The following is a 57,671-nucleotide window of genomic DNA, read 5'->3' as shown; positions in this document are numbered from 1 at the left end:
TCATTTTATACATTATGCCCCAATATCCAGCTTGAAAGGGAACCATTTTTATTGCAAGGACCGTTTCGTGCTACCACACGAGGGCCCTTTTTTGCTTTAACAATAATGGTAGCACCACCGTACAGCAGACATATAGGGATGATTAAGAAAGAGTTAATTACCAACCAAGAGGGTTAGTTTGGTCAACTTCATTTGGTGTTCCTAAGACAAGGCTTGGGAATGGGTAAACTCATGGAAAGGTTACTGTCGTAGTGCACTCAGTCGGTCCTACATAAAGCGCTTGATGGCCACTGCTAGGTCAACAAGGGCTGAAGAGTAGGGTACATTTTTCCTTTCAAATAAATTCAGAAAATTTATTAGTATTTTATGTTTTTGAAGGTATAGGAAAAGGTATAGAACAGGAGGGAGGAGGAGGAAATATGAACAAAAGAAAAACAAGTAACAGAATGCTCGCGCCTGTTCTTTCCATCATTATTGCTTTAGGTACTGGGATGGGAAATCTGCAAACAGAAGCAGCGGAGGATTTTTCTGATGTCAGCGATGATTATTGGGCTTCTGAGCACATTCAAAGACTTGCTGATCAACACATTATTAACGGTTATTCTGATGGAATATATCATCCTGGAGAAAATATCAACCGCGGCCAAACTGCAGCCCTGTTAACAGAAGTATTTGATTTAGAAACAGAGGAACATTCAGAATCATCGTTTGATGATTTAAACGAAGACAGCTATTTTACTCCGTATGCCAAGGCTGTCAGAGAGGCAGGATATATGAACGGTAGGAATAATAATACCGAATTTGCTGCGGAAATGGAGTTGACGCGTGAACAGATGGCAAGTATTCTTGTCCGAGCATTTGAGTTTGAGCGCATTGACGAAAATGAATCGATCGTAAATGATATAGAAAGTGCACATGAAAGTCATCAAAATAGTATTGAGACGTTGGCGCAAAACGGTATCACTAAAACAGAGGATGGTGCCTTTCGTCCGAAAGAAACGGTTACTCGAGCGCAGTTTGCCGTATTTTTAGAAAGAGCTATGACAATAAAGCATACGAACGAATCTGGTATTATGCATGTGACTGCCATCGATTCGAATACGGTAGATGTAAGCTTTAACCAAGAGTTGGAAGATCCAGCAATTAAGGATTTTTCCTTTGCTCCTGAACTAGAGGTGAAAGAAGCAACCTTCATCGAGCCGGAAGATTCTTTTGATCGCCATGCCGAAGCGGAAAGTGTCGTACGCCTTACTACCGGAGAACAATCCACAGGTGATGCGTATTGGTTTTATTACGAAGGGAAACGTACAGATAATATTATCGTCGGGGCAGAAGGTTAAAAGGTAATATAGTCAAAAGTCTGTGTCCTCCATCCTTGAGAGTATCCTCTTGAGGAGGGAGGATTCTTTCTTACAGTCGATCGATCTGCTTTTATTACAAAATTTGGAAATAAATTTGATACCTTCTTAATGTGGGAGATATCAATTTTTTACGGTTTGTAAAAAAGCATATAAACAAAAACTCCCATATCTAAAGTACAGTTGTGGCAGGGTACTAACTTTGCTACTCTTTTAAAGAGATTTTCTACGGAATGGGGTGTTGTTATGAAGAAACCCTACCTTCTTCTAACAATAGCAGTATTGATCATTTTTGCAGGAGGACTTTTTTTAGTGACAAGTAATCAAACGGAAAAAGATCAAACACAGCCTCAAAAACCTGAGTCAAAACCGGCTGATTCGAACGTTCTAATAGGATATGTACAGGATTTTCGAGACCCAGAATCAATCGATTATTCGAACTTATCACATACTGTTTTTTCATTTGCTCATCCAGAAAAAGACGGAAGTCTTGTGATGAATGGTGATACGGCCTTGTCAAACCTTCGCAAAACGGTTCAAAAAGCTCACCAGGAAGATACAAAGGTGGTGCTTGCCGTAGGCGGTGCGGACCACGTGAAAGGCGGGGGATCTTATGAGTATTTTAAAGCTGCCATAGCAAATTCCGATTCTCGTACAACGCTTATTGGCGAGCTCATTAAAATATCGAAGGAAGAGAATCTAGATGGGATCGATATTGATTTTGAACATCCTCGTTCAAAAGAGGACGCACAATATCTAGCTGATTTTACAAAAACACTGGGAGAAAAGCTTCATTCCATTGACAAGGAGTTATCTATAGCCGTACATTCAAAGATTAATAGTGAAACAGGAAAAGAAGTACAATCTATCGTTTATAATCCATCCATGTTTCATCACGTGGACCATGTTAATATTATGGCATATGACGGTCACTGGGGTGGGGAATATAATGCTGCCAATTTATCACCATATCCATTCACTGAGAATATCGTAAGCTATTGGTCTGATTTATTTGACAAACATGACATTTCAAAAGAAAAGTTAGTGTTAGGAGTACCTTTTTATGGACAACCAGAAAACTCATCAGATCAGCAAGTACCATATAATGCTATCATTAATCATGATCCCGCCAATGCTGAGCGAGACAGAGTGAACATGAACGGGACGATCTATCATTATAATGGAGAAAAGACCATAATCAATAAAACCAAACTTGCTCTTGAGAACGGGTTTGGTGGCATGATGCTATGGGAGCTGGGACATGACGCTGAAGGAACGCGCAGTTTAACAAGTGCTATTTTTGATGTGCAGAGAAAAGGAAGATAAATCTCCAAAAATAAAAGAATGCACGAAGGAAAGCAGATGCCGGGCCTTTCCTATAAAAAACGGGGCTCTCCCTTCCGATGTGAGGAGAGCCCCGCTTTACTAGGTTTTCAAGTGACCATAATGAATCAGCTGATAGTCATTTAGTTTGTTTTTTATATCTGCATTCATTAAAAGCGACAATTCGTCTACGCGGGGATAGCGGTAAGAAGAGTGGCTCATCAATGTTTTGTCCAAGTAAGCAGGGTGGGTCATGATTTCAATGGTTTCAGCTTGGCCAAAGTCATTCCTTAGCTCTGCTGAAGTTTTCTTTAAAATATCCACGTCATCTATAAATTGCTCGGCCGTAAGTAAATCACTAAAAAGGGAATCTTCTTTTTGAGAAAAAACACGCCTGACAGGAAGACGGTACTCTTTCGCCAAGCTCACAAACACCTCTGGCATACCGGGGTAGGAATGAATATGATGATGACTATCCAGATGGGTGGGAGTGAGGTCATGAGTGATGGCACTTTCTATTTGCGCCTTCCATTCTACGTATATTTCCTCGGCATCAATCTTATAAGAACCTTTGTAAAATGGCAGTTTACGAAACAATCCATTCTCATCCACAATGGTGTGGTGACTCGAGAGCATCGGTTTTCCAAGAGTGAGGTTCAGGTGTATGCCGACTCCCAGGCCGGGATGAGAAGCCGCTTCCTTGTATGCATGGTTCGCTCCAGGCATATTGGTCAAAACCGTAGTGGAAGTTAGAATACCTTCTTGATAAGCATCGATTATTCCATGATTTACCCCTCTGGAGAAGCCAAAATCATCACCGTTAATTATTAATTTTTTCATAAAAAGACCCCTCCCCAGTGAAGCGCTGGTTGTTATTGAAAATAATTCATTATCTTATTCTTATTAAATGGCAGGCTTTCATATGGGGTGTGTACACTAAAGGAAATGCGGTCATTGGTCAAATTAAATTGTTCGGCTTTCACTTCAATATTCTGGTTGTTGCTGATGTCGGTTACTGCCACATAAATATCCTCACGTTTCGGGTTCACTTCGATCCATTCCGGCATTTCGTAATTTTTCTTAATATACCCCAATACTTGACGGTTAGGGAGCTGAAGTTTTCCTAGACTGATGGATTCCTGCTGCAGCACTAAATCGCCGTTTTCCTGCACCACCGGTTCGAGCACAACGGTTGCAGGGATTTGCTGATTAAATGCACGCACCGACCCCTTTAAACGTACTTTACTGTCTAATTCAACCGAATAAGAAGCTCTTTCTCCTTCAGATAATTCATCAAGGTACCTGTTGATGAGCTGATTTAAGTTATCTCTGTCTGTAACAATGGAAAATTCAACATCCGTTTCCTCTACGGACTCTCTTTGAGGAAATATCGGTTCAGCAGGGGTAGAATTAAACAGTAAATATAGCCAAATAATTACTCCAATGTTAACGATGGACAATGTAATAAACAGCCATTTCCATAGATTGTATTTTTTTAATCGGTTTATCATTCCGTTTCGTCACTTTCTGTTGTGCTTATTTCTGGCTCAATATATTGAAATACACGTTCTGCTATTTGGAAGTACCCTTGTTCATTTGGATGAAAATTATCTGCAGCATAATAGCTTTCATCGGCTTCCTGAAAAAGGTCATCGATCGGGACGAATGTGGCGTTTTCATCTTCTGCGGCTGTTTCTTCTCCGATTGTGTTCCAGTCCTCTATGATTTGATTGAGTTCTGGAATATTCTCAAAATACATCTGAAATGGATTAAACAGACCAATCAAATAAATAGGAGCATCTTCATTTTTAGAACGAATCGTATCAAAAACGTTGTCAAGCCTGTTTTCATACTCATCGTTTTCTGCTGCAAAAGCTTCATAGGTCAGGTTGTTAATATTAGACCGTACAATATGCATTATGTCATTTGCGCCAATCGTAAGGAGAATAATATCGGCATCTTCAAGGGATGAAGAAAGTTCAGGCTCTTCCATCCGTTTAATAAGCTGGTCTGTTCGATTGCCTCGTTTTCCGTAATTTTCAATAGAGAAAGATGAAGCAGAGATGCTGCTGCTTCCGATCGTCTTTTCTAAAATCCCGACATATCCGCCATTTCCGGTTGAATCTCCGACACCTTGTGTCAGTGAATCTCCAAGCGCCACCATTTTAACATCAGGATTTATCACGAGAGGACGGTTTTCTTTCACCATAGCGGCTACCGCCTGCTGAATATCGTTTTCGGTTAACGATTTTTCCGGCGTGGAATCCATTTCCTTATTCTCTTCGTTTTCAGGGGGAGCCGGTTCGTTTTGTTCCTTTGCAGCTTGCTTGGTCTCTTGCTGAACCGTTCTGTTTTCCTGCGGAGGTTCAAAGGAAAAGCTGTTAATCGTCCAAGCACCGGAAACCAATATGAGAAACAAAACAATGCTATATATAAATAATTTATTTTTCTTCATTATAATCACACCCATATGATTTAAAAGAGGCTTCAGTACATTTTATGATAATGTTTATTTTAACAGAATTTAATGCTGTATTTTAAGTAAAACAGCCAATAGAAACAAAAGCCGAAATTTGGTAAAGTACTAAATGTTAAATAATGGTTTAATCAGTAGAATCGTTGATTAATTTGTATTAATAAAATAATATGAAAAATAGTTTGTTAATTAATTTAATAAATATGTAAAAAAACATATAAAGGAGCTTTTTATGAAGGCAAAGTCTGAAATAAATGTGGAGGGACTCGATTTTGGGTGGGAATTAGAAAAAGGTCAGTTCCAGTTTGAAGGCGAAGATGCGGTTCTTTTTTGGATTTCGGATGCGATGAAAACATTTTTTGACACGATTGAAGAGGTTTCAGGGAAAGATGCAGCCAATGTTGTGTTGGAAACCACCGGATACCGGCAAGGGTTAATAGTAGGAGACTATTTTGAAAATCTAAAAAACGTAAGTGTAGACGTAGCTGCTAAATTAATAACGACGACATATGCCTCAGCAGGATGGGGAAAAGCCTACATTGAAGACTTGAATTGGGAGGAAAAAACTTTCACCGTCCAGCTGAAGGACGATTGGGAGTATAAAATTAACCTTGCTCAAGAAAAGCAAATCGGAGGAAATTTTTTACCGGCTCACTACGCAGGTATTTTTACAAGGCTTTTTAAAACAAATATCTGGTATGAAGTGAAGCAGTATCAAATAGAAGGCCATGACTATACTCTTATTGATTATTTCCCTTCCGAGGTGAACGTTACACAAAATATTCATCAGTTTGCACGTACAAAAGAGATGGCTGAAATACAAAGGCTGCAAGAAAAAGTAGAAGAGAAAACAAATGAATTAAAAGAGCTTGTTAAAACCATTTCTTCTCCAATGATACCAGTGCTTGAAGAAATCGTGGTCGTTCCATTACTAGGAAAATATGATGAGGAGCGTGGAGAAGAGCTTATTGATAAAACGTTATATAATCTTCCTAAACATAAAGCAAAATACCTCATTCTAGACTTGACCGGATTAGATAAAAAAATAAATCAGCATACGATTCATTCTATCGATAAACTAGCTTCTGCAGCATCTATGATCGGCGCTAAAACGATACTCGTTGGAATATCAGTAGAATTAGGTTTGATGAGTCCGAAGCTGAATATCGATTTTTCCAAATTTGAGTGCTTTCAAACACTCGAACACGGTGTATATTATGCGTTAGCTCAAAGAGGACGTAAGATTATATAAATACTATAAGGAGTGGAAGTAGTGGTGAATTTTTCGGTATCCGCCTTGATGGAAAGCTTCGAAGAGTTATTTCCGAAAGAGACCTCTTTTGCCGTTTCTGATTCCCAGCGTTTTATTTACTATAAACCTAGTAAAAAAATAGATTTGCAAATTAAGCCTGGCGATAAAATTAAAGAAGATACGGTAACCTATAAGGCATTATCCATCCAGCAGAAGATATCAGAACACATCAACAGCAATGTCTTCGGCGTTCCATATTACGGGACCTCTGTTCCTATTTTAAACGATGGAAATCCTCAAGGATGTGTCACCGCTATATTATCCTCTGCTCAGCTGAGGTTTCTCGATGATTTTTTGACGGTGCGGATCGAAGACAGCTGGAAGCCAATCCCTCACAAAGAAATAATGTTTCTCGAAGCGCAAAACAGAAAGACATGGGTCCAGTCTGATAGAGGGATGGGGACGAATAAATTTAAGTTGAGTGAGCTGGAGTATATTCTGCCTGCTGATTTGTTTCTACGCTGTCACCGTTCCTATATTGTCAATGTCAACTATATCGTTGAAATACAGCCAGATTCGCATTCCACCTTTTTATTAGTAATGAAGGATCAAACCAAGGTACCGGTCAGTCAAACTTATGCGAAACACTTTCGTAAACTCCTCGCTTTTTAATCTGCTGTTTTATGTTTCTTACATGCTGGCTCATGTCATTTTTAAGCCTTTTCATTCAAAAAGGCATGAGAAGTACGGTAAGCGCTGATAGAATAATTAGAAAATTAGAAGTGAGGGGATTGCTATGGATAACAACATCCAAAACCTTTTACGTGATCAGCGCTTACAAGACCGTGTTGTTACAGACGAAACAGCTGCCTCCTGGATAAAAGATGGGATGACTCTCGGCTTAAGCGGTTTTACCAGGGCTGGTGATGCGAAAGCTGTTCCATCAGCTCTTGTAGAAAAAGCTAAAAAGGAACAATTGAAAGTAAATGTGTATACTGGCGCCTCGCTTGGCTCGGATATTGATAGAATGATGGCTGAAGCTGGTATCATTCACAAACGCCTTCCTTTTCAGGCAGATGGAACGATGCGGAAAAAGATTAATGAGGGAGATATGTATTTTATCGATCAGCATTTATCCCATACGGCTGAAATGCTGCGAAATGACGTATTGAACCCAATTGATTTCGCAATAGTGGAAGCGGTTTCGATAACAGAGGATGGATTGATTATTCCTTCTACTTCTGTAGGGAATTCTTCGGTTTTTGTAGAAAAAGCGGAGTCTGTTATTGTGGAGCTGAATTTGGGACAGCCCCAAACATTAGAAGGTTTACACGATATTTATGAGGTAAACAAACAGGGAGATCGAAAGCCGATCCCGTTGACCAGTGTGGATGATCGATTAGGCTCTATCGGTATACCTGTTGATAGTGAAAAAATCAAAGGAATTGTCGTGACCAATCAACCCGATTCTCCATCTCCTATTACGCCGCCTGATGAAGAAACAGCAGTAATGGCAAATCATTTAATTGATTTTTTGAAAAAAGAGAACCAGCTTGGACGTTTGCCAGATAACCTGGCTCCTTTACAATCAGGGATTGGCACTGTAGCAAATGCGGTGTTTCACGGTTTGTTAGATTCTGATTTCACGGACCTGGAAGTATATTCAGAAGTACTGCAGGATGCTGTATTTGATTTGCTTGACGCTGGAAAAGTTCGGTTTGCATCAGGCTGTTCGATCACATTATCACAGTCTAAATTGGATGAGGTGTTTTCCAATCTGGAACGCTATCGAGACCAGCTTGTACTGCGTCCGCAGGAAATATCCAACCATCCGGAGGTTATCCGCCGATTAGGCTTGATTTCAATAAATACAGCACTTGAGGTTGATATCTACGGTAATGTCAATTCTACCCATGTGCAAGGAACAAAGATGATGAACGGGATTGGAGGATCAGGTGACTTTGCTAGGAACGCCAGGTTAGCTATCTTTGTGACCAAATCAATAGCTAAAAATGGCGACATCTCCAGTGTCGTGCCATTTGTTTCCCACGTAGATCACACGGAACATGATGTGGACGTGCTTGTCACCGAACAGGGATACGCCGATTTACGTGGACTGGCTCCGAAAGAGCGGGTATTGCTTATTATTGAAAACTGCGCCCATCCCATGTATCGCGACCAGCTTTACAGCTATTTTAAAGAAGCTTGTGAAAAAGGAGGCCAGACCCCGCACATCTTGGAAAAAGCGTTGTCCTGGCACACCAGCTTTTCTGAAAACGGAACCATGCGTGAACCTGTGCTGCAGCGTTCATAGAGTTATACCAACCCTCGGAGCCAGTGAGCTGCGGGGGTTTTTAAACTAATCAATCGTTTGATTAATTTTTTTTCGTTAACAGTTTTTTGAAATAAAAAGGAAAAACGTTTTATTTTTGGGGAAACTGGTTATATCAAGTATAGGAAGATTAATTAGTTGGAGTTCGCCCCGAGGAGGAAAGAAAAGATATGCCATGGACTATGAATGATTATCCGTCCTCTCTAAAGAATCTTGATAAACCGGTTCGAAAAAAAGCAATTGATATTGCAAACGCAATGGTCGATGAAGGCTATGATGAAGGACGGGCGATTCCGATTGCCATCGAACAGGCGAAAGAATGGCACGATAACGCCTCCAAAAAAGAAGTGGATGAATTTATGGAAGAAGCAGATCCAACCGAACGCTCGGAAGAAGGAAAAAGGTATGACAACCGACCGGAGCTTTTGGATAGAGCCGAAATGGTTGTTTCTCATGAAGACGGCTGGGCTGTGCAGGCCAAAGGTGCCAAAAAACCAGACAAAGTATATGATAAAAAATCAGATGCGGTAGAGCGTGCTAAAGAGGTAGCAGAGAATAAAGGGACCGAAGCCGTCATTTATAAAGAAGACGGTACCATTGATAAGCGTTATTCGTACTCGGATGAAGGATAACCAGAAATTTGGTTGTCCTTTTTTGATGGGAAAGTTGGAACGGACATAGGTTCCGTTACTTCCATGAATTTTTGCTTTTAGAGGAGCGTGCGGACCCAGGATCCCTTATTTGCTTTAAATGAGTCAATTTTCGCTGTTTTAGTGTGCAATAGCGGAACTAGAGTCCGCCGCTCTCTTTAAAACCCGCTTAATTTTAGAAATAGCTGAATGAGAGTCCGCAGCCCCCCCCCCCCCGCCCTGGCCTCCAAAAAAAGAAAGCCCTGTCATTTCTGAAAACTCGTGTATAATAGGATTCGAGACATCAAGGGAAAGGGGTATTATATACATAATGAGCACCAAACACAAAATAGCGGTCATCCCAGGCGATGGGATTGGGCCGGAAGTGGTAGAACAAGGGATTAGCGTATTAAACAAAGCAGCAGAGCTAGACGGAAACATTCAATTTGAATTTACTTCCTTTCCATGGGGCTGCGAATATTATGCAAAGCATGGGAAAATGATGGATGACGACGGCATTGATCAGCTGAAGGAATTTGATGCGATTTACTTGGGAGCTGTCGGCTATCCTGGTGTGCCGGATCATATCTCTCTTTGGGAGCTGCTTTTAAAAATTCGCAAGAGCTTTGATCAGTACGTTAATTTACGACCAATCACTCTTTTAAAAGGAGCACCGACTCTTCTGAAAGAAGACAAACAGGATATTGATATGCTGGTCATAAGAGAAAACAGTGAAGGCGAATATGCTGGAGCAGGGGATTGGCTCTTTAAAGACAAGCCCGAAGAAGTCGTCTTGCAGACTGGAGTTTTTTCCAGAAAAGGAACGGAGCGAATTATCCGCCATGCTTATGAAGAAGCATGGCGTTCAGGGCGGACATTGACAAGTATTAGTAAAGGCAATGCGCTAAATTATTCGATGGTCTTTTGGGACCAGGTATTTGAAGAAGTCGGCAAAGAATATCCAGATGTGAAAACGTATTCCTACTTAGTAGACGCAGCAAGTATGTTTTTTGTCCAGGATCCGGGCCGGTTTGAAGTAGTCGTCACTTCTAATTTATTCGGTGATATTATTACTGATTTAGGTGCAGGTCTTGCTGGCGGACTCGGTTTGGCAGCCGGAGCAAATATTAATCCGACAAAAGAATATCCCTCTATGTTTGAACCTATCCACGGTTCGGCGCCGGATATTTCCGGAAAACAAATTGCAAATCCTCTCGCAGCGATTTGGTCAGCCAGTCAAATGATGGATTTCTTTGGCCATGAAGATTGGGGAAGACGAATACTGCAGGCAATGGAACAGGTTATGACAGAGAAAGAAACACTCACACCAGATATGGGAGGCAGCAGTTCAACCGCTGATGTCGGGGAGGCTGTAAGCCAGGCAGTGGAGCATATATTAAAAGAAGTTTAGCTTAAGAGCTGCTGGTACGTTGCCGGCAGCTTTATTTGGTTAATAAAGGATAAAAGTCTTATTTTTTGCCAAATTTTTCTCATATTTTATTGCATTGGTTCCTTTTTTCCTCCTACCATAAAATTAATAAGGAGGGAGAGAGATGGACCTTATTACCTTTGCTGCTTTATTTATAGTAGCCGTTGTGTTTCTGAATTATTATTTTAGAAAAAAAGAATCAATCTCCATTTCGCTAATAGATTATAAGATTAATGATAACGCTTCCGTGTCTGGAGAAAAGAAAGCCGATTCTTCTCCTTTTCCTCAATTAACGTTGAAAGCTGTTTTTCGCAATAACCAAACAACAACTTTTTCCATTCAGTCCATCACCTTAAAAAATAGAAAATGTGATCGTTCTTTCTTTTTATCTGAAACTAGGATAGAACTGCGAGACGGGGATAGTAAAATGAAGGGTTTGTTCGTCGATATCAATGAAACAGAAGGAAATATTCTTGCTTCTACAAACTCTAAACTAATAGTGGTTGATAGGGAAGGCAGAAAGATAATAAAAAAAATAAAAAAAGCATCGCTTTAAAAAGAATCAAATAAAAACGCGGTTTTGTTGTGTGTAAAAAGATAAAAATCCCATTGAAGGGTAAAGTGATTTTAAAGAAGTCATAACAACTTTTTCGCTAAATGATGTGGAACCTTTTAAAGAAAGGTCTGGGGATGATTATTATCAATTCTATATAGACGGAGGTAAGGTTCTTTACAAAAGGGACGAGGTACTTTATACCATGAACCTTGATGGAACCAATAAGAAGCCTTTCTATTACGGTCTTTCCAGAGATATTTATTTTGAGAACGACCGAATTATAGTAGAAACGAGAAATGAAGGCACGCTTTCTTTTGACCGATTTGGAAAAGACAAACAGACCCATGGAAGAGTAAAATATATTATTAAATTTTATGTAAGCTGTCTCAATTACTGAGACAGTTTTTTATTACGATTAGTTTACGAAAGTATTAATAATTGGTAACATTAAAGAAGGGATATTTTGATTTTTTTTGTTACAAATGAACAATTCCGTGAAGTTATTGTTGAGATAAATCAAGAATTAGGTGATGTAGACTTACGACATTAATTTTTTAATGGAGAAAACATTGATTGTGGTCAATCAAAAAACAAGAGACTGTTACGGCATTGACTGATTCTTAGGGGGAATCATGAATGAAGAAACATTTAATGACAACGGCTTTGATTTCAACGTTGGTTCTGTCTGCTTGTAGCAAAGGTGGCGAACAAGAAGAATTGTCAAGCGAAAACGATGTTCAAGCAGCTGAATCCGAAAAAACGAAAGCTGAAGATATGAGTAAAGAAAAATCAATTGAATTATTGGAAGAAAAGGAACAAGCAGCAATTGATAAATTAGAAGACGAAGAAGTCGTTGCAGCACTTGACAAACTGCCTGAAGATATTCAAGCGTATATTTCAGACAACTATCACCCAAGGAAGCGTTTTGTTAATAACGATTTGTATCGTGAAGCAGTTGTTGCAGCATATGAACAGTACGAAGAATTAAATCCAAACGACGTTGACTTTCTTTGGAAAGTTACAAAAGAGGAATACGGAAAAGATGAAGTGATTCAACGTTTAATTGATTCTAGAAACGGTGAAACGGAAAAAGAATTAGATACTGTGAATGGCTTACACCCAACGATTAATGACGTAATTGCGTTGGGGCGTGAAAAGACGATTGAATTTCATGAACAAGGTTGGAAACGTGCTGATTTTAACATTGAAAATGCGAATGAAACACTTAAAAATCTTATTCCTAAAACGGAAAAAGCAATTGAATACGCAAAAGACCCAAATTTTAAAAACGATCTAGAAAATTCTCTTTATCGTTTGTCTACTTTATCCAAAAAATTAGAAGAAAATAAAATAGACGGAATGGAAAGAGGTTTTCACTTTATACGACTGTATAACATATATAGTGACTTTGACTATTATATCAGAGGAAATGAAGACCATACGCCTGCTAACGTTACGGAATACGCACACGAAGAATTGAAAAAAGAAATGAACGAAGGGAAAGTGAAAGAAGAATTTGAGAATCTTCCTGATGAAGCGCAAGAATTTATTCAAGAAAGCGTAAATAGAAGCAGTGATTTCGTGTTTAATGACGACTTTCGTGAAACTTTAGTCGACGGAAACGAACAGAAAGGAACGTTGGATGAACAAGACATTGACCGTGTGATTCATCAGCTATACATGGAAGACAATTCAAAAGAAGAAGCGATTGAATATCTTCTTGAATACGATAAATGATTTCGGCGGCAACCTTTCGGGGTTGTCGTTGAAGGGAGATTTCCTTGAAATTTATTAGAATGTTTAAGCCGATAAAACCGTTGACCGACCTATTCAATTTCAGAATGTTAGTATTGAAGACACTTGCATTTGTGGTGCATTATGGGTATTCTTTATTTTTCAGGTTCGTTTTTCAGGGATTCAAGACCTTCAAATACTTCTTACTGGATTTGTACTCTTCTTTATCTATGTCATTCTCGTTTTCCTTCCGTCAAGGTATATTTTCCTAACCCAAATGCCTTTAATACACAATTATAATTGCTTTCCCTGTGTTCCATTGGATAGACGAAGAAGATGCCGAACTTAAATAAAGGGTTCGGTTTTTTCTTTGTTTCTTTTCGGGTAAACTTCAGAAAGAAACGTTTATATATCATAAGAAAGGAAGTGATGGAGTGGCGAACCGTTTGCAATATGAAAAATCGCCTTATCTGCTTCAACACAAAGATAACCCTGTTGATTGGTATCCATGGAGTGAAGAGGCATTTGAAAAAGCGAAACGAGAAAATAAACCAGTTATGGTGAGCATAGGGTATAGTACTTGTCATTGGTGTCATGTCATGGAAAGAGAAAGCTTTGAAGATGAAGAAGTGGCAAATTTAATGAATGACCGGTTTGTGGCGATCAAAGTCGATCGGGAAGAACGGCCGGATATCGATTCGATTTATATGCTCGCCTGCCAGGCAATGACAGGGCATGGCGGCTGGCCGTTAAACGTGTTTGTCACTCCTGACCAAAAGCCTTTTTATGCGGGAACGTATTTTCCAAAGCACAGCATGCGCGGAATGCCCGGAATGATGGATGTGATTACTCAGCTCTATGATAAATACCAGGAAGATCCGGAAAAAATTAAAGAAGTCAGTGATCAAATGGCCGATGTGCTGCAGCCGCGTACAGCGGAAGGACAAACCGATTTAAACGAAGAAGTGTTAAAAAAAGGAATGGAGCAGCTTCGCCAAAGTTTTGATATTAACTACGGTGGTTTTGGCGGTGCACCTAAGTTTCCGGCTCCTCACATTTTGATGTATCTTTTCCGATATTACCGTTATTCAAAAGATGAGACGGCCTTGAAGATGGCACTAAAAACGTTAGAAGGCATGGCGGCCGGCGGAATGTATGATCACATCGGATTTGGTTTTTCCAGATATTCCGTTGATGATAAATGGCTTGTCCCTCATTTTGAAAAAATGCTTTATGACAACGCCCTTTTAGCTATTGCCTATACAGAAGCTTATCAATTGACCGGGGAGGACCGGTTTCAAGCCACAGCTGAAGAAATTTTCACTTATATTCTTCGTGATATGCAGGATGAAAAAGGCGGCTTTTATTCCGGAGAAGATGCCGATTCGGAGGGAGAAGAAGGCAAGTTCTATGTCTGGACAAAAGAAGAAATTAAAGAAGTTCTCGGAGACGAAGACGGTGAGCTATTTTGTCAGGTCTATGACATAACGGAGGATGGAAATTTTGAAGGCAAAAGTATTCCTAACCTTATCCGCCAGTCACCGGAAGCCTTTTCCGCAAACCATAACCTGGACCCAGAGAAAGTAAATCAAAAACTTGAACAGTCACGTGAAAAATTATTTGAATACAGAGAAAAGCGGGTGCATCCTCATAAAGATGATAAAATTTTAACCTCCTGGAACGCGTTGATGATTTCCGCTTTAGCCAAAGCTTCCCGTGTCTTTGATGAACCTCGTTATTTGGAAGAAGCGAAAAAGGCGTTCTCCTTTATAGAAACAGAACTTACGGTAGAGAACAGGCTGATGGTTCGCTACCGGGATGGCGAAGTGAAGCATAAAGGCTTTGTTGAAGACTACGCCAACGTGCTCTGGGCAGCGCTTGAGCTGTATGAAAGCTCCCTTGATCTTTCTTATCTGGAGAAAGCAAGACATTACGGTGATCAGCTGATCGATCTGTTTTGGGATCAAGAAAATGGCGGCTTTTTCTTTTATGGCAAAGACGGAGAAGAATTATTAGTACGGCTGAAAGAAACGTATGATGGAGCAATGCCTTCGGGTAACAGTGTTGCTGCTGTGCAGCTATTGCGGCTCGCCCGTTTTACCGGCGAAATATCGTATGAAGAGAAAACAAGACAATCGATCGACGCGTTTGCTAAGGAGCTCAAGCAGTATCCAAGCGGTCACATGTATTTTCTCCAAAGTTATTTACTGCTTCACAGTGATATGAAAGAAGTAGTGGTGCTGACCAATGAAACGGAGGAGGATGCTGAGCTGGTAACCAAGCAGCTGCAGCAGGAATTTTATCCAGAGGTCACGTATCTTATTAGTGAGAATGCAGAAAGGTTCGGAGAAGTGGCCCCGTTTGCAGCAGGTTATGAAAAAGTCGAAGACAAAACGACTGTTTATGTATGCGAAAACTTTGCCTGCCATAAGCCAGTAACAGGAGCCGAGGAAGCGTTGAAGATGCTGGATTAGAGAGTGTGCCAGGGGGAGTGCTGAAAGTTTGGGGTGAAGAGCTGAATCCAAGCGAGGATGAGCTGAAAACACTGTCTAAGTGCTGAATCTTACCGCTGAACAGCTGAATGATTTTCATCCTAAAAAATGAAGGGGGAGCAGTGCCATGAAACCAAGAATAGTAGCGTATGGCCGGGTTCGAGAAAAGGCCAGAAACAAGCTAAGTGAAAAATATGAAGTAAGTCATTTTAATGATGGAGAAGATCTCTCTAATGAAGCATTTAAAAAGGCAATTAATGAAGCGTCTGCCTTCATTGTTGGAGAATTGGAGGTAGGGCAAGAACTTCTTGACCATGCTCCGCTTTTAAAGGTGGTCAGCAATGTCTCTGTTGGTTATGATAATCTTGACATTGATGAGTTAACCAAGCGTGGCATTGCAGCAACTAACACGCCGGGGGTGCTGAACGAAACAACGGCTGATGCAGTTTTTGGGCTGCTTCTTGCAGCTGCCCGTCGCATTCCTGAATTAGATCAGTACGTGAAGCGAGGGGAGTGGAAAGGTCTGCTGCCGGAAGAGAAATTTGGAATAGATGTGCATCATAAAACCTTAGGAATTATTGGAATGGGAAGAATCGGTGAAGCAATCGCAAAGCGGGCTCACTTTGGTTTTGACATGAATATTCTTTATCATAACCGCTCTAGAAAACCAGGACTTGAGAACAAATTCAACGCAGAATACTGCAGCCTTGATAAGCTGCTCGAAGAATCGGACCACGTTTGCTTAATGACCCCCTTAACTCCTGAAACCCATCATTTGATGGGGGCAGAGCAATTTAAACGGATGAAAAAAAGCGCTGTTTTCGTAAATGGTTCACGCGGGCTTACGGTGGACGAAGGGGCTCTGGTAGATGCACTGCAAAAAGGAGAAATCCGTGCAGCAGCACTTGATGTGTTTCAAGAAGAGCCGGTGTCTCCGGATCATCCGCTTTTACACATGGGGCATGTAATTACCACGCCGCACCTTGGCTCTGCGACAGCAGAAACGGAAGACCGCATGTCCATGCTGGCGGCTGAGAACGCAGACGCTGTTTTAGAAGGAATGCGCCCGCCTAATCTTATCAATAAAAATGTTTTTTCACACTAAAAAGAACGGCTCTTCGCTTTTATAGCAGAGGAGCCGTTCGTGCCGTTAATGGGCATTTCTTCGATTGTATTTCTCTGCTTGTTTGTAAGCATCTACCATGCCGTAAATCCACACAATCGGATACGTAATAAAACCAATTAAAACAAAAAACAATAAAGAATTAATAAATTGAATGATCATTAAAATAATACCTTTAGCAATTTGTCCGTTATAAATCTGCCCGAGTCCGGACCACACGGCACTCAGTACAGCAGCTAATCCAGCATTTTTTTGCGGATGCATATCCAGGACCTCCTTATTTGTTCATTTTATCACTTAAGAAATGTTAAACGAAAACAGAACAGCTGAGATTCAGGATATGCACTGAACCTCTAGCTGTCCTGTATGTTTAACCAGTAGAAGAAGGATTTAAACTTCGGCCGATAAAGTTGGGGGAAATTGGAGTTTTTCCAAGTTCCCGTGTCCATACTGAAAGCTGCCCGATATGATGAATTTCATGAGCAATCACGTGGCGCAGCACTTCGCCGTAATTGAAGCTTTCATTTTTCAGCCAGGGAGCTTTCGCCGTTTTTGTTTCCATTTCGTCCTTCCAATGGAGTAGAAATGATTCTAACTCCAGCCGGTAGGAGTCTGAAAGGTGCTTCATTTTTTCAAGAGTGTTATAGTCTGAAAAAGACGGGTCAAACTCTTTTCCTTCTAACGCGTGAATCCAGGAAATTTCTACGTCAACGATATGAAACAGCGTACGGTGAAAGCTGCCAACCCCTCCAATTCGCTCGCGTTTCAACTCTTCTTCCGGTACAGCTTTGCACCACTCAAACCATTCGTCACGTACTTGCCAGTTATACTGAAATAATAAATGCACCTCTTCAGCTCCTCATTGTTAGGCTTGTTTTACTTCTAACGGAACGGTCCAGCCGAGCTTATCTTCTTCGTTTCCGGTTTGAATTCCCGCAATGGTCTGATAAAGGTTAAGGGAAAGTTCACCTGTTTCATTGTTATTGACAACCAGTTCTTCGTTTTTCCAATTTAGAGTGCCGACCGGAGAGATAACGGCAGCGGTTCCGGTTCCGAACACTTCTTCAAGTATTCCGTTCTGGTGGGCTTCATACACTTCATCAATAGAAATGCGGCGCTCATTCACGGTGTAGCCCCAATAGCGGAGAAGCTCAATCACCGAGTCGCGGGTAATTCCGTCTAGAATGCTGCCATTTAAAGCAGGTGTAATAATCTCACCGTTTATTTTGAAAAAGATATTCATGCTGCCGACTTCTTCTACATATTTCTTTTCAAGAGCATCAAGCCAGAGCACTTGATCGTAACCAAGCTCGGTCGCTTTTGTTTGAGCTTTTAAGCTGGCTGCATAGTTGCCGGATGTTTTTGTAAAACCGACCCCGCCTTTGACCGAGCGCACAAATTCATCCTCCACATAAATTTTAACCGGACTCATTTGGTCAGAGTTAGAATAATACGCTCCCACCGGAGACAGAATGATCATCAGCTTATATTGAGCGGATGGTTTTACACTTAAAGCTGGTTCGTTTGCAATTATAAATGGCCTTACATAAAGGGACTGTCCTTCCTGCGTTGGAATCCAGTCGCGGTCCATATGTATTAACTGTTTTAACGAATCAACCATAAATTTCACATCAATCTGTGGAATGTTCATCCTCTCGTTTGATTTATTCAAGCGGTGAAAATTTTTCTCCGGACGGAAAAGAAGCACTTCATCGCCGGCATTGTAGGCTTTCAAACCTTCAAATACAGACTGGCCGTAGTGAAATACTAAGGAAGACGGATCCATTAAAAGCGGTTCATAAGGAGTGATGCGCGGATCATACCAGCCTTTTTCCGTGCTGTAATCCATAACAAACATATGGTCTGTAAAATGTTTGCCAAAGCTTAAGTTATCATAATCGGGCTTTTCTTTTTTCGTTGGAGTCTGGTGAATCGCTAGTTCTAATGACATCGTTTATCCCTCTTTCTTACTGAAAGGTTTATTCTACCTATTAGTTTACTTGAAATACGTTCATTTTTCAGTAATGGAGTTTTGGAAATCGAAGAAAATCACCGAGGGAAGATGAGGTTTGGGCCAGACCTCAGACACTACTTCGTTCATAAACATCGAAAAGCTGGTGATATATGTCCAAAATCAGTACATAATTCAGCCTATCCTATTCATAAATCCCAAAAATCGAGCAGAAACCAAACAAATGAATCAATCAAACGTTTGATTATCATTCTCTTTCTATGAAAAACGGTCGACTGTGGTACACTAATTGTGGTGATGGATATGGAAAAACTTTACGAAAAAATAACAGATCATATATTACAGAAAGTAAAAAGCGGGGAATTAAAAGCAGAAGAAAAAGTACCTTCTGAAAATGAACTAGCTGCAGCGTTTGGCGTAAGCCGGATGACGGCAAGAAAAGCCGTCGATAACCTTGTCTCCCGCGGCTACTTGTATAAAGTGCATGGCAAAGGAACCTACGTCAGTAATCAAAAAGAGAAAATAAAAATATATTTTGATGAAATGACAGGGTTTCACGAACGGGCTGTTTCTTATAACAAAACCGCTTATACCGTTGTCATTCGTTTTGAAAAAAAGGATCCATCGGAGTGGGTCCGGCAAAAATTGAATCTTTCAGAGGGAGAAGTGTATTACATTGAGCGCCTTCGTTTTATTGATGGAAGGCCGGTGGTTTTTGAAATTTCCTATATGCCAGTCCACATTTTTCCTGAATTAACACAGGAAAAAGTGGAAGTATCCAAATATGACTATTTAAAAGAACTCGGCCATGAAATTTTATGGAGCGAAAAAGAATTTTTTGCGGTGATGCCGGATGCCTCTATTCAGCAGCAGCTTCATATTAATGACCGCACCCCCGTTTTTAAAGTTGAATTGACAGGGGCTTTGGAAACCAATGAGCTCTTTGAGTATACGAAGATTTTTTATAACCAGACAGAATTCAGGTTTTTGGAGAGGGTAGGAAAAGATTAACATTGACAGGGGGAAAGTCCTGCATTACATTATTGGTAGGGCTTTCATAAAGTCTTTTTTTATTTTATCTTATATGTTGGTTATACAAGTATAAACAAGTAAAAAGTGAGGTGGGAGATATGAAGCTTAGCAACATAACGAATGAAAATCTTATTTTAATTAATGAAAGCTTTCAAACGAAACAGGAAGCCTTAGAAAAAATGACTTCGCTGCTTAAGCGTGAAGGCAAAATTGAATCCGAAGACGTATTTTTGAAAGCGCTGATAGATAGAGAAGCTCAAAGTGCAACTGGGTTTGAAAATGGGCTCGCGATCCCGCACGGAAAATCAGACACGGTAAAAGAAGCAGCTTTTGTGGCTGCCACATTAGAAAAACCGATCGAGGATTGGGAAAGTATTGATCCTGAAAATAAAGTAGATCTTATTTTTCTTCTAGCTATCCCTAGCGCGGAAAGTGATTCTACTCATCTGGAAGTGCTGGCTGCATTAAGTACACGGCTTACACATGACGCGTACCGCCAAAATCTTTTAGCTGCTAAAACACCAACAGTGTTTATGGAACGATTAGATAAAGAGAAAGAGGAAGAAGCGCCTGTTCCAATCAGTAAGGATGCTCCGCTGATCGTTGGGATAACAGCGTGTCCGGCGGGTATTGCTCACACGTATATGTCAGCCGAAGCTCTAGAAAATGCCGGGAAAGAATTAGGTTACCGGGTAAGGGTGGAAAAGCAAGGCGCAAATGGTGTAGAAGATCCGCTTACACCGGCAGAAATTCAGGAAGCGGAAGCCGTTATTGTAGCGAAAGACGTACAGGTAAAACGTACAGATCGCTTGAAAGGGAAAAGAGTAGTAGAAACAAGTGTGGCGGCTCCCCTCAAACAGGCGAAAGGACTTATTCAACGCGCTCTTGAAGCTCCAGCTTACAAGGGAGATTCTTCTTCAAACGAAGACGAACAGGAGCCAGAAAATCAATCCACCTGGGAAGAAGTAAAACAAGCCGTATTAACTGGTATTTCATACATTGTACCGGTCATTATTGCGGGCGGGATGCTGCTTGCCTTTGCGCTGTTTATTGCCCAGACGTTTGACATGCAAGAGCTCTATGATACCGAAGGAACCTTCCTTAATTTGATGAGAGAACTCGGCGGCGGCATGCTTGGAACATTGATGGTGCCGATCCTTGGTGCTTATATTGCTTATTCGATTGCAGACAAGCCCGGTTTAACACCCGGTTTTGCTGCAGGACTTGCTTCCACACTGATTGATACCGGATTTGTCGGCGGTCTGGTCGGCGGTTTAATGGCCGGTTATTTAATGAAATGGATGAAAGCCAATATTCGCACGTCTGGTGTGTTTTCAGGGTTTGTATCGTTTTGGGTATATCCTGTTGTAAGTACGATTATTATTGGTGTACTGATGTTTTTGGTCATCGGCAAACCTTTAATCTGGTTTAATGATAGTCTCGTTGGCGGATTGGAAAGCTTGTCCGGAGCCAACCTGCTGCTGCTTGGAGCAGTTATTGGCATGATGGTTTCCTTTGATCTTGGCGGACCAGTCAATAAAGCAGCTTACGCCTTTTGTATAGGCTTAATGGCTGAGGGGAATTTTCTTCCATACGCAGCATTTGCTTCAGTCAAGATGGTCTCCGCCTTTACCGTTACAGCTGCAACTGTTCTTTTTAAAAAATATTTTGATGAATATGAACAAGAAGTTGGAAAATCAACCTGGATTTTAGGGCTCGCAGGAATTACAGAAGGAGCGATTCCTTTAATGCTGAAAGATCCGATTCGAGTCATTGGTTCCTTCTTAATCGGTTCAGCGGTTACGGGTGCGATTGTAATGAGTTATCAAATCGGTCTTCCTGTACCGGGAGCAGGCATTTTCTCACTGTTCTTCCTTGAAGGAGCAGGTTTTTTCGAAGGAGCATTAATCTGGCTCGGTGCCCCAATCCTTGGAACGATTATATCTACCGCTTTACTCATCGCTCTTAAAATACAACGCTACAAAAAATTACAGCAGTCGTAGGAGGAATTTGACATGACACAACAGCAGGTTCACATCGTCCCTCATATGCACTGGGACCGTGAATGGTATTTTTCGACCGAAGAATCCCGTATTCTTCTTATGAACAACATGGAAGAAATTTTAACACGGCTTGAAGAAGATGCAGAATATCCGTATTATGTGCTCGATGGACAGACCGTAGTGCTAGAGGATTATCTAACCATTAAACCAGAAGCGAAAGAAAGAGTAAAAGCGTTGGTTAGAGCCGGAAAGCTTATTATCGGTCCGTGGTATACCCAGACCGATGAAATGGTCGTCTCCGGCGAATCAATTGTCCGCAACCTCCTTTATGGACACAAGGATGCAAAGGAGTTTGGGGAACCAATGAAGATTGGTTATCTTCCCGATTCTTTCGGGCAGTCCGAGCAAATGCCTCACATGTTAAACGGATTTAATATTGAACGGGCAATGTTCTGGCGCGGCATGACCGAGCATAACGGTTCTTGGGAGTCTGAATTTGAATGGAAAAGTCCCGATGGAAGCCGTACCAAAACAGTTCTGCTACCGGATGGATATGCGATTGGAAAATACCTGCCGGCTGATGAAGAAGCCCTGAAGGAAAAAATGGATAAAAATTTTAAACTATTAAATGAACGGGCTACTACGGACCATGTGCTTATTCCAAACGGCCACGATCAAATGCCGATTCAACAGAACATTCATGAGATTATTGCTTCATTGGAAAAAATATACCCTGACAAAGACTTCTTCTTAAGCCGATTTGAAGACCTATTTGAAAAAATAGAAGAAGAAAAGACATCTTTTAAAGAAGTACAAGGTGAATTCTTGCAGGGGAAATATATGCGGGTGCACAAAAGTATTTATTCCACCCGGATGGATATAAAAACGTTGAACACCCAGCTTGAATACAAAATCGTTAATGAATTGGAACCGTTAATGGCTCTTGCTTACCGGCTGGGCTTTGATTATCACGGCGGCCTTTTAGAAAAAATATGGAAGGAAATGATGAAAAATCATGCCCACGACAGCATCGGCTGCTGCTGTTCCGATAAGGTCCACCGTGAAATTAAGGAACGCTTTTTGATGACAGAAGAGCGGGTAAACCGGCTGATCGAATTCTATATGAGAAAAATCGTAGATTCAATGCTAAATGAGCCGCATCAGGACAAGCTAACAGCGTTTAATCTATTTCCGCAGGAGCGGAAAACGGCTTTTGAAACGAAGGTTATTACGAAAGAAAAGCAATTTCGTTTGGTGGATGAAAACGGCGAAGAGCCGGTGTTCCGGGTACGGGACGCAAAAGAAAAAGATCCCGGCCTAATCGACCGGCAGATCGTCCATTACGGAGATTACGATCCATTTATCGAATATACAATTGTAGTCGAAGATGTCCTCCCAGCTATGGGTTATAAAACGTATTTGGTGAAAAAAGCAGAAGGGACCTCTGAAGTGGCTGCGCCACAAGAGGTAGATGCTCTTGAGAATGATTTTTATAAAGTCGTGTGCAGAAAAAACGGTACTCTCGATGTGTATGACAAAGAGCTTGACCAGTGGTTTGAAAGGGTCCTGACTGTAGAAAATGGCGGCGATGATGGAGATGAATATGACTACTCTCCACCGCGTGAAGATTGGGTTTTAACAAACGAATTGGTTGAAGCTTCAGTGTCGGTGACAGAAGAAAAAGCGGAGATATCTTATTCGTTGGATATTCCGTCTGATTTGGATGCGCGGGAACGCAGAGAAAAAGACAGTAGCATAGATATTCACTGGAGGATTAGCCTTCCCCGCTATGAAAAAAGAATCGATGTAGAGGGAGAGGTCCGAAATACGAGTGAAGATCACCGCTTACGCGTATTGATTCCAGCAGGGTTTTCAAATGCAGTATCCATTGCTGATCAGCCTTTCGGAACCATTGAGCGTCCGACAAATGATCCGGTCAAAGAAGTATGGGAAGAAGAACAATGGTCGGAACGCCCGGATGAAATCAATCCGATGCTTAGCTTTGTCAGCCTGGCTGAAGAAAAGCGGGGGTTGTCGGTGCTAACAAACAGCACACGGGAGTATGAAATTGTCGGAGAAGACCGGGATACGATTGCTTTAACTCTGCTCCGTTCCGTTGGTATTCTTGGGAAAGCAGATCTAGTCCGCCGTCCGGGAAGGCCATCTGGCATCGCACTTCCAACACCCGACTCACAAATGAAAGGTACCTGGGAATTTGCATTTGCGGTAACGTCTCATAGCGGCCATCCCGTTGAGGAACACATTCCTCGGAAAGCCAAAAAATATCTAACCCCGATTTTGACATATAACAAAATCGAACATGACGCAATGAAGCTGAACCCATCGAATGTGAAAACGCCGTATCATTATTCTTTTTTCAAGCAAGAAGATGAGGACACGGTTTTATCCACTGTAAAAAAAGAAGAAGAGGGCGATGGCATCATCATCCGCAGCTTCAACCCTTCATGGAATCATCAGGCGATCAGCCGTTTTTCAAGCGGCGATTGGGACAGCTTTCACGAAACGAACCTTGATGAACGAAAAAGTGCGAAATGGCAAAGAAAAAACGTTTTAGAAGCGGAGGTACAGCCATGCAGCACCCAGAGCTGGTGTGTAAAACCTTCGAAGCGGTAAGAAAAAGACTGTTTCCGGTATGAAGCCGGAGCAGTCTTTTTTACACTGATTGGAACGTATAAAATTTAGCATGGATGAAGCAGCGACGAAGTTAAAATTTTGAGGAAATCAGTATAAGTGCAACGAGGCAATCACCTGCACCTAAAGGCTTGGCGCTAGCCAAATTTTCTTTATAGCCAGCAGTTCTCGTTCATAATAAGAAGAATTGCGTGCATAAAAGCAGAAAAGTTGGTCAAATCGTAGGGTGGATCGTGCATATTTATAAAAAAGCAGTCGGTATCGTCTGGAAAACGGTCACCCACCCAGAGAAGAGAAGTGTATACTGAGGCAGAAACAAAAGCATTGACTAGTGTTAGTCATTAGTGTATATATCAAAACAAGCTGTTCAAATCCTGCAGCCATTCGTTCATATCTTGTCCGGGCTCCTTCATAAATTGCATTAAGCAGTGCACATCCACACAAAAGAAGACTGTTTCGACCTTACATCCAAACAGTCTTTTTGTTGCCGACCAGCTGATTTAACACTTCTGCTGTTACTGAGAGGTCTTCCATCGTTGTATTTACCCCAAAACTGATGCGGAACAAGCCATGGGCTTCTTCTGCGCTGTGTCCCATGGCGAGAAGGCTTTTCGACGGAGCGGATGATGAGGTTTTACAGGCGCTTCCGGAAGAAAGGGCGATGCCTTTTCGGTTGCACTCCAGCATGATCCATTGTCCTTCCCATCCTTGTGTCCGCAGTGCTACATGGTGAGGAAGGCGTTTATCTTTATCCCCGAACAAAGAGAAGGCTTCCTCGTTCAGCTGCTCTAAAAACCAGTGCTGCAGCCCGCGCCAGGAAGTGGTTATTTGTTCTCTTTTTTTATACAATTCCAGTGCTGCTGTTGTAAAAGCGGCTATTCCTGGAACATCCACGGTTCCTGGTTTGAAACCTTGTTGGTGGACAACACCGGGATAGATGCTTTTCCATACTGCCGACGGATCAATATAACAGGCACCTGTATTTTTGGGACCATACACTTTATGGGCAGAGGTGGACAGAGCACTGATCCGGTATTTTTTCACATCGATAGGAATTTTTGTGAAGGTCTGTACGGCATCGCAATGAAACACAGCCCCCCGATCCTGCAGCATCTTCCCGATTTGTTCGATTGGCTGAATGACTCCGGTTTCACTGCTGGCGTGGCAAATCGAGACGAGAATAGTATCTTCCCGTACTAACGATTGAAGGGAAGCCAGCGACACCTGGCCGTTTGGCTTTACGTCTGTTTCCTCGACTTCAAACCCTTCGCTTTTCAACCTTTCTAAAGCCTGATAAACCGAAGGATGCTCGAGAGGAGAGGTGATAATATGTTTGCCGCGTGCCATATTTCCATAAGCCAGGCTTAAGAGAGCGGTAATGTTGCTGTCGGATCCTCCGTTTGTAAAGTAAAGTCCGGATGCGTCCCCATTAATAACGCCGGCAATTTCATATTTGCAGTGCTCAAGCAATTGGGCTGCAGCATCTCCTCCATCATGTAAACTTTGCTCATTTCCATAAAACGACTGAGACGTTTGTAGGTACGTCTCGAGAGCATTCTCACTCATCGGTGTTGTTGCACAGTGATCTAAATAAATCATCAATTAGCAAGGCTCCTCGTTCAATATTTCACATTCACATCAGTTTTTTCAAAAAGAATGGTTGCTACTAGTTTAAATTTATGTAAATATATGTGTCAAGACATATGTAAACCCAAAGGAGTAAATCATGAAACAGAAAATATTCACCACAGATATTCTTATCGTCGGAAGCGGAATCGCCGGATTGCTGGCAGCAATTGAGTTATCAAAAGAAAAAGAAGTCATGCTGGTTACGAAAGGTGCGCTTGGAACAGGAAATTCTAACCGTGCCCAGGGCGGAATAGCCGCAGCTCTTGGAAATAAAGACAGTCTCGCTTTACATGCACTGGACACGCTGGCAGCAGGACACGGCTATAACAATACAAATACAGTAAAAAATGTGATCAATCAATCTCCTAGGATAATGGAGGCCCTTTTTTCAAGCGGTGTTCTTTTTGATGTAGATGAGCAGGGGAAGTATCACCTGACAAAAGAAGGAGCCCACAGCTGCCGCCGTATTTTTCATGCAGGGGGAGATGCGACAGGCTATCACATTATGAAACAACTAAAATATCAAGTAAAAGAAAACGTGCAGGTGCTCGAGCATTTTATGGTATATGACCTGCTAATGGAGGAAGAAGAGTGTGCGGGCATTAGAGGAAAGGATGCAGACGGAAGGTGCTGCACTATTCTTTCATCTGCTGTGGTGCTTGCGGCCGGAGGATGCGGCCAGCTGTATTCGATCACTTCCAACGCAGAAGAATCCACAGGCGATGGCTTAGCAATGGCGTACCGCGCAGGTGCAAGGCTCGTTGATATGGAATTTATGCAATTTCATCCGACGATGCTTTATGCAGATGGAAAAGGAGCCGGTCTGCTTTCAGAAGCGATTAGAGGAGAAGGCGGGATTCTTGTGGATGAGCAGCTTCAGCCGATTATGGAAGGAAAACATGAGCTGAAAGATTTAGCGCCTCGATCGGTTGTAGCTAAAACGGTGTATGAAACGTGGAAATCAGGTCGTGACGTATTTCTTTCTATCAAACATATTCCTGATTTCACTCGAAAGTTCCCATCGATTGCGGCTCAGCTTCACGCACATCATATTGACATTGAAAAGGGGCTGCTGCCTGTGAGGCCGGGTGCTCATTTTATGATGGGCGGCATTGAAGCAAACGAATACGGCCAAACCGATACAAAAGGCTTGTTTGCGATTGGCGAAACAGCATGCACCGGCATGCATGGCGCCAATAGGCTTGCCAGCAATTCACTGCTCGAAGGAGCAGCTTCGGCGCTTCTTCTTACCGAGCGCCTTCTTACCCAGCCCATGAAAGCAAGAAGACGAAGGACAATGTGGCCAGTATCTTCTTTTGCCGAAGATATTCCCTCTCTTTCAGAGCTTCAAGAACGAATGGATGCTTGGGCTGGCATTGTAAAAGAGGAGAATCGTTTGCTGCGGATGAAAGAATGGCTGAGCAGTTATATTGCTTTTATATTCAGCCCGGCTTCTACGGAGTTAAGCAAACAGCAGCTCACTATAAAAAATCTGCTTGCAGCTGCCTGGATGGTTACAAATGCAGCCCTGGTAAGAACAGAATCACGGGGGGCTCATCTTCGGACCGATTATCAGGAGGAAAAACCAGAATGGTCAGGATTTTCTATTTATTGGGAAGAAAGAGATCATGATCCCGTTGTAAAAAAGAACAAGGAGAGGGAAGCTTCGCATGAATATATTACACCTTAAAAAGAAACTGCATGAATTCCTGTTAGAAGATATAGGTACAGAAGATATCACAACAAACGCTGTTTTTTCTTCTGATGACAATACAAGAGGACAGATTATTGCGAAAGGGGAAGGATATTTTTCAGGGGGAATGGTGTTAAAGGAAGGGCTGGCTCAGCTTGACCAAAACATAGAGGTGACGATTTACAAAGAAGAGGGAGAAAGCATGGCTCACGGTGATGTAGTCGCAAGTATTCAAGGGCCTACTAGAATGGTCTTAAGCGGCGAAAGAGTGCTTTTGAACCTGCTGCAGCGTATGAGCGGCATTACGTCAATGACAAAACGTGCCGTGACGATTTTAAATGACGCTTCTATCGGCATCTGTGATACGAGAAAAACGATGCCCGGTCTGCGTATGTTCGATAAATATGCTGTTCGCTGCGGCGGCGGAGTGAATCATCGATTTGGCCTTTATGATGCGGTCATGATTAAGGATAACCATATTGCTGCAGCAGGAAGTATGACGAAGGCAGTGGAAAAAGTAAAACGCTATGCGGGGCATATGGTCAAAATAGAGGTGGAAACAACTAATGTCGAGGAAGTCAAAGATGCTGTCAGCGCCGGCGCAGATGTTATTATGTTTGATAATTGCGCTCCGGAGCAGATCAAAGAATACACATCGCTCATACCTTCTGCGATTCAAAAAGAGGCTTCCGGCGGTATTATCCTTGATAATTTAGCAGATTACAGAAACTGCGGGGTGGATTATATTTCGCTTGGCTGTCTTACTCATTCGGTGACAGCTAGTGACCTCAGTTTTCTGATAAAATAATTTTTTCTGAAAGGATGTGGGATGATGAAGGTGCTGGAGAGTTTTCAGGCGCATACGCTGCCGGAACATATTCGGTTGTTGAGTGAGAAGCAGATGGATGAGCGGGTGCGTGAGATAAAAGGGGAGCTTGGTTCGCGTTTGTTTATGCCGGGTCATTATTATCAGAAGGATGAAGTGATTCAGTTTGCGGATGATACTGGGGATTCGCTGCAGCTTGCGAAAACGGCAGCGGCGAATAAAGAGGCGGAATATATTGTTTTCTGCGGCGTTCATTTTATGGCGGAAACGGCCGATATTTTGTCGGAAGAGCATCAGACGGTGCTGCTGCCTGATTTAAGAGCAGGCTGTTCGATGGCGGATATGGCAGATTTAAAACAAGTGGAGACTGCCTGGGAGGTTCTGCAGAAAAAGCTTGGGGATACGATGATTCCGCTTACTTATGTGAACAGCACAGCAGCTATTAAAGCGTTTTGCGGTGAGCATGAAGGAGCGACGTTAACATCGTCGAATGCAAGAGATATGCTGACATGGGCATTTGCTCAAAAAGAGAGGATTTTGTTTTTGCCGGATCAGCATCTTGGCCGCAATACCGCTTATGAGATAGGTGTGCCGTTAGAGGAGATGGCGGTGTGGGACCCTGTTAATAATGAGCTGGAGTATGAGGGAGACCTGGAGAATGTACGAATGATTCTCTGGAAAGGCCATTGTTCGGTTCATGAAAAGTTTACGATGGCAAATGTGGATCATGTACGGCAAGAGCATCCGGATGTAAATATTATTGTTCATCCGGAGTGTACGTTTGATGTGGTGCAGGCAGCGGATACGGCTGGTTCTACTAACAAGATCATCCATACGATTCAAAATGCGCCGAGCGGAACCACGTGGGCCGTTGGGACAGAAATGAACCTTGTGAATCGTCTGGCCAACGAAGAAACTGATAAAACTGTATTTTCTTTAAATCCTAATATGTGTCCTTGTCTTACGATGAATAGGATTGACCTGCCTCATCTGCTATGGTCGCTAGAGAGTATTGTGGATGGAAGTCCTCATCACGTGATTAAAGTAGAAGAAGAAACAAAGCGTCAGGCCTATACGGCGCTTGATAGAATGCTTAAGAGATAGAACAGGCCAGCCGGTTCAGAATCCACTGTCCGGCTGGTTGTTCTTTTTATTCAAATCGGCTGCGTTCGGATTGTTTGACGCGGATCGCACCGAAGCTGAATCCGTTGACGTCAGCTAGTTTTCCGCGCCATAAATTACCGGCAAAAGCCTTTTCCCCGCGTTCTTCTAGTATTTTTGCGTCACGAAGATGGATGTAACCGCTTTCATATTCATCTTGATCTGTATGTTTTTGGAACTTATCTGCTGTTTTTTCAAAAAAAGTGGTCATTTTTTCTTTTAAATCGCTATGGTTTGTTTTCAGATAGCGTTGGATTTCGTCTAAATAAGTGACATTGCCTATTAAGGTTCCTGTAATCGTCGTACCGCTTACATTCAGCGTGACATCCATTTCAGCACCGTTATCAGCAAGGCGCACGAGATAGCGTAATAAGTGGTCACTGCGCTTTTCTTCATACATATCTTCTGTCATGGTTATTCATCCTTTCTCTTTGGACATATTTTCTATTCTTTACCCTTTTTACTTGAAATATTAATCATCTTGTTACTGTTCCTGTTCATTCAAATATACGCTTGAATATAATATAATAAACATACTAAATCTAGAAACAGAGGAGGAAAAGGATGGCTGAGTCAAAACAAACAGCACCAGATGTGTGTGAAGTAACATGTGTCGACCGGGAAAAAGTCGATCGGATACGAGAGTCGGTAAATGACCGTGACACGGAACAAATGGCAAATATGTTTAAAGGGCTGGCTGATAAAAACAGAATGAAAATTGTCCAGGCCCTGGCGATGGAAGGAGAGCTTTGTGTGTGTGATGCTGCTAATATTTTAGAAGCCTCTATTGCTTCGACCTCACATCACTTAAGGTATCTTCGCAAGCTGGGCCTCGCTAAATACCGAAAAGAAGGGAAGCTCGTATATTATTCTCTCGATGACAGCCATATTCAGAAAATCACAGAGCTTGCTGCTGTTCATCAGCAAGAAATTATCGAAAGAAAAAACTGACTCCAATTCCATTATGGAAGGCAGTATTTTTAAATCATGATAAAAGAGACGTTGACTGCTTTTTAAATAGCTATGGGCTAGGACTAAGTTTTTTAAGAGATTCTATCGGAAAGTTTGTATTGTAATGAACCAGCGGACAATCTTCACATTTGTCTTTTATACCTGTACAAGAAGCCGTACACTGGAGTGTTCCTTCAGAAATTTGAATAGAGATTTCATAATTGACGTGCCTTTGGACATGCGTACAATAGGATGATTTTCGAGTGAGAATATAATTCATAGGAAACCCCCTTTACAGACTGACGTTTTTTGCAACATGCCATAGTATATAATTATATACCACTATCCAAAGTCATATAAACCATAAAATTGAAATCTGTTTGTAAAAATAATTGATTATAAATACCTATTTCGGTTTGATGTGTTAATAGGTATTTATTAACTTTGTGAGTTCTTGAGGATTTACAAAAGAAAGCGGTAGAACGGTGGAGAAATTACTCAGCTGGTGTTTAGCGTTTTTTTATTCCTCCATAAATGTTTTAAATGTAGCAAGAACAGGTATAGAGAGACAGCCGGATGAACCTTTTGTAGCGCGAAAGACATCATGAAGGTTTTATTTGCAAGCCAGGGGGAAAACACAGATGGGCGGAAATGCGTTAAGAGCTGGATCGATATTATATGTATGTCTGCTGTGGCTTGCAGGCTGTAACTCTTAAGCAGCTCCCGCCATGATAAAAAATCTGGAAGATGAAACATCGCTGCTTCTTTTTTCTGATGAAGATAACATGTATCAAGAAAAACCCTATTACCAGGCGCTATTAAATAAATACGATCATTGCAGAAGCGATGATCTCAACGTCAAAATCATTTCTTCAAAAGAAAAAGATGTAGTCGAATACTTGGATGTTAAAATTTTTAACAAGGAGAAAACGAGCAAGGGTATATAAAGGGGAAGCCAGCTCATCATCGATTAAAACGTTTTTAGAAAAGCATATCGAATGTGAGAATGGAAAGGAGTTTGATGATCAATGAAAACAGAACAGAACGGATTGGAAAAGTACATGATTATTGCTGTAGATCAGGACGGTAATGAAGTAGGGCTGGAATCGTACGTGAAAAACCCAGAGAAGCCGGTGGTTATGTTTGAATCAAAAGAACAGGCGAGAGCCTTCTATGACGTGGTAAAGATAGACCTTTCCCCATGCTCTGTAAAAATGTTAACTGTTAAAGAAGCGCAATAATATTAATATATTATCCCTGCAGCTTGCTTGATAATTATGGCAAGCTGCTTTTAATGGTTTCAGAAATAGAATATATTAAAATAATTGGAACTTTACCCTTTTTTATGGGAAAAGTTCGGGGGAAATGGTTACAAACGAATAGAGGAAGATAAGTATCATTATTTAAATCATCTAGAAACGGCATATTAATTAGAGGATATTGGATTTTTTATAGATTACACAACATGGCTTGGAAGTATACTTAATAGCAGAAATGTAGTTATCGACAATTATGAAAGGCTTCTAAACGCTGTTCCTGAAAAAGCGGAGCCAAAGGAAGATCTGAGTATCTTGTCTGCCTCGAAAAAGCATATATAAACTCTAAAGAATAGCAAATAGATTGGACCTCTTCTTAGCTGGTAATGATAAAGATGCTTTAGGCTAATAGCATCATTAAAAAGAAAAAGATGACCGTCTTTCTTTATATGAAGATTTCATTGCTCCTGCTATGTATCATATAGGAAAACTATGGGAATTAAATAAAATATCAGTGGCGGATGAACATTTAGCTACAGCTTTACATGATTTTGAGTGGAAGATAGATTGGCAAAGCAAGACTCTGCGGGTAAAGGAAAAACCATGCTGATAGGTGTGGAGAAGAAGAACAACTGAAAATGGCAGCTTCTGTGTTTAAAGCTTTTGCCGAAACGGACTGCAGGCCGATCATATTAATTGGCGGTCGGATGGCAAGTCACTATGATTTTTCTTTAGAAGCATCTAGCCAAGTCATCGTCATACGAAACCTGAGGGATTTACATTACTGGCTTGAGAATAGTTATAAAAGGAGAAAGAGACATCAATGTAACAAGTTAACGGAACGCTACCGGTCCCTATTTTTAAAATAGATAAAAATCTATATATTTTTAGAGTATTCTTCAGAGGTGGCAAAAACATTTGGTGAGCCGTTTTCCTTGTTGGAAATCATAGAGGAACAAAGCCGTGCCAAGGTCGAACAGATGATACACCCGGATGTAGAGGAGACTTCGCTTGAAATAAATATCGTAACAAAAACCGGGGATGTCCTTTTAGCAGATCTTTACGCAGGCTGGAACAGCGAGCTGCACGGTGAAGTCCTTGTCATCAAAAAAGACCAGGCTATTATGACAGTAACTAGTCGTTTAAACTCGCTGCGAACAAGGCTTCAGGAAACCAACATGGAATTCTTTAAAGAAAAAGAAAGAGTAGAAGAGGTGTTGGCAGAAAACAACCGATTGTCTGCCCCTTTTATTGAAATGACAGAAGAAGTGGCGCTGGTTCCTTTATTCGGAGATATCGATGAAAACAAGATGACGGTCATGAAAGACCATATTTTAAAAAGTGCTCATTTGGATGAAATGTATATTATATTAATAGATTTCACAGCAATGGGACACATCGATCGAAAAGGACTAACTGGCTTTAAAAATTTGTTCAAATCCCTTCAATACATGGGCAAAGAAGTAGTTGTTACCGGTATTCATCCAAAACAGGCACAGCGCCTTCATGCTTTAGACATTCAGGTAGAAATAAAATTCATTCAATCCCTGCAGGCAGCAGTAAAAAAATTCGTATAAAGGAAGAGGGTGCGCCGTAAACGGAACGCTCTCTTTTTTAATGATTTAAGTCTCTGTCGTGGGAAGTGCTTTGAATGTTTTATTTGCTCCAGCCGTGTGGGGATTTAATTTAATGGAAGTTTTTGATGTTTCAAAAGGAAGACCACGGAGCTCACATGGAGATGATGCAGCATATGGATCATGAAGATATGATGCATCAAATGGATGAACAAACAATAGAAGATCATTTGGATGATGAAGACTGAAATGAACACATGAATAATGGGTAAAATAATAAAGAAGCAAGAGGGTGTACCTTCCGTTACGCTGGGCAAGGCGGACCCTGGTTCCGTTATTAGCTGCTAAATCAACGAAAATACTAGGATTTTAGATAAATAACGGAACCTAGGTCCGCGAAAACACCAAAAAGATGGATTTTTTAAGAAATAAAGGAACCAGTGTCCGTTGCTGGAGTGCTACTGGAGCTGTATATGCATAAGGAAGAAAAAGTGGTGCATATCCTGTAAAAAGTTTATCATAAATCATAAAAATAGGTGTATATAAAATTTTACGTACCGATAAATGGTTAAAAACACACCAAACCAAAACACCACAAAATGTCATTTCCCGTATATCCTTTTTTCCGAATGGAAATAATGAAGCCGGTGCTGTTTAACAAAACAGAAAACTTCACCGCCCGGGAGGATGACGAACATATGGCAGAGACAGAAGTAGAATATAAAAAGCAGAAAAGTGTGCTTTGGGACTGGCTGACCACAGTCGACCATAAAAAAATTGCAATATTATACTTAATTGCGGGGACCTTTTTTTTCATAAAAGCTGGTTTTATGGCCTTTTTAATGAGGGTCCAGCTGATATATCCAGAAAATACGCTTTTGACTGGTCAAACTTATAATGAACTTCTTACGATGCACGGAACGGTCATGCTGTTTCTAGCGGTTACTCCATTGTTGTTTGCGTTTATGAACTTTGTCGTCCCCCTTCAAATTGGTGCGAGGGATGTAGCTTTTCCATTTGTAAATGCTCTCGCGTTTTGGATATTCTTTTTTGGTGGTTTGCTCTTAAGTGTCAGCTGGTTTTTCGGAAGCGGTCCGGATGCAGGATGGTTTGCTTACACGCCGTTATCAACGAGGGAATATGGCAATTTAGGAATGGATTTTTATGCGCTCGGCTTACAGGTGAGTGGGATTGGGACCCTTATTTCGGCTATAAATTTCATTGTTACCATCGTTAATATGCGGGCGCCGGGAATGACAATGATGCGCTTGCCGCTTTTTTGCTGGACGACGTTAGTTGTCTCTATGCTGATCGTGTTTGCTTTTACTCCCCTTGCTGCAGGGTTAGCAATGCTTATGCTTGACCGCCTTTTCGGAGGGCAGTTTTTCCAAGTCGAGGAGGGTGGCAGTGTTGTCCTTTGGCAGCATATATTTTGGATTTTTGGCCATCCTGAGGTGTATATACTCGTACTTCCAGCATTTGGTATTCTTTCAGAAGTGATCCCTGCTTTTTCCAGGAAGCGTTTATTCGGTTATACGGCAATGGTGTTTGCTACGTTGTTAATTGGATTTCTCAGATTTATGGTATGGGCTCACCATATGTTCACAGTTGGTCTCGGGCCTATCACCAACTCGGTTTTCGCGATCGCTTCTTTTGCCATTGCCGTACCGACCGGTGTAAAAGTATTTAACTGGTTGTTTACGATGTGGGGCGGCAAAATTACGTTCAATACAGCGATGCTGTGTGCATCTTCCTTTGTCCCAACGTTTGTACTAGGCGGGGTCACCGGAGTAATGGTTGCCATGGCTCCTGTAGACCATCTTTATCATGATACGTATTTTGTTGTTGCTCACTTTCATTACATTTTTATTGGCGGTATCATTCTTGGTATATTTGCTGGGTTGTTTTATTGGTATCCATTAATGTTTGGTCATAAATTGAATGAAACATTGGGGAAGCTCATGTTCTGGCTCATGTACGTTGGTTTTCATATGACGTTCTTTGTTCAGCATATTCTTGGTTTAATCGGAATGCCGCGCCGTTATTTTACGTACAGAGCAGGTGAAGGGTTTGACACCTATAATTTTATTTCTACCATGGGTACCTTCTTAATGACAGCAGCTATACTGGTGCTTGTGATAAACGTTATTTATTCAGCATTTAAAGGAGAACGAGTAGAGGTGGGAGATCCATGGGATGCGCGCACACTAGAGTGGTCTATTCCTTCTCCGGTTCCAGAATACAACTTTGCCCAGGTGCCTCAAGTACGTTCCATTGACCCCTGGTTTTATGAAAAAGTTCACGGGGAAGGCTACATGAAACCAGCTGAACCAGTGGTAGATATCCATATGCCAAACCCTTCTATTTTGCCATTTCTCATAGCATTTGGGTTGTTTTGGTGGGGATTTGGGATGATTTTGCTGAATTTTGATTCCCCGATTATTCCTCCATTCGTTGTTATTGGAGCAGGCGTGCTGCTTACATTTGGATCGATGATAGCCCGGTCGATTATAGAGGACCATGGCTGGCATATTTCTAAAGATAAAGTCAAAGAAATTGAAAAAAATAGTCGGTCGCTATAAGGGCCGGCTTTTTTGTCTAAAAAATAAAAGAGAGGGAAATAGAAATAACCACAGGAGGTGGAGAAAATGGGAGAGCAAAAATGGATTGCCCGGCAAACATGGAGTGATTTATTGTTTGTACATTGGCCGGTCCCATTGCACCAATTACGAATGCATGTTCCGGCTGCATTTGAAATAGAGACATTTGACGGACAGGCTTGGCTCAGTGTCGTTCCTTTTTATGGAACTAACTTTCACCTGCGAGGAACAACGGCACCACTGCCATTCACCAATTTTGCTGAACTAAATGTTAGAACCTATGTGACATATAAAGGTGAACCGGGCGTATATTTTTTAAGCTTGGATGCAAACCATTCTTTAGTAGTAGGGGTGGCGCGATTTATGCTGTCGCTGCCCTACAGGCGTGCACACATGACTAAATCATCGAGTGGAGACTGGATTCACTTTTTGAGCCGCCGAAGCAGCAAAGGATTTCAGCCATGTTCTTTTTTTGCTCGCTACCGGCCTCAAGGTTCACCGTTTCAAGCGTCTTCTGATGATTTAGCTCATTGGCTCACCGAACGTTATTGTCTTTGGACGACTAGAGGAATCAAGGTGTACAAAGGACCTATTTCCCATGACCCATGGCAGCTTCGCCGTGCTGAAGCAGAAATTGAAATGCATGGTCTTGTCCATGATATGCACTGGCGGGATACGGGAACAGAGCCAATTTTTCACTATTGCCCTTTCAAAGAAGTTCATTATTTTCCATTTGTAAAACAATAAGGAAAAAGATCTATTTTACAAAAAAAGTTAAAAATGAGAGGAATGTCGTTTATCAATAAAGAAGGAAAGAGGGGAGATTATGGGGGGAAGGTGAGAAAATGAAAGAAAAATACCCGGTAATGGATGGAGCAGAGCCTTTCTACTTTGAAGGTGATAAAACAGGAGTGTTAGTTATTCATGGTTTTACTGGAACGACGCAAAGCATGCGCCCTCTGGGAGAAAGTTTTCACCAGGCTGGATTTACGGTATTTGGTCCGCGCCTGAAAGGCCATGGCACCCATTATGAGGATATGGAACGCTCCACCTATAAAGAATGGTGTGAAACGGTAGAAGAAGGCTATCGTTTTCTAAAGGAAACTTGTGATGATATTTATATAGCAGGGCTGTCGATGGGAGGAACGCTGACCTTACATCTAGCAGAACAGTATCCGAATACAAAAGGGATCATTTTGATTAACGCTGCCATTGAAATTCCTGAGATGAGTCCGGAAAAGGTTCCTGAGACTAGATATTTAGATGCGATTGGCTCTGACATTAAAAAAGAAGGAGTCAAAGAGCTCACCTACGAAAAAACACCGGTGAAATCTCTCGGGGATATTCAGCAATTAATGAAAGAAGTTCGAGGGAAATTATCAAAGATTCAGGTCCCTGCAAGGATTTTCGTTTCTGATGTAGATCATGTAGTGCCTCCTGAAAACAGTAAATTGATTTATGATAACCTTTCATCGGAGGACAAACGGCTGATTCTGATGGAGGAAAGTTACCATGTAGCAACGTTAGATAATGATAAAGAAAAAATAGCTCTGGAAAGTATAGCGTTTATTAATGGACTCACTTCTGCGAGGGTTTAACAAAAGCAGGCAGGCCGGAGAAACATTTTTCTCGCGAGCCTGACCTGTATTTTTTATTGTTTAGGAAATTATGTTTTTACAAGTTGTGGATAACTATCTTCATATTGTTTGATCCGCGTCTAGCTTCAGCGCCCAGCCTCTCGGGGTTTAATAACCTCCAGTCATGAAAGGCAAAGATCGCCTTTCATGACTGAAGAACATTTACCTGTCGAGGCTGATCAGGGCGCTTGCGCTTTTGTTCATCCTTCTTTTTCTGATCTCCAATGTTCTCCTGGATATTCCCTTTTACTTTGTCAACTTTTCCTTCTCTTTGAAGCTTAGGATCGTCTGCTGCGTTGCCTAATTGATCTTTTGTTTCCCCTTTAGCGCGGTTTACAGCTCCTTTTACTTTATCGCTCCATCCTTCGTTCGCTTCCATCTAAGATCACCTCTTCTTTAGGATTTATACATTCATTCCCGTTGTGTACGCACTCAAACAAGTGATTGAAGTTTTTTCGTTAGCAGGAAAAAGGAGAGTTTAAGGCGAAATGAAAGGTGAAACTAACATATAGAACGTTTCTGTCATATAATTTTTAATTTTTTTGCTGATAACAAAGGAGGCTTTACATCATGCCAATGATATTGTCTTACGTTGAACCACCGGAGGATGTTTTGGCTTTAATGGAAGAACATTGTGACGTGAAAATAGCCAGGCCTAGAAAACAAAAAGAATTGTTTTATGAATACTTACAGGAAGCAGACGGCTTATACGGAGCGGGTCTGAAAGTGGATGATCACCTACTTGATCATGCTCCGAACTTAAAAGTAGTCAGTAATGTCTCGGTTGGATATGACAACCTGGATATGAAAGCTATTACACGTAGAGGAGTAACTGCAACTCATACTCCTGATGTTCTTATTCAAACTATGGCGGACACGATGATTGGACTTATGATTGCAACTTGCCGGCGCATGCCGGAATTAGATAAGCTGGTGAAGGAAGGAAACTGGAAAAAACCATTAAACTCTGATTATTTTGGAACCAATGTGCATCACAAAAAGCTTGGCATCATTGGGATGGGCCGAATTGGCCAAGAAGTCGCCCGCCGTGCGGCATTGGGTTTTCATATGGATGTTATGTATCATAATCGAAGCAAAAAACCCGAAGCAGAACAAGAGACGGGTGCCATTTACGCCGAGCTTGATGAACTGCTGGAGGTATCAGATATTGTTATGCTTCTTACACCGTTAACGGATGAAACCCGTGGAATGATCGGTGCTGAAGAATTTAAAAAAATGAAACATGATGCGGTTTTCTTAAACGGAGGCCGCGGCCCGGTCGTGGTGGAAGAAGATTTAATACGCGCACTGCAAGAAGGGTGGATAAACGCAGCAGGCCTTGATGTGTTTGAAAAAGAACCGGTAGACTCTGACAATCCGCTTCTTCAAATGGACCAAGTTGTAACGCTCCCACATCTTGGCACAGCAACCCATGAAACAAGACATGCGATGTACGTAGATGCAGCGAAGCAGTGTGTTGACGGGGTACTGGGGAAAACACCGAAGCATGTTATTTCTGTGTAAAAGGAGAGAAAGAACAAGCAGAACTCGTGCTCGATGCAAAAGCCAGCTTAGGAGAAGGACCCAGCTGGGATGAAGAAAATAGGGGTTCTGTACCGGGGCGATATTTTAGGAAAAAAATAAACCGGTATGAGCCGAACACAGCTATTAATCAAACGTTTGATTTAGATTACAACAAAAGTGGACGGAGTAAGTATATATATCCAACGGTTTAGCATGGAGCCTTAACAGAAAAACGATGTACTATATCGGTACCGTAACAAAAAAAGTCAATGCCTTTGATTATGATCTCGACAGCGGAGATATCTCTAGAACTATTATTACTTTTTTTGAAGATAAAGGCAGTCCGGATGGAATGAAATTGATACAGAGGGTAAGCCGTGGATTGCGCATTTCAGAGGCTGGAAAGTGAGCAGGTGGAACCCCGAGACAGGAAAACGTTTGGAGGAAAGTGGAAGTACCGGCTTCTCAAGTAAACTCGTGCGTGTTTGGAGGAGAGAAATTAGACACTTTTTATATCACCATGCCGGTATACTTCTTAGCTGCAAGCTTTTTGTGAGGAACCCCTACAGATAATTGGGTGAAGCTGTAAAAAACACTGGAAAAGCTCATCAAGTTTATGCTTGATGAGTTTTTTTATTTTATTGTAAAACTAAAGTTTAGAAAAAAGAATAACTAGCCAAATGCCCTCATTTGACGGTCAGCATAGCGTTTAGCTGCCTGGCAGCATTCTATCGTATCATCAAAATGTTTTTGCAGCTCTAATCTTTTTCTATCAAAAAGCTGCACCCACATTTTACGTTCGAACGTATTGTAGTCATGCCATGTCCGCTTAGGTTTTAAAAAAAGCAAGAGACTCTTCCACATATTTCTCCCCTCCATTTTAATGTAACCTCTTAAATATACACAAAATTCAGTTATTATTAATATTTACTATAAATTAATATGTTAAACGTTAATTTAATATTCCTCGTTTATCATAATGTAACACAATTGTAATATTTTTAAAATATAAAAAACTGTTAGAGGGTGAACTAAATTAAAAATGAGGGGATATGTTGTTTATTCCGGTGGTAGCTTAAATGAATCAGATGCAGGAACTGGTGAATAACTTTTGGAGGAGACAGAGGGAGAGGAGTGGGCCTGGCCCTTTGTTTGGATTTGGATAGATTTTGGAAAGTATCGGCTTGAGTTGGTTAGTATTATCGCACAATCGGCAAGTAAATCGCCCCATTCGGATAGTATTTGTTAACTAATGGATCCTCGAACAAGAAAAACGCCGGCAAGCACGAACACAAACAACGCTGCAAAACAGGCGTCTCTTCGATTCCAGGTAATTTGCCGGTAAAACTGCCGATCTCTGCTTCCGTCAAATCCTTTAGACTCCATGGCAATTGCTGTTCTTTCTGCTTTTCGGATGGTACTCGCCATAAGCGGGATAAAATAACGTTTGAAATTTCCCCACTTGCGCTCTTCTCCCAATCCTCTTATTTTATGAGCCGTCCGAATCTGCTGCAATTCCTGCTGAAATGCAGGCAGAAAACGGTAAGCTGCCATCATTCCATAGCCAAAGCGGGGTGGCAGCTTGCATTGCTGTATTAAACTGAGAATAAATTAGTTGGTTCGGTCGTTAAAACAAATAACAGGGACCAGGAGGCAAACACAAGCGTGCGCATTCCAAGCGAAACACCGGTAAGCACATTTTCCAAAGCCACTGGCATGCTTCCGATGGAAAACAGAATGGTCTCGCCGCGTTCCTCCGGGAAAACGACTTGGATCCAAACAAAGCTGAAAGCAAATAACATAAATGGCAGAAGCAAAAGTAGTAAAAACCGAAGCGAAATGCCGCCGAGCCCAATAATCATAGCAGTGGTAATACCAAAAAGAAGCAGCGGTGTCCATGGATCAAACACAGGAATCATAAATGCAATGATGACTAATACACTTGCTAGTTTCAAAGCCGAATTCACATTCTGCAAAAAACGGTCTTGTTTTTGATAAGCTTCTAACATGTGATCTTCTCCTTTTCAAAGGCAGGAAGCCACTTCGAAAGTTTTCTTGTTATTGGTTGCTTGATAGAGGCTCTTTCGAGAAGCTCTTTTTCTTCAAAAAAACCAGAAACTGCACCTTCGTATTTTTACACTGCCCCCATCCAATAATAAGAGAGCGTAGTGATAGACAAGTTCCATATCGTGGGTAATCATTAAAATAGTTTTTCCATTTTGATGAAGCTTTTGAAGTAATTCAATAAGCGCTTTCGTATTTGCTTCATCCTGACCAAATGTCGGTTCATCTAAAATGAGAATTTCCTGTTCGCTCGTAAGCATGGTTGCTACGGACAATCTGCGTTTTTGCCCCTGGCTTAAAGAGATCGGATTTTCATTTCGTTTGGACGTGAGATAAAACATCTCCAGCAGCTCTTCCACTTTTGCTTTGATCACTTGCGCATCCGTTCCGCTGATTTTCAATCCGTATGAAAGCTCGTCTTCTACGGTATCGCATATAAATTGATGCTCTGGGTTTAGAAAAACGTAGCTCGTTTTCTGATATGCTGCTCGCTTCCCGACCACGATGCTTTAGAATTCCGTCAGTGGGAGAGTGAATACCTGAAATCATTTTTGCCAGCGTGCTTTTCCCAGCTCTCCATTAGAGCCCACTAAAGCTGCAAATTCTCCTGGGTAGAAAGAAAAGTTTACGTGAGATAGTGCTTCGTTGCCACGGTAAGTAAACGAAAGATTTTCAGCCTCAATAAATGGGGAAGAGGACCGGTCTTTCTCTGTTTCCGCCGGAGCTTTGGTCTGTTTTTCTAATCTTTTGTCCACGCATTCTTTTTCCCATTCGTTTAACGTTAGAGGCAGCTGATCCCAGACATTTTTACCCTGATGCTCGAGCTGTAAAGCTGTTTTACAACGTCCGGAATCCAAATGCCTTCATTTTCAAGTTGAGAGGTGTACGTTTTAAAAACTTCACGCGGAGAACCGTCTGCAATGACTCCGCCTTCTCGACAATCGCAATGACACGGTCAATGACGGATAAAAGATGATCTAATTTGTGTTCGATAAAAAGCAGTGTTTTATTTTTTCGAGAAGCAATGTTGGTCCATAATTGAAGGACGTCTTCCGTGCTTTTTGGATCAAGGTTGGCGTTTGGTTCATCGAGTATGATCGTTTCGGCGTCCATGGCTAGAAGACAAGCAATGGCTGCTTTTGTTTCAGGCCGCCGGAAAGGGTGTTTAAAGGGGAGTGGCGCAGGCTGGTCAAGCCGGTCAGTTCCAAGCTTTCCTGCAATCTTTTTCCATTTCTGCTTTAGACAGCTCTAGGTTCTTTAACCCAAAAATAATTTCATCCTCAACGGTCAGCATACAAAACTGCGTTTCCGGGTCTTGAAATAAAATGCCCAGCCATTCAACGAGCCGAACGTTCATCTTATCGATAGGACAAGGTCGTCGAAGATTCACTGGATGTCCTATTAGGCACCTCCATAGAGGTCATTCGCTCTCTCCAACGCCAAGTGAAAGAAATCGATAAAACCATTAAACGGATCATGGACTCACCCAAACGGTGGAATCCATTCCCGGTATCGGTCCGGTCTTCGCTGCCGGTATCATTGCCGAGATCGGTCAAATTGAACGATTTGACGATGAAACGAAAGTGGCGAAATACGCTGGCCTCTATTGGCGGACCCATCAATCCGGCCGGTTTACGGCAGAGGATACTTCTCTGACGCGTCAAGGTAACCAGTACTTACGGTATTACTTAGTTGAAGCCGCCGACTCTGTACGTAGGAAAGTACCGGAATACCAGGCATATTACGTGAAAAAATTCGGAGAAGTACCAAAACATCAACACAAACGAGCTCTCGTTCTAACTGCAAGAAAACTAGTGCGTCTGGTGGATGCGCTACTACGCAATCACCAACTATTTTTGCTAGAGAGGGGCGTGAATATATGACGTGAAGCCGTCATAGCATAACCTCTCGCACCATCCAGTAATTACCAATTTAATACTGGTCTAGTTTCTTGCGCTCTTTTTTCGCAAAAATGATCTTTGACATCTTCATTTTCTTATTAATTTTTTATTGACATATCACCGCAGGTCTTATAATTGAACAAGGAAGCCGAACCTCCGGGGCTGGAAGAGAACGGTTTTGATTTTGGGGGGCCGCCGCGTTCTTATTTTCCAAACAAAAAACCGCCCTGGAAATGGAGCGGTTCTGTCATGAAAATATAGAAGTATAAAAGGATATATTACCTGTTATGCAAAACGAGCAAGCCGTCTCCACTTCCCTCCGCTGGTATAGGTTCTAAGGGACCAAGGAATATTTCCTTATCTCAGCTTATAAAAGCGCCCCTAGTGGACTTCCTATGTAATTGTAAGTAACTGCATCATCTATTTTAAATATTGTCAAAATATTTCAGCATGTTATTGAAGTTAGGTTGATGATCAGTTTTGTGCTGCCCGTGCTTTCAAATAATCCATAAGTTCTTGCTGATCCTGCCAAAAAAACATTGCATCCTCCACATATATATAGGCTTCTTCTTGGCTTCCGGGAGAATAAAATTCAATCGGTGCCATGAAAAGTTCCTGTGGAATATTATTGTCGTTCAAAATAAAATCAATGACATGTGGATTTTCTTTTTCAGCTTTTTTCAGTTTTGTCTCTAATTTTTCTGATAAACCATTGTACAAGTATTCGAGGAGAGCCTGGTGAAACAGCCAAAAGGTAGTTTCCTCTGGGTACTTGTCTATTAATGCATCTGCTTTCCCATATTCACTGTGCATAATATACAGAGAGAGAAGTTGATAACGTATAGCTTGGTTGTCTATCGGGTTAAGCTCGAGCATTTCTTCGTAAAGTTCTTCCGCTTGCTTAGAATCATACACTTCCAGAAGAGAAGCATACTGCTGCAAAGCCCTCATAAACGGGCGTGTTTCCAGAATACTCCAGAAATGTCCTTTCTCTTCTTCGAAAACCTCTTTTCCAAGAGAAGAGCGGCCAGCTTCCACTGCTTTTCTGGACCACTCCAGTGCTTCTTCCTCAGATTCTGTGAGAGCAGCCAGCTGTCTGTAGATATCGGGTTGATTTTCATCCAGCTTGAGTGCCTTTTGAATCAAACGGTTTTTTTCCGAAAGGTCAGGGGCAAGCATGGCGTCATATAACATCAGCTGCACTCTATCGCCCTCAGGCCAATGATCGGTCCTGGCTTTTTCTGGATCAAACTCTTGTTGAAACGCCTGGATTTCCTCTGCGGAAGAAAGTCCAAGCCTTTGCATTTCTTTATGCAAGATGAACAAATGGCGTTCCATCACTAATCTGCTTTCCTCAGGGTGAGGGTCAGGCGGCCCCAATACATCTGTGCGAATTTCGTACTCCATTAGAGCGTTATCGAAATCCTGTACACGTTTGGAAATAGTATTAGGAGAAACGCCGTATTTTTTACCAAGTGCTTTTTGGGTAGCACCGGAAATAGACAATACATCATTACTGATAAAATACTCGAGAGTGGCCGCATATGCTGCAGGTTTTTTAATGATTGGGACAGCAACGTTACAATAAGATTTCCAGATTTTTTCTGCTTCTTCTATACCTCCCGCCTCTTGAAGCTCTTGACTGGCATGCTTGGTAAAGACAGTCATCACTTGATTTTCTTCTGGGGTTAAATCCGCATCAACATTGAATTCTTCAGTCTTCGCTTCGTCAACCCGGAATAAAGAAAAATATTTTTCCATGAATGCAAAGAACGGATCTTCAAATGAAACTGATTTTGCTAAGTTGATTAAGCCTTCTAAAGATTTTTGAACCCCGTCAAAAGCTTCTGAATTCACATTTTCACCGTAGGGCGAAATAAAATAGGGCATTCCAAACATAAACCAGAGGTGCTGAACAGGAACGAGGCTGAGAAAACAAATTCCCCGCGGGCCGTTCGCGAAGTCCGGAGGAGTCTCCACATGTAGTTTTTCTCCGCTCATCATATCTTTCACCAGTAATTCTTTTTCGCCCCATTCCTCAATCAAATACAAAGAAAAAAGGGATGTTTCCTGCCAGGCTTCCAACAAACGGCGCTGTTTTACTTTCCAAAAAGGCAGGGAGATGATCTCGTCTATCAATCCGTTTTCCTCTTGGTTTCTTTTGTCAAAAACCCAATGGGCGGCTGCCATTATGGAGAGGGTTCGGTAATCGTCGCTTGAAAGGGAGTTTGAAGCTTTATCTCCTGCTATTAAGGCTAAATAATCTCTCAGCTCCATAAAGTAATGATCCGTAACATACTCAAACATTTGCAGTTGAACAACTAAAATTTCTTCTTTCGTATAAGTGAGCGTTGTCACTTTATCAGCGCAGCATTTTTTGTACTTTTTTCCGCTTCCGCATGGACACAGTTCGTTTCGGCCTGTACTCATCAGTCCACCGCCAATCCTTGTTTTAGAACTAGCTTAACATATAATGAAAGAGTTTCTAAGCGCCGGCGGATGGGTTATCGCAGCATTTTTAAAAAAGGAACACTCGTTTTCCTGCTTCCTCCAATTAAAAAAGCCCTGCGCTATATCACAGCCTTTCTCTTTCAGCCATTTTAATTGTGCTTCTGTTTCTACTCCTTCTCCGATCACTTGTATGCTAGATCATGGGTAAGAGAGATAGTTGCTTTTGTAATAGAAGCTTTTGGACAGTCTACCGGTAAATCTCTAATAAACGAACGATCTATTTTCAAAATACAGTGGGATTTCACCGATATAATTCATAGAAGAGTAACCGGTCCCAAAGTCATCGAGAGATATCTGGATACCTTGCTGCTTCCATCTATTTAAAATTGGAAGGATTTCTTCCATATTTTCGCTGGCTGTTGTTTCGGTTAGTTCGATTGTAATCAAAGAAGAATCAATCCCATATCGTATGTACGACAAAATCTGTATAATTAAGCGATGTTTTAAGCAAAACCCCCCCTTTATCATTTAATATGATAAAAGGGGGGAGGAGGGCTCTAAACGATCTTTTGTTTCATTCTGCTGTACATTTTTGTCTGCGAAAAGATAGTAAACACAAATGCTATCGTTAATAGAATGCTGATAGGGGAGTTCACAAACCCTATTAAAAATTCAGATGGCCCTTGAGAAGCCATATAAGCCCGCCGGAATGATGTGTCAATCAGCGGCCCTAAAATGAGCCCTAAGACAAGAGGGGCGACTGAAAAGTTATGAACTTTCATAAAGAAACCAACAATACCAAATCCAAGCATCCAGTATACATCCGTCATGTTGTTGTTTAAGGCATATGCCCCAATAACGGTAATAACAGCGATAATCGGCAGCAGGATTTGTTTTGGAATCGTAACAACTCGAATAAAAATACCTACAACCAGTAAACCAAAAATAAGTAAAAAGATATTAGCCAGGACAGAGGAGCCGACCATGACCCAAAACAAGTCCCCGCTTTGTTCCATCAGCATCGGGCCAGGCTGAAGTCCGTGAATAAACAAGGCCCCAATGAAAATAGCCGTTACCGCATCCCCGGGAATTCCGAGCGTCAGCAAAGGAATAAGAGCACCGCCAATCGCAGAGTTGTTACCGGCTTCCGGTGCAATGACCCCTTCATATGCCCCTTTTCCAAAGGGCCGGCTTGGCTTCTTGGTCGTTCGTTTAGCGTGATCATAAGAAAGAAGGGCGGCGATCTCTCCGCCTGCACCAGGAAGGGCACCAATTAACACACCCATAATAGACACGCGTAAGGAGAGCGGCAAAAATCGAAACAGAACACGAAGCGGGGGAAACACCATTTTCTTTAAGGTTACCGTTTGCCCTTTTTCGTTTAATGTTTTCAGCTGGTATAAAATTTCTGACATACCAAACAGCCCTAAAATAGCTGTTACAAAATTAATACCGTTCATAAGCTGAAGCGAACCAAAGGTGAATCGGCTGCCGCCTCCGATTGAATCCATACCGACCAGGCCTAAAATGATGCCGGCTCCTGCGGCAAAGACCCCTTTGGCCATCGAACCTTGACTTAGACTTCCTATCAATAAAAGGCCGAGCATTGCAAGCAAAAAGTAATCCCTCTGACCGAATTGGATGGCAATCGTAGATACAAGGGGAGCAGCAGTTGCTAATACAGCAACGCCAACCATCCCGCCAACAAAAGAGAAAATCGTTGTCAACGTTAAAGCCATCCGCGCTTCTCCCTGCTGAGAGAGAGGAAAGCCGTCAAAGGAGGTAGCTACCGAAGATGGTGAGCCTGGCATATTCACTAGAATGGCAGCTCTCGAACCGCCGAACACACCGCCGTAATAGATTCCAAGCATTAGTGCGAGTGCTGGAAGCATATCCCAAGAATAAGTAAGCGAGAGCAGGAGGGCAACGGCCATCGTAACCGAAAGCCCCGGAATCGCTCCCACAAAAATACCAGCCAGTGTGCCGGCAGCTACTAAAATCAGAAGTTCTATATTTATAAATGGTGTCATAAATTGTTGTAGAATGTCCATGATGCATTCTCCTTATGGAAACACAATATTGAATAATTCTGAGAATAAAAAATAAATAACCACGACGGTTCCTAAAGAGATGGTGATATTAAGAAGCCAGGATACACCTTTAAGAAAAAACATACTTGCTGCTAAAAATAGAAAAGCAGCAGGAAAAAAGGAAATGATCGGAAGTATAAGGACAAAGGCAATAACCAAACAGAAATAGAGTAGGATTAATTTATAATCTTGCTTAGTGAAAGTGTCAGCTTCAGAAGTTTTGTTTATTGAATCGTCTTTTTTAAAGTTTTCTTCTTCCTCCATATGGGCAGAAGAGGCACGCTGGCGGCCGTCTTTAAAAATCGTGATGATTCCGGCAGCCAGCATGATGAGAGCAATAAGAGCTGGTAAAAAGCTCCCGCTTGCCGGATCAGTAATCGATTGGTTTTCCATCATAAAAGCTTGGCTTAATACTAGAAGACTTACGATAACCATCATAATGCCAGGGAGCGATGATTTGAATGAATACATGGTTGTTCCTCTCCTTGTTTTAGTCCTCGTCTACTCTAGGAATGTCAAATTCTTCTGGAGATCTTTCAGCAGCTCCAGCATCATACAGCATCCAAGCGGAAGTAGAGCGGTTTTTATCCACATACTCTTTGGCTTCTTCTCCATTTATGTTAAGCGGAACGACACCGAGATCTTCTAAAGTTTGTTGAAATTCCTCATCTTCCTGAGCCGTTTCAAAAGCATCAGTTAATTTTTGCACAATACTTTCCGGTGTATCTTTATGAACAAATACCCCCTGGAAAGGTCCCCACGGGAAATACTTTTCAAATTCAGGGTAAGAATCCGTGATTGGCGGAACATCTTCTGCTGTTTCTATTGCTTCATCGTTAATGACGGACAGCATACGAAAATCTCCTGAATCTACATACTCCTGAGCGGCTGAAACGGAAAGAACGGTAGCATCTACTTCTTTACCTAGTAAAGCAGTAGCCAGTGGTCCGTCTCCATCATAAGGAACATAATTAAATTCGGTATCTAATTCGGCTTGCAGCATCGCACCAGCTACATGAGGAAGACTTCCTTCACCGGAGTATCCCATATTTAGTTCGCCGGGGTTTTCTTTTGCAAAATCAACAACATCTTCAATGGTTTCAAATTCGGAGTCCTTGTGTACAACAAGGCCTCCGAAATTTTGTCCGAAAATACTTATCGGTGTAAAGTCGTTCATATAATCTCTATCAGAGATGTCTAGCACTTGATATAAATTGGGGTTTTCAGCTCCGAACAACAGATTGTATCCATCAGCGGGCTGGTCGTAGACGTATTGAGTTGCAATAGCGCCCGAGGCCCCTTCTTTGTTCTGCATAACCAGGGACCCATCTAGTTCCTTTTCTACAAGAGGGGCCAGCGTTCTCGATATATTATCTGTGGCACCGCCTTCTCCCCAAATAATAATGCCGTTAATATCTTTTTCAGGGTAAGAAGAGGCTTCTTCTCCAGAAGTACTGCTTGAATTACCACAAGCTGCGAGGAAGATAGGAAGCAGTACGGCAAAATACGTTATAATATTTCTACACTTTTTTCTCATGTTATGGTGTCTCCCATTTATTCCTCGTCTACTCTTGGAATATCAAACTCTTCCGGAGAAGTTTCTGTGGCCCCTGCATCGTAAAGCATCCATGTAGAAGTCGATTGGTTTTGCTCCAGATATTCGACTGCTTCTTCTCCATTTATATTTAATGGATTCACACCAAGGTTTTCCAAAGTTTCTTGAAATTCTTCGTCTTCTTGTGCAGCTTCAAAAGATTCTGTCAGCTTGTCCATAATTTCGTTAGGAGTGTCTTTATGTGCGAATACTCCCTGGAATGGTCCCCAAGGTAAATATTTTTCAAATTCCGGATATTCCTCTGTAATAGCTGGTGCATCTGGAGCTGAATCTAAAGGCTCGTCATTGATTACCGCGAGCATTTTAAAGTCACCGGATTCTACATACTCTTGCGCTGCTGATACAGCCAGAACTGTTGCATCAATTTCATTTCCTAATAAAGCCGTAGCCAGCGGGCCATCTCCATCATAAGGAACTTGGTTAAACTCTGTGCCTAATTCAGCCTGAAGCATAGCACTTGCTACATGGGGAAGACCGCCTTCACCAGAGGTTCCCATCGTAATATCTCCTGGGTTTTCTTTGGAGTGATCAATTAAATCTTCTAAACTATCAAACTCGGAATCTTCTCTTACTACAATACCTGCATAGCTTTGACCGATAATAGTAACCGGCTTAAAGTCTGTTAAATAATCTCTTTCAGAAATGCCAAGTACTTGATAAAGGTTAGGGTTTTCAGCACCAAACAGCAGGGTGTAGCCGTCTGCAGGCTGGTCATATACATATTGGGCCCCAGTAGCGCCGGATGCACCTTCACGGTTTTCCATGACGAGGGTACCTCCGAGTTCTTCTTCAGCAAGCGGGGCTAGCGTGCGTGAAATGTTATCTGTAGCTCCGCCTTCTCCCCATTGAATAACACCCTTAATGTCTCTTTCTGGATAATCAGCTGCTTCTTCACCAGAAGCTCCTGAACTATCATCTCCTCCTCCGCATGCTCCAAGCAAGATCATTGGTGTTAAAAAAAGTGCAGCACCGAAACGTTTTACATTTTTTATCATTACAGATCCTCCTTATAATGTATAATTTAATATTGTTGAGATTTTGAACTAAAGTATAACAAACAAAAACATATTCCTCCTTTCTTTGACAAAATCCTTCAAAAATGAACAAAAAAATTAATTTTGGAGTGTACACTAGCACCAAATTTATTAGTTAAGAAACATTGAATTAGTGAAAACGGTTACAAATACTGGTATAAGATACCTGGTAAAATTCCGTAAGGTGGAACTTCGTATTGTCATATGGAACTTTTGGTTACAAGCATTGTATCAGACAAACATAATAATGTCACTATTAAAATCAAAAAAATTAATAAATTCCAAAAAATTCGAGGTGAGGCTATTCCAAAAGGGATCAAGGGGTGGTGCGCCATGCATGCGCAGACATGAATACTGCAAAAAAGATATTCAATGCGCGAAATCTATTACCATTACTGAACAGAAAACAACTAACAATAGTTCTTCTATATACCTGTTTATCCATTTTATTGCTACCCTTGTTTTGTTTCTCTCATTTAATAAGAGAGTTACTCGGATTCTTCGAGAGAATCAAGAATATTATCTAATACTGCTCCGCCATAAGCTTCCCTATAGTTTTCATATACATGCTGAGCTTTTTCCCGCGGCTTATCCTGTTCCTCTTCGGACAGATCCGTTACTGTTACACCTTTGTCTTCCAAATATTTAAAGCTGTCTTCACTTTCCTTGCGATTTCGTTCTCTTTAACCATCTCTAACCTCATCGGCTGCAGTTTTGATAAGGTTCTTTTCCTCCTCATTCAATGAATCCCAAAAAGGTTACTTAACATAAAAGGACTGGCATTATAAATGATATATTTCTGTACTTCATTAAAGGTACTGTTCACTACATTTCCTACCGGGTTTTCTTGCCCATTCACTGTGCCTAATGCAACACACAGCTCCCCATAACGAATCGGAATGGAGATTGCACCTAACTTTTCCCATAAATTCATATGAAGGGTATTTTCTAATGTTTGAATGTCTAATCCCTGTATATCTTCCACGGTTTGTATTTCTTGTTTTTACTCAGCTAACGGTAGACGTTTTCCCCATAATTAAGGCCAATGGTTTCTAATCTCAGTTCTTTTGCTCTTTTTTCGGATAACTTATCATTTCCGGCGACTGCAGAAAGGGTTACTACCGGCAGTGTTTTTGCATTACTTGCAAATTTATAGCCATGGTTCATTCCTAATACGGCTACTTTCATTTCTTTTACCTCATTTTAAAAGTAATGTAAATCTTTAAATGTTGAAAACGGATACATTAAAAGATATAATTGTACCACCTGATGGAAATTAGTATTGTTCAACGGAACTTAAAATTGCAAATAGTCTATCAGACAACAAAACGGATGTCATCCATCAATACAAAAATCATCATTTAGTCATTCAGAAATGGAGTGATGTTTTCACCAAAATGGAATATGACATTTTTAAATTTCAAAAAATACTTGAAGTTATAACCGAAGCATTTTAGAATGAATTCAAAGTTCCATTTAACGAAAATAAGTTCCATCAGATAAAAAAGGAGGGGTAATGTTGGAAAAAAGCGAGTCTCCAAAAGGAATACGTACGCTGCAAAGAGCAATCGATATATTAAATTGCTTTCATGCTGATGAGCCCGAACTAACGCTCACGGAGATAGCAAACAAAATAGAGCTGGCAAAGTCTACGACAACAAGATTATTAGCCACACTGGAGCTTAATCATTTCGTTGAAAAAGACCCAGTAACCTCGAAATACCGGCTCGGACGGAAGCTTTACTTTATTGGCCACGTAGCAGGACAGTCGATTGAACTTCGGTCGGTAGCCGAAGCCACGATGAAACGGCTTAGAAACCAAACAAAGGAAACGGTAAACCTCTATGTTTTAGATGGAGCACACAGAACGTGCATTCAGCAATATGAAAGCACTCAATCCGTCAAACATATGGTCAGCATCGGCCAGAAGCTGCCTTTAACTATAGGAGCCGGCGGTAAAGTGCTGCTTGCTCATCAGTCAAAAGAATTTATAGAACAAGTAATGGAAGAACAGCCTGTAAAGAAGAACAAAACAGATTTAAAAGAAGAACTTAACATAATTACGGAAGATAAATATGCCATTAGTGTAGATGAAAGAGAAGCAGGATCATCTGCTGCATCTTCTCCCATCTATGATATTAACGGCAAGGTCGTAGCAGCATTATCTGTTTCTGGACCATCAAGCCGCTTTAAACCGCAGGAACTGCCTGAATTAAAGACAAGTCTGGTAGCAGCGGCTATGGAAATTTCCAATTACTTAGGATATCCATTCAATAAGGCGGCTGAACATTAAGGAGGTACAGTATGTCTGGCAGAAGTGCACTTGAATCTTATAAGCAGGGAGAAGGCTGGTGGAGCACGGAAATTAGCCAAATTAAAAAGAACGAAGTAAACATCCGAGGATATAAAATGGAAGATTTGATTGGGAATCTTTCTTACGGCCAAATGCTTTATCTACTATTATGCGGCAACATTCTCAATAAGAAAAAGTCTAAGTTATTTGAAAGCGTTTTAGTTGCAGGGGCTGATCACGGTCCTCGTGCTCCTTCAATCGCAGCGGGGCGAATGGCCGCTACATGCGGCATTTCTTTTAACTCCGCTGTGGCAACAGGAATCAACTTGTTAGGGGACTCTCACGGAGGAGCTACAGAAAAAGGCATGAAGCTTCTATATGACACCTGGAAAGAAGCTCAGGAAACTGGCAGGGATCTTCATCAAGTCATAGACAGAAAACTTGATGAGATGCTTGAAAAAAAGGAAAAGCTTCCAGGGATTGGCCACCAGCTGCATGATGATGACCCCCGTGTACATCGTTTATATGACTTAGCCCAGCCGTTAGTAGATGAAAAAGAGATTTCTGGCATTTATCTGGACATAGCCGAACAATACCGCAGTCAGCTCGCGGAGAAAAAGAACCGTCAAATCACCATGAATATTGACGGAGTGGCAGCTGCGATCCAATGTGAACTGGGACTTCCAGCTGAAGCAGCAAAAGGTATCTTTGCTCTATCACGCGGTATGGGGATTGCAGCTCATGCCTTTGAAGAAATACAGACCGGAGTACTAGTAAAAGGTCCTTGTCCAAATGATGAAGAGCTAGTGAAATATACAGGTGTTGAAGATCGAAAGCTTCCTGGAGGTGAAGAAGTACGATGAGCAAAAAGCAAGCAAAACTATTCGTAAATGGAGAATGGCTGGCAGGAGACAGAGACACGATTCCGGTGGAAAATCCATATACAGGGGAAATCATTGGAGAACAAGTGACTGCTTCTCCGGATGATGTAGAGAAAGCGCTGCAAAGTGCAGAAGCAGCCAAACACGAAACAGCGGATCTGCCAGCACACAAGCGGGCAGCTATCTTGAAGAAAGCCGCTTCTTTATTAGAAGAGAGAAAAGAAGAGTTTGCTAGTCTTTTATCTACTGAACTAGGAAAAACCTTAAAAAATACAAGAGATGAAGTATCAAGATCTCTTGAAACATTAGAACAATCAGCCGAAGAAGCAAAACGGCTAACGGGCGAGACTATTCCTGGGAACGCGTCAACGAGAGGAGAACAGGCTACGGCCATGACTTTCCGTGTTCCTGCAGGCGTCATCGCTGCCATTACACCTTTTAACGCACCGTTAAATTTAATGGTCCATAAAATAGGCCCGGCATTTGCAGGAGGTAACACAGTTATTTTAAAACCTGCTCCCCAAACGCCTCTAATTGCCATTGCGTTTGTAGAATTGCTACTTGAAGCTGGATATCCAAGCAAAGCGATTCAGGTTGTATACGGAGGAGTAGAAGTAGGACAACAAATCGTAGAAGACAGCCGTACCAATGTAATCTCCTTTACTGGAGGCCTTAAAGGTGGAAAAGATATTTCTTACCGGGCGGGGATGAAAAAAGTTCTGCTCGAACTTGGGGGCAATGCTGGAACGATTGTTCATGAAGATGCTGATATTGAGCGTGCCAGTACGCTTTGTGCCAAAACGGGCTTCAGCAATTCCGGACAAAGCTGTATTTCTGTCCAAAGAATCTATGTTCATACCTCGGTGCTGTATCGTTTTCGTGAAGCACTGACAGTGAAAGTAAGCTCCTTGAAAACAGGAGATCCGCTTGATCCCGAAACAGACGTTGGTACGCTTGTGAATGAATCGGCTGCTCAAAGAGTCAAAAGCTGGATTAATGAAGCAAAAGAGCAGGGAGCCGAGATTTTGACAGGAGGTACGATTAACAGAGCTGCCTTAGAACCAACCGTGATATTCAATCCAAAAAAACAGGCAAAAGTTGTTTGTGAAGAAGTGTTTGGACCGGTAGTTAGTATTATTCCGTTTGAAAACATTGACGAGGCTCTAGAAGAGGTAAACGATTCAGATACGGGGCTGCAAGCAGGTATTTTTTCCAACAGTCTCGATGTTGTTAAAAAAGCAGCCAAAGTTCTAGATGTTGGGGGAGTGGTTGTAAACGGCACTTCTAATTTCAGGCTTGACCATTGGCCATATGGCGGCGTAAAAAATAGCGGAATTGGAAGGGAAGGGCCGAGATTCGCCGTAGAAGAAATGACAGAAATGAAAATGATTGTTCATCTAGATAGCTAAAGAGGAGGGATAGCATGGGTTCAAAAGAAGTAAAAGTACGAAATACAACCTTAGCAGGTGGAAAGCCTACTGTGTGCTCAGCATTAGTTGGAAAAAACGAAGCCGAATTGTTAGAACAAGCAGAGACGGTCGTTACAAAGCAGCCGGATGTAGTGGAATGGCGCGTGGATTTTTTTGAGAAAATTAATGATTTTGATGCAGTTGTGAATACAGCTTCTAGCTTGCGCAGTAAGCTTGGAGACCTTCCGCTGATTTTTACAATTCGTTCTATCAAAGAAGGCGGTCAAGAGATCCCTCTTGATGAAAGGGCAAAAGTAGAGCTATTGAAAAAGGTGTGCGAAACGAAAAGTGCAGACCTTATTGATTACGAAGTAGAAAATGAAAAAGAAGCTATTAAGGACATTCAGCAAGCTGCACAGCACCATGACGTAAAGCTTATCCTTTCTTTCCATGACTTTAACGAAACACCATCAGAGAAAGAAATGCTGAACAAGCTGGAAAAAGCCTCGTCTTATAAAGCAGATATTGGAAAGCTTGCGGTGATGCCTAATAATATGTCGAATGTATTGTCCGTGCTTCAAATAACAGAGAACGCGCATAATGATCTTGATATTCCTGTAATTACCATGTCTATGGGAGCAGATGGAGCCCTAACCCGTTTAGTAGCATGGAAGTTCGGCTCAGCTCTTACTTTTGCAGTCGGCAGCAAAAGTTCCGCACCAGGCCAGATCCCAATAGAAGTCGTAAAACAGCTGGAGGGATATTTGAGTGATGACAGCTAGCCAGTCTTTAGTTATAACCGGCCCGTACACATTTAATAGGGAATCAGTTGCTATCAAGCCGAAGGTAGCAAAAGGGCATGCCAGAGTAATAACAGAGTACGGCGGAATATGCGGAAGTGATTTGAGTGTGTATAAAGGGAAGCTGGCGCATGCCAATTACCCTATTGTAATGGGGCACGAATTATACGGCACGGTAGTGGAAGCAGATGATAAGGGAGTTTTCACCCAGGGCCAAAAGGTAGTGGTACAGCCCAACCTTTCATGCGGTGAATGCGATTTATGCAAAAAAGGCAAAAGAAATATCTGCCGTAACAAACAAACGTTAGGGGTAACAAAAAATGGCGGATTTACTGGCTTTATTGATGTTCCTGTCACCAATCTTCTGCCCATTCCACAAGAGATGGACGGCAAACTAGCTGTACTAATTGAACCGCTTGCGGTTATCGTTCATGCCTTCCGAAACGTAACGATTGAGGAGGGAGATACCGTCGCTGTGCTGGGGTGCGGCACAGAAGGAATGCTTTCTGCCATATTAGCAAATCTATTAGGGGCAGATGTTATTGCCATAGATATTAATCAAGAAAAATTAAAACTAATGGATGTGCATGAAGATATCGAAGCCGGTCTTCCAGGGATTTTAGGAGAAGAATATGATCACGTGGTGGAAGCAGCAGGAGTTCCCCAAACCATTGCACAATCGTTTGACGTAGTGAAGCCAGGAGGGAATATACTCGCAATTGGGATTACCGGTGAGCCGGTAAGTATTGATGCCAACAAAATGGTGCGCAGTGATGTTTCGGTGTTTGGTTCGATCATCTATGACTTCCCAAAAGATTTTGAACGCGCACTTGAATTTCTTAAAAATTATCCAAAACAATTTTCTCACGTGGTTTCCAAAGTTTATCCATTTGCTGATTATGAAAAAGCATTTGAGACGGCGCTTTCCGGAAAAGCGGGGAAAGTATTAATCGATTTTAAGACCTGCGGTGATATGTCAATAAAAGATTAATGAGAAATGAAGATGTCAAAGGTCATTTTTGCGAAAAAAGAGCGCAAGAAACTAGACCAGTAATAAATTGGTAATGAGAGGTTATGCTATGACGGCTTCACGTCATATATTCACGCCCCTCTCTAGCGAAAATAGTTGGTGATTGCGTAGTAGCGCATCCACCAGACGCACTAGTTTTCTTACAGTTAGAACGAGAGCTCGTTTGTGTTGATGTTTTGGTACTTCTCCGAATTTTTTCACGTAATATGCCTGGTATTCCGGTACTTTCCTATGTACAGAGTTGGCGGCTTCAACTAAGTAATACCGTAAGTACTGGTTACCTTCTGCTAAAGACGCACACGTCGACGCACAGGACGTGCTAATGTCGCCAATGCCACAGGACGTGGCGTTTTTGGCGACGAAAGTGCAACGCAGAAGTCACCACATCCTGTTGAAGTAAGAGCGCCTTTAGTGACTGGAGAACATTTACCTGTCGAGGCTGACCAGGGCGCTTGCGCTTTTGTTCGTCATCGTTTTGATGAGATGATAACGGGATCTGGTCAGCTGCTGAAGAGTGACATACTGACTTTCTTTGACGATCGACATGGTATTGCGGCCGAAACGCATATAATCGGCTATCACAAACGCATCAATCTCATCTGTCTTATTCATATACTGTAGCTTTTCTTACCCATATGATCCTAAGATCATTATTTAGAAATATCTTGAGACGTCCAAGAAAAACCTTTGTTAAAAGGGCTATTTTCTAATAGATTGTTGTTTTTCTACATGGAAAAACACTGTTTGTTAACAGTTGAAATACACGTAGACTCCCTCCGGAAAGGTTGATATACCAGTGGTTAAAAGGTAATAAAGTTTCTTTAAAAAATTTTTTGTTATCAAAGACCACCAAATCCTTCCGTTGAATGCAGGAAGTGGTAATGAGGGT

At 41.6% G+C, this 57,671-nt stretch carries 54 protein-coding genes and 6 pseudogenes; 33 read left to right on the top strand and 27 right to left on the bottom strand.

Annotated features, from left to right (window positions below; genetic code table 11):
- Window positions 1-419: 419 nt before the first annotated feature.
- Together ACE1TI_RS05195 and ACE1TI_RS05190 are read left to right on the top strand one after the other, a co-directional pair.
- Window positions 420-1,340, top strand: a complete 921-nt coding sequence (locus tag ACE1TI_RS05195) for an S-layer homology domain-containing protein (protein WP_375006520.1) — start codon at window positions 420-422, stop codon at window positions 1,338-1,340.
- Window positions 1,341-1,670: 330 nt separating this feature from the next.
- Window positions 1,671-2,684, top strand: coding sequence for a glycosyl hydrolase family 18 protein (locus ACE1TI_RS05190; RefSeq protein WP_375006519.1), 1,014 nt, complete (start codon window positions 1,671-1,673; stop codon window positions 2,682-2,684).
- A gap of 99 nt (window positions 2,685-2,783) precedes the next feature.
- Here the strand turns inward: ACE1TI_RS05190 and chbG are convergent, their stop codons facing one another.
- The 3 genes from chbG to ACE1TI_RS05175 are packed head-to-tail and all read right to left on the bottom strand — an operon-like array spanning window position 2,784 to window position 5,136.
- The gene (gene chbG, locus ACE1TI_RS05185) at window positions 2,784-3,521 is read right to left on the bottom strand and encodes a chitin disaccharide deacetylase (protein ID WP_375006518.1); all 738 of its coding nucleotides are present in this window, start codon (window positions 3,519-3,521) and stop codon (window positions 2,784-2,786) included.
- 32 nt (window positions 3,522-3,553) lie between these two features.
- Entirely contained in the window at window positions 3,554-4,192 is a 639-nt protein-coding gene (locus tag ACE1TI_RS05180; RefSeq protein ID WP_375006517.1) for a YpmS family protein, read from the bottom strand.
- Window positions 4,189-5,136: an SGNH/GDSL hydrolase family protein gene (locus ACE1TI_RS05175; RefSeq protein WP_375006515.1), complete on the bottom strand. Its 948-nt coding sequence runs from the start codon at window positions 5,134-5,136 to the stop codon at window positions 4,189-4,191. The genes ACE1TI_RS05180 and ACE1TI_RS05175 overlap by 4 nt, the downstream gene beginning before the upstream one ends.
- A gap of 253 nt (window positions 5,137-5,389) precedes the next feature.
- Here ACE1TI_RS05175 and ACE1TI_RS05170 point away from each other — a divergent pair, with 253 nt between their 5' ends.
- From ACE1TI_RS05170 to ACE1TI_RS05130, 9 genes are all read left to right on the top strand, one after another.
- Window positions 5,390-6,409 (top strand): STAS domain-containing protein, encoded by a 1,020-nt coding sequence (locus ACE1TI_RS05170; protein WP_375006514.1) that lies wholly within the window; start codon window positions 5,390-5,392, stop codon window positions 6,407-6,409.
- Between the two features lie 21 nt (window positions 6,410-6,430).
- Complete coding sequence (locus ACE1TI_RS05165; protein WP_375006513.1) at window positions 6,431-7,081, top strand: LytTR family DNA-binding domain-containing protein; 651 nt, start codon at window positions 6,431-6,433, stop codon at window positions 7,079-7,081.
- Between the two features lie 124 nt (window positions 7,082-7,205).
- Window positions 7,206-8,723 (top strand): succinyl-CoA:acetate CoA-transferase ScpC, encoded by a 1,518-nt coding sequence (gene scpC, locus ACE1TI_RS05160; protein ID WP_375006512.1) that lies wholly within the window; start codon window positions 7,206-7,208, stop codon window positions 8,721-8,723.
- A gap of 188 nt (window positions 8,724-8,911) precedes the next feature.
- On the top strand, window positions 8,912-9,373 hold the full coding sequence (locus ACE1TI_RS05155; RefSeq protein WP_375006511.1) for a DUF2188 domain-containing protein: 462 nt from the start codon (window positions 8,912-8,914) through the stop codon (window positions 9,371-9,373).
- Between the two features lie 328 nt (window positions 9,374-9,701).
- On the top strand, window positions 9,702-10,781 hold the full coding sequence (locus tag ACE1TI_RS05150) for a tartrate dehydrogenase (RefSeq protein ID WP_375006510.1): 1,080 nt from the start codon (window positions 9,702-9,704) through the stop codon (window positions 10,779-10,781).
- 142 nt (window positions 10,782-10,923) lie between these two features.
- On the top strand, window positions 10,924-11,355 hold the full coding sequence (locus ACE1TI_RS05145) for a hypothetical protein (protein ID WP_375006509.1): 432 nt from the start codon (window positions 10,924-10,926) through the stop codon (window positions 11,353-11,355).
- A 636-nt stretch (window positions 11,356-11,991) separates the two neighbouring features.
- Entirely contained in the window at window positions 11,992-13,092 is a 1,101-nt protein-coding gene (locus ACE1TI_RS05140; protein ID WP_375006508.1) for a hypothetical protein, read from the top strand.
- 431 nt (window positions 13,093-13,523) lie between these two features.
- On the top strand, window positions 13,524-15,563 hold the full coding sequence (locus tag ACE1TI_RS05135) for a thioredoxin domain-containing protein (protein WP_375006507.1): 2,040 nt from the start codon (window positions 13,524-13,526) through the stop codon (window positions 15,561-15,563).
- Between the two features lie 145 nt (window positions 15,564-15,708).
- Window positions 15,709-16,686, top strand: a complete 978-nt coding sequence (locus ACE1TI_RS05130; RefSeq protein WP_375006506.1) for a 2-hydroxyacid dehydrogenase — start codon at window positions 15,709-15,711, stop codon at window positions 16,684-16,686.
- Between the two features lie 45 nt (window positions 16,687-16,731).
- On the opposite strand, the gene ACE1TI_RS05125 is transcribed toward ACE1TI_RS05130, so the two are convergent.
- From ACE1TI_RS05125 to ACE1TI_RS05115, 3 genes are all read right to left on the bottom strand, one after another.
- Window positions 16,732-16,968, bottom strand: a complete 237-nt coding sequence (locus ACE1TI_RS05125) for a hypothetical protein (RefSeq protein WP_375006505.1) — start codon at window positions 16,966-16,968, stop codon at window positions 16,732-16,734.
- A 106-nt stretch (window positions 16,969-17,074) separates the two neighbouring features.
- On the bottom strand, window positions 17,075-17,551 hold the full coding sequence (locus ACE1TI_RS05120; RefSeq protein ID WP_375006504.1) for a DinB family protein: 477 nt from the start codon (window positions 17,549-17,551) through the stop codon (window positions 17,075-17,077).
- A gap of 18 nt (window positions 17,552-17,569) precedes the next feature.
- Entirely contained in the window at window positions 17,570-18,655 is a 1,086-nt protein-coding gene (locus ACE1TI_RS05115; protein ID WP_375006503.1) for a branched-chain amino acid aminotransferase, read from the bottom strand.
- A gap of 324 nt (window positions 18,656-18,979) precedes the next feature.
- On the opposite strand from ACE1TI_RS05115, the gene ACE1TI_RS05110 reads away from it, so the two are divergent.
- The 3 genes from ACE1TI_RS05110 (at window position 18,980) to mngB (ending at window position 24,345) form a co-directional block, all read left to right on the top strand.
- Window positions 18,980-19,687, top strand: a complete 708-nt coding sequence (locus ACE1TI_RS05110; RefSeq protein ID WP_375006502.1) for a GntR family transcriptional regulator — start codon at window positions 18,980-18,982, stop codon at window positions 19,685-19,687.
- Window positions 19,688-19,806: 119 nt separating this feature from the next.
- A complete protein-coding gene (mngA, locus tag ACE1TI_RS05105; RefSeq protein WP_375006501.1) occupies window positions 19,807-21,711 on the top strand; it encodes a PTS 2-O-a-mannosyl-D-glycerate transporter subunit IIABC in 1,905 nt (634 codons plus the stop codon).
- A gap of 12 nt (window positions 21,712-21,723) precedes the next feature.
- On the top strand, window positions 21,724-24,345 hold the full coding sequence (gene mngB / locus ACE1TI_RS05100; protein WP_375006500.1) for a mannosylglycerate hydrolase: 2,622 nt from the start codon (window positions 21,724-21,726) through the stop codon (window positions 24,343-24,345).
- Between the two features lie 480 nt (window positions 24,346-24,825).
- Here the strand turns inward: mngB and ACE1TI_RS05095 are convergent, their stop codons facing one another.
- Window positions 24,826-25,962 (bottom strand): IscS subfamily cysteine desulfurase, encoded by a 1,137-nt coding sequence (locus ACE1TI_RS05095; RefSeq protein WP_375006635.1) that lies wholly within the window; start codon window positions 25,960-25,962, stop codon window positions 24,826-24,828.
- Between the two features lie 127 nt (window positions 25,963-26,089).
- On the opposite strand from ACE1TI_RS05095, the gene nadB reads away from it, so the two are divergent.
- Genes nadB through nadA form a run of 3 tightly spaced genes read left to right on the top strand, consistent with a single transcriptional unit; the run spans window position 26,090 to window position 29,615 of the window.
- Window positions 26,090-27,682 carry an L-aspartate oxidase gene (nadB, locus tag ACE1TI_RS05090; RefSeq protein ID WP_375006499.1) on the top strand — a complete coding sequence of 531 codons (1,593 nt, stop codon included), beginning with the start codon at window positions 26,090-26,092 and terminating at the stop codon, window positions 27,680-27,682.
- Complete coding sequence (gene nadC, locus ACE1TI_RS05085) at window positions 27,663-28,493, top strand: carboxylating nicotinate-nucleotide diphosphorylase (protein ID WP_375006498.1); 831 nt, start codon at window positions 27,663-27,665, stop codon at window positions 28,491-28,493. Before nadB ends, nadC begins: the two co-directional genes overlap by 20 nt.
- 24 nt (window positions 28,494-28,517) lie before the next feature.
- Entirely contained in the window at window positions 28,518-29,615 is a 1,098-nt protein-coding gene (gene nadA / locus ACE1TI_RS05080; RefSeq protein ID WP_375006496.1) for a quinolinate synthase NadA, read from the top strand.
- 46 nt (window positions 29,616-29,661) lie between these two features.
- On the opposite strand, the gene gvpU is transcribed toward nadA, so the two are convergent.
- A complete protein-coding gene (gvpU, locus tag ACE1TI_RS05075; protein ID WP_375006495.1) occupies window positions 29,662-30,084 on the bottom strand; it encodes a gas vesicle accessory protein GvpU in 423 nt (140 codons plus the stop codon).
- Window positions 30,085-30,236: 152 nt separating this feature from the next.
- Between gvpU and ACE1TI_RS05070 the strand changes: the two genes are divergently transcribed.
- The 8 genes and pseudogenes from ACE1TI_RS05070 (at window position 30,237) to ACE1TI_RS05035 (ending at window position 37,651) form a co-directional block, all read left to right on the top strand.
- A complete protein-coding gene (locus tag ACE1TI_RS05070; protein WP_375006493.1) occupies window positions 30,237-30,623 on the top strand; it encodes an ArsR/SmtB family transcription factor in 387 nt (128 codons plus the stop codon).
- 728 nt (window positions 30,624-31,351) lie between these two features.
- Window positions 31,352-31,570 carry a hypothetical protein gene (locus ACE1TI_RS05065; RefSeq protein WP_375006492.1) on the top strand — a complete coding sequence of 73 codons (219 nt, stop codon included), beginning with the start codon at window positions 31,352-31,354 and terminating at the stop codon, window positions 31,568-31,570.
- An 81-nt stretch (window positions 31,571-31,651) separates the two neighbouring features.
- Complete coding sequence (locus ACE1TI_RS05060) at window positions 31,652-31,864, top strand: hypothetical protein (protein WP_375006491.1); 213 nt, start codon at window positions 31,652-31,654, stop codon at window positions 31,862-31,864.
- Window positions 31,865-32,330: 466 nt separating this feature from the next.
- Window positions 32,331-32,489, top strand: a pseudogene (locus tag ACE1TI_RS05055) (B12-binding domain-containing protein); the annotation flags it as partial.
- A 295-nt stretch (window positions 32,490-32,784) separates the two neighbouring features.
- Window positions 32,785-33,456, top strand: coding sequence for an STAS domain-containing protein (locus tag ACE1TI_RS05050; RefSeq protein ID WP_375006490.1), 672 nt, complete (start codon window positions 32,785-32,787; stop codon window positions 33,454-33,456).
- A gap of 695 nt (window positions 33,457-34,151) precedes the next feature.
- Window positions 34,152-36,035 carry a cytochrome c oxidase subunit I gene (gene ctaD / locus ACE1TI_RS05045; RefSeq protein ID WP_375006489.1) on the top strand — a complete coding sequence of 628 codons (1,884 nt, stop codon included), beginning with the start codon at window positions 34,152-34,154 and terminating at the stop codon, window positions 36,033-36,035.
- Between the two features lie 66 nt (window positions 36,036-36,101).
- Window positions 36,102-36,800, top strand: a complete 699-nt coding sequence (locus tag ACE1TI_RS05040; RefSeq protein WP_375006488.1) for a YqjF family protein — start codon at window positions 36,102-36,104, stop codon at window positions 36,798-36,800.
- 98 nt (window positions 36,801-36,898) lie between these two features.
- Window positions 36,899-37,651 carry an alpha/beta hydrolase gene (locus tag ACE1TI_RS05035; RefSeq protein ID WP_375006487.1) on the top strand — a complete coding sequence of 251 codons (753 nt, stop codon included), beginning with the start codon at window positions 36,899-36,901 and terminating at the stop codon, window positions 37,649-37,651.
- 184 nt (window positions 37,652-37,835) lie between these two features.
- Here the strand turns inward: ACE1TI_RS05035 and ACE1TI_RS05030 are convergent, their stop codons facing one another.
- Window positions 37,836-38,069 (bottom strand): CsbD family protein, encoded by a 234-nt coding sequence (locus ACE1TI_RS05030; RefSeq protein ID WP_375006486.1) that lies wholly within the window; start codon window positions 38,067-38,069, stop codon window positions 37,836-37,838.
- 188 nt (window positions 38,070-38,257) lie between these two features.
- On the opposite strand from ACE1TI_RS05030, the gene ACE1TI_RS05025 reads away from it, so the two are divergent.
- On the top strand, window positions 38,258-39,214 hold the full coding sequence (locus ACE1TI_RS05025) for a 2-hydroxyacid dehydrogenase (RefSeq protein ID WP_375006634.1): 957 nt from the start codon (window positions 38,258-38,260) through the stop codon (window positions 39,212-39,214).
- A 196-nt stretch (window positions 39,215-39,410) separates the two neighbouring features.
- Window positions 39,411-39,770: pseudogene (locus ACE1TI_RS05020) on the top strand (SMP-30/gluconolactonase/LRE family protein).
- Between the two features lie 116 nt (window positions 39,771-39,886).
- Here the strand turns inward: ACE1TI_RS05020 and ACE1TI_RS05015 are convergent.
- From ACE1TI_RS05015 to ACE1TI_RS04985, 7 genes and pseudogenes are all read right to left on the bottom strand, one after another.
- The gene (locus tag ACE1TI_RS05015; RefSeq protein ID WP_375006485.1) at window positions 39,887-40,078 is read right to left on the bottom strand and encodes a hypothetical protein; all 192 of its coding nucleotides are present in this window, start codon (window positions 40,076-40,078) and stop codon (window positions 39,887-39,889) included.
- 381 nt (window positions 40,079-40,459) lie between these two features.
- Window positions 40,460-40,768 carry an energy-coupling factor transporter transmembrane component T family protein gene (locus tag ACE1TI_RS05010; RefSeq protein ID WP_375006484.1) on the bottom strand — a complete coding sequence of 103 codons (309 nt, stop codon included), beginning with the start codon at window positions 40,766-40,768 and terminating at the stop codon, window positions 40,460-40,462.
- Window positions 40,769-40,809: 41 nt separating this feature from the next.
- The gene (locus ACE1TI_RS05005) at window positions 40,810-41,223 is read right to left on the bottom strand and encodes a CbiQ family ECF transporter T component (protein ID WP_375006483.1); all 414 of its coding nucleotides are present in this window, start codon (window positions 41,221-41,223) and stop codon (window positions 40,810-40,812) included.
- Window positions 41,224-41,316: 93 nt separating this feature from the next.
- Window positions 41,317-41,827: pseudogene (locus ACE1TI_RS05000) on the bottom strand (ABC transporter ATP-binding protein).
- Window positions 41,824-42,033 (bottom strand): hypothetical protein, encoded by a 210-nt coding sequence (locus tag ACE1TI_RS04995; RefSeq protein ID WP_375006482.1) that lies wholly within the window; start codon window positions 42,031-42,033, stop codon window positions 41,824-41,826. The pseudogene ACE1TI_RS05000 and the gene ACE1TI_RS04995 overlap by 4 nt, the downstream one beginning before the upstream one ends.
- Window positions 42,034-42,115: 82 nt before the next feature.
- The gene (locus ACE1TI_RS04990) at window positions 42,116-42,391 is read right to left on the bottom strand and encodes a P-loop NTPase family protein (RefSeq protein ID WP_375006481.1); all 276 of its coding nucleotides are present in this window, start codon (window positions 42,389-42,391) and stop codon (window positions 42,116-42,118) included.
- 85 nt (window positions 42,392-42,476) lie between these two features.
- Window positions 42,477-42,668 carry a hypothetical protein gene (locus ACE1TI_RS04985; RefSeq protein WP_375006641.1) on the bottom strand — a complete coding sequence of 64 codons (192 nt, stop codon included), beginning with the start codon at window positions 42,666-42,668 and terminating at the stop codon, window positions 42,477-42,479.
- On the opposite strand from ACE1TI_RS04985, the pseudogene ACE1TI_RS04980 reads away from it, so the two are divergent.
- Window positions 42,602-43,161 (top strand): annotated as a pseudogene (locus ACE1TI_RS04980) (IS110 family RNA-guided transposase); the annotation flags it as partial. The gene ACE1TI_RS04985 and the pseudogene ACE1TI_RS04980 sit on opposite strands and share 67 nt — an antisense overlap.
- Before the next feature lie 492 nt (window positions 43,162-43,653).
- On the opposite strand, the gene ACE1TI_RS04975 reads toward ACE1TI_RS04980, so the two are convergent.
- The 9 genes and pseudogenes from ACE1TI_RS04975 to ACE1TI_RS04935 form a co-directional block, all read right to left on the bottom strand.
- Window positions 43,654-45,609, bottom strand: a complete 1,956-nt coding sequence (locus ACE1TI_RS04975; protein WP_375006480.1) for an SEC-C domain-containing protein — start codon at window positions 45,607-45,609, stop codon at window positions 43,654-43,656.
- A 33-nt stretch (window positions 45,610-45,642) separates the two neighbouring features.
- Window positions 45,643-46,158 (bottom strand): annotated as a pseudogene (locus ACE1TI_RS04970) (EAL domain-containing protein).
- A 29-nt stretch (window positions 46,159-46,187) separates the two neighbouring features.
- Window positions 46,188-47,681 carry a tripartite tricarboxylate transporter permease gene (locus tag ACE1TI_RS04965; RefSeq protein ID WP_375006479.1) on the bottom strand — a complete coding sequence of 498 codons (1,494 nt, stop codon included), beginning with the start codon at window positions 47,679-47,681 and terminating at the stop codon, window positions 46,188-46,190.
- 12 nt (window positions 47,682-47,693) lie between these two features.
- A complete protein-coding gene (locus ACE1TI_RS04960) occupies window positions 47,694-48,191 on the bottom strand; it encodes a tripartite tricarboxylate transporter TctB family protein (protein ID WP_375006478.1) in 498 nt (165 codons plus the stop codon).
- 19 nt (window positions 48,192-48,210) lie between these two features.
- Window positions 48,211-49,257, bottom strand: coding sequence for a tripartite tricarboxylate transporter substrate binding protein (locus tag ACE1TI_RS04955; protein WP_375006477.1), 1,047 nt, complete (start codon window positions 49,255-49,257; stop codon window positions 48,211-48,213).
- A 17-nt stretch (window positions 49,258-49,274) separates the two neighbouring features.
- Entirely contained in the window at window positions 49,275-50,330 is a 1,056-nt protein-coding gene (locus ACE1TI_RS04950; protein WP_375006476.1) for a Bug family tripartite tricarboxylate transporter substrate binding protein, read from the bottom strand.
- A 527-nt stretch (window positions 50,331-50,857) separates the two neighbouring features.
- Complete coding sequence (locus ACE1TI_RS04945) at window positions 50,858-51,010, bottom strand: hypothetical protein (protein WP_375006475.1); 153 nt, start codon at window positions 51,008-51,010, stop codon at window positions 50,858-50,860.
- Window positions 51,011-51,108: 98 nt separating this feature from the next.
- Complete coding sequence (locus ACE1TI_RS04940; protein ID WP_375006633.1) at window positions 51,109-51,363, bottom strand: type 2 periplasmic-binding domain-containing protein; 255 nt, start codon at window positions 51,361-51,363, stop codon at window positions 51,109-51,111.
- Window positions 51,364-51,380: 17 nt separating this feature from the next.
- Window positions 51,381-51,557 carry a hypothetical protein gene (locus ACE1TI_RS04935; protein WP_375006474.1) on the bottom strand — a complete coding sequence of 59 codons (177 nt, stop codon included), beginning with the start codon at window positions 51,555-51,557 and terminating at the stop codon, window positions 51,381-51,383.
- Window positions 51,558-51,885: 328 nt separating this feature from the next.
- Between ACE1TI_RS04935 and ACE1TI_RS04930 the strand changes: the two genes are divergently transcribed.
- Genes ACE1TI_RS04930 through ACE1TI_RS04910 form a run of 5 tightly spaced genes read left to right on the top strand, consistent with a single transcriptional unit; the run spans window position 51,886 to window position 56,743 of the window.
- Window positions 51,886-52,662: an IclR family transcriptional regulator gene (locus ACE1TI_RS04930; protein ID WP_375006473.1), complete on the top strand. Its 777-nt coding sequence runs from the start codon at window positions 51,886-51,888 to the stop codon at window positions 52,660-52,662.
- A gap of 11 nt (window positions 52,663-52,673) precedes the next feature.
- Window positions 52,674-53,525, top strand: coding sequence for a citryl-CoA lyase (locus ACE1TI_RS04925; RefSeq protein ID WP_375006472.1), 852 nt, complete (start codon window positions 52,674-52,676; stop codon window positions 53,523-53,525).
- Window positions 53,522-54,952, top strand: coding sequence for an aldehyde dehydrogenase family protein (locus ACE1TI_RS04920; protein ID WP_375006470.1), 1,431 nt, complete (start codon window positions 53,522-53,524; stop codon window positions 54,950-54,952). The genes ACE1TI_RS04925 and ACE1TI_RS04920 overlap by 4 nt, the downstream gene beginning before the upstream one ends.
- A gap of 14 nt (window positions 54,953-54,966) precedes the next feature.
- Window positions 54,967-55,734, top strand: a complete 768-nt coding sequence (gene aroD, locus ACE1TI_RS04915; protein ID WP_375006469.1) for a type I 3-dehydroquinate dehydratase — start codon at window positions 54,967-54,969, stop codon at window positions 55,732-55,734.
- Entirely contained in the window at window positions 55,724-56,743 is a 1,020-nt protein-coding gene (locus ACE1TI_RS04910; protein WP_375006632.1) for a zinc-dependent alcohol dehydrogenase, read from the top strand. Before aroD ends, ACE1TI_RS04910 begins: the two co-directional genes overlap by 11 nt.
- A gap of 102 nt (window positions 56,744-56,845) precedes the next feature.
- Here the strand turns inward: ACE1TI_RS04910 and ACE1TI_RS04905 are convergent.
- Window positions 56,846-57,064 (bottom strand): annotated as a pseudogene (locus ACE1TI_RS04905) (IS110 family transposase); the annotation flags it as partial.
- Window positions 57,065-57,208: 144 nt separating this feature from the next.
- Window positions 57,209-57,394, bottom strand: a complete 186-nt coding sequence (locus ACE1TI_RS04900; protein WP_375006468.1) for an IS110 family transposase — start codon at window positions 57,392-57,394, stop codon at window positions 57,209-57,211.
- Between the last annotated feature and the right edge of the window lie 277 nt (window positions 57,395-57,671).

Source organism: Alteribacillus sp. JSM 102045, from assembly GCF_041949975.1.
In the GTDB taxonomy this organism is placed as follows: Bacteria; Bacillota; Bacilli; order Bacillales; family Marinococcaceae; genus Alteribacillus.
The sequence above is the reverse complement of the archived record's forward strand: the minus strand, read 5'-3'. Positions and strand labels throughout refer to the sequence as shown.

What these genes read in the sequence shown, in the direction of transcription:
- ACE1TI_RS04950 (WP_375006476.1), bottom strand. Translation starts at nt 50,330, where the DNA reads ATGATAAAAAATGTAAAACGTTTCGGTGCTGCACTTTTTTTAACACCA.
- scpC (WP_375006512.1), top strand. Translation starts at nt 7,206, where the DNA reads ATGGATAACAACATCCAAAACCTTTTACGTGATCAGCGCTTACAAGAC.
- ACE1TI_RS05170 (WP_375006514.1), top strand. Translation starts at nt 5,390, where the DNA reads ATGAAGGCAAAGTCTGAAATAAATGTGGAGGGACTCGATTTTGGGTGG.
- ACE1TI_RS05030 (WP_375006486.1), bottom strand. Translation starts at nt 38,069, where the DNA reads ATGGAAGCGAACGAAGGATGGAGCGATAAAGTAAAAGGAGCTGTAAAC.
- aroD (WP_375006469.1), top strand. Translation starts at nt 54,967, where the DNA reads ATGGGTTCAAAAGAAGTAAAAGTACGAAATACAACCTTAGCAGGTGGA.
- ACE1TI_RS05095 (WP_375006635.1), bottom strand. Translation starts at nt 25,962, where the DNA reads ATGATTTATTTAGATCACTGTGCAACAACACCGATGAGTGAGAATGCT.
- ACE1TI_RS04930 (WP_375006473.1), top strand. Translation starts at nt 51,886, where the DNA reads ATGTTGGAAAAAAGCGAGTCTCCAAAAGGAATACGTACGCTGCAAAGA.
- ACE1TI_RS05175 (WP_375006515.1), bottom strand. Translation starts at nt 5,136, where the DNA reads ATGAAGAAAAATAAATTATTTATATATAGCATTGTTTTGTTTCTCATA.
- ctaD (WP_375006489.1), top strand. Translation starts at nt 34,152, where the DNA reads ATGGCAGAGACAGAAGTAGAATATAAAAAGCAGAAAAGTGTGCTTTGG.
- ACE1TI_RS05150 (WP_375006510.1), top strand. Translation starts at nt 9,702, where the DNA reads ATGAGCACCAAACACAAAATAGCGGTCATCCCAGGCGATGGGATTGGG.
- ACE1TI_RS04975 (WP_375006480.1), bottom strand. Translation starts at nt 45,609, where the DNA reads ATGAGTACAGGCCGAAACGAACTGTGTCCATGCGGAAGCGGAAAAAAG.
- ACE1TI_RS05035 (WP_375006487.1), top strand. Translation starts at nt 36,899, where the DNA reads ATGAAAGAAAAATACCCGGTAATGGATGGAGCAGAGCCTTTCTACTTT.
- ACE1TI_RS04960 (WP_375006478.1), bottom strand. Translation starts at nt 48,191, where the DNA reads ATGTATTCATTCAAATCATCGCTCCCTGGCATTATGATGGTTATCGTA.
- nadB (WP_375006499.1), top strand. Translation starts at nt 26,090, where the DNA reads ATGAAACAGAAAATATTCACCACAGATATTCTTATCGTCGGAAGCGGA.
- mngA (WP_375006501.1), top strand. Translation starts at nt 19,807, where the DNA reads ATGAAGCTTAGCAACATAACGAATGAAAATCTTATTTTAATTAATGAA.
- ACE1TI_RS05145 (WP_375006509.1), top strand. Translation starts at nt 10,924, where the DNA reads ATGGACCTTATTACCTTTGCTGCTTTATTTATAGTAGCCGTTGTGTTT.
- ACE1TI_RS04935 (WP_375006474.1), bottom strand. Translation starts at nt 51,557, where the DNA reads ATGAAAGTAGCCGTATTAGGAATGAACCATGGCTATAAATTTGCAAGT.
- ACE1TI_RS04910 (WP_375006632.1), top strand. Translation starts at nt 55,724, where the DNA reads ATGACAGCTAGCCAGTCTTTAGTTATAACCGGCCCGTACACATTTAAT.
- ACE1TI_RS05060 (WP_375006491.1), top strand. Translation starts at nt 31,652, where the DNA reads ATGAAAACAGAACAGAACGGATTGGAAAAGTACATGATTATTGCTGTA.
- chbG (WP_375006518.1), bottom strand. Translation starts at nt 3,521, where the DNA reads ATGAAAAAATTAATAATTAACGGTGATGATTTTGGCTTCTCCAGAGGG.
- ACE1TI_RS05015 (WP_375006485.1), bottom strand. Translation starts at nt 40,078, where the DNA reads ATGTGGAAGAGTCTCTTGCTTTTTTTAAAACCTAAGCGGACATGGCAT.
- ACE1TI_RS05070 (WP_375006493.1), top strand. Translation starts at nt 30,237, where the DNA reads ATGGCTGAGTCAAAACAAACAGCACCAGATGTGTGTGAAGTAACATGT.
- ACE1TI_RS04925 (WP_375006472.1), top strand. Translation starts at nt 52,674, where the DNA reads ATGTCTGGCAGAAGTGCACTTGAATCTTATAAGCAGGGAGAAGGCTGG.
- ACE1TI_RS05140 (WP_375006508.1), top strand. Translation starts at nt 11,992, where the DNA reads ATGAAGAAACATTTAATGACAACGGCTTTGATTTCAACGTTGGTTCTG.
- ACE1TI_RS05130 (WP_375006506.1), top strand. Translation starts at nt 15,709, where the DNA reads ATGAAACCAAGAATAGTAGCGTATGGCCGGGTTCGAGAAAAGGCCAGA.
- ACE1TI_RS05195 (WP_375006520.1), top strand. Translation starts at nt 420, where the DNA reads ATGAACAAAAGAAAAACAAGTAACAGAATGCTCGCGCCTGTTCTTTCC.
- ACE1TI_RS04990 (WP_375006481.1), bottom strand. Translation starts at nt 42,391, where the DNA reads ATGGACGCCGAAACGATCATACTCGATGAACCAAACGCCAACCTTGAT.
- ACE1TI_RS04965 (WP_375006479.1), bottom strand. Translation starts at nt 47,681, where the DNA reads ATGGACATTCTACAACAATTTATGACACCATTTATAAATATAGAACTT.
- ACE1TI_RS05180 (WP_375006517.1), bottom strand. Translation starts at nt 4,192, where the DNA reads ATGATAAACCGATTAAAAAAATACAATCTATGGAAATGGCTGTTTATT.
- ACE1TI_RS04955 (WP_375006477.1), bottom strand. Translation starts at nt 49,257, where the DNA reads ATGAGAAAAAAGTGTAGAAATATTATAACGTATTTTGCCGTACTGCTT.
- nadC (WP_375006498.1), top strand. Translation starts at nt 27,663, where the DNA reads ATGAATATATTACACCTTAAAAAGAAACTGCATGAATTCCTGTTAGAA.
- ACE1TI_RS04900 (WP_375006468.1), bottom strand. Translation starts at nt 57,394, where the DNA reads ATGAATAAGACAGATGAGATTGATGCGTTTGTGATAGCCGATTATATG.
- gvpU (WP_375006495.1), bottom strand. Translation starts at nt 30,084, where the DNA reads ATGACAGAAGATATGTATGAAGAAAAGCGCAGTGACCACTTATTACGC.
- ACE1TI_RS05110 (WP_375006502.1), top strand. Translation starts at nt 18,980, where the DNA reads ATGGAAAAACTTTACGAAAAAATAACAGATCATATATTACAGAAAGTA.
- ACE1TI_RS05125 (WP_375006505.1), bottom strand. Translation starts at nt 16,968, where the DNA reads ATGCATCCGCAAAAAAATGCTGGATTAGCTGCTGTACTGAGTGCCGTG.
- ACE1TI_RS05005 (WP_375006483.1), bottom strand. Translation starts at nt 41,223, where the DNA reads ATGTTAGAAGCTTATCAAAAACAAGACCGTTTTTTGCAGAATGTGAAT.
- ACE1TI_RS05115 (WP_375006503.1), bottom strand. Translation starts at nt 18,655, where the DNA reads ATGTCATTAGAACTAGCGATTCACCAGACTCCAACGAAAAAAGAAAAG.
- mngB (WP_375006500.1), top strand. Translation starts at nt 21,724, where the DNA reads ATGACACAACAGCAGGTTCACATCGTCCCTCATATGCACTGGGACCGT.
- ACE1TI_RS05065 (WP_375006492.1), top strand. Translation starts at nt 31,352, where the DNA reads ATGATAAAAAATCTGGAAGATGAAACATCGCTGCTTCTTTTTTCTGAT.
- ACE1TI_RS05010 (WP_375006484.1), bottom strand. Translation starts at nt 40,768, where the DNA reads ATGGCAGCTTACCGTTTTCTGCCTGCATTTCAGCAGGAATTGCAGCAG.
- nadA (WP_375006496.1), top strand. Translation starts at nt 28,518, where the DNA reads ATGAAGGTGCTGGAGAGTTTTCAGGCGCATACGCTGCCGGAACATATT.
- ACE1TI_RS04920 (WP_375006470.1), top strand. Translation starts at nt 53,522, where the DNA reads ATGAGCAAAAAGCAAGCAAAACTATTCGTAAATGGAGAATGGCTGGCA.
- ACE1TI_RS05155 (WP_375006511.1), top strand. Translation starts at nt 8,912, where the DNA reads ATGCCATGGACTATGAATGATTATCCGTCCTCTCTAAAGAATCTTGAT.
- ACE1TI_RS05040 (WP_375006488.1), top strand. Translation starts at nt 36,102, where the DNA reads ATGGGAGAGCAAAAATGGATTGCCCGGCAAACATGGAGTGATTTATTG.